This is a genomic window from Sphingopyxis sp. Root1497 (assembly GCF_001427085.1).
Lineage (GTDB): Bacteria > Pseudomonadota > Alphaproteobacteria > Sphingomonadales > Sphingomonadaceae > Sphingopyxis.
In genome coordinates, this window is sequence record NZ_LMGF01000005.1 from 1205095 (window position 1) to 1261758 (window position 56664).

Genomic DNA, 56664 nt, shown 5'->3' on the forward strand with positions numbered 1-56664 from the left:
AACGGATCATCATTCGGGCCGGAAGCTGAGGCTCGCCAGCCGCCAGGCCTTTTCGCCCATCAACTCGACGCCGGTCGGGATAGTCACCGGGGGCCGGCAATCGACTTCGGCCGCGATGTAGCGGCCGGTCTCGCGCAACCTGACATCGATGTCACCGAAGCGCGCCTTCAGCGCCGCGATCAATCGCTCGGCGTCGTCGGCAAGGTCGTTGGAATCGAGCGCGCGCGGGGTGCCGTCGAGCAGTTCGGCGACCGCTTGCCGCAGCGCGCCCACGGCATCCTTGATGATCGACAACGCGATGAACAGCGCCGCGCCGGCATCGGCCCACCACCAGCCGAACCCGATGCCGGTGATGCCGGCGATCGCGGCGAGCCCGGTCTGCCAGTCGGCCTTCTGCATCAGCGCGTCGGTGTGGAGCACCTTGTCGTTGATCCGCTTTGCCACCGGCTGTTTGATCCGACCGAAGATGAGCGGCGGGATCACTGAATAGACGAGGGCCGCGATCATCAGCCAGCCCAGCCAGATGGTGTGGCCGAAGAGGGTGGCGCCCCCGACGGTCGGATGCTCCTGACGCACCAGCGTCGTGACGCTTTCAAAAACGAGGAAGCTGCCCACCGCCAGCAGTGCCGTCGCCGCAACGAGGAAAGCGAGGCTGTTGGCGCGGCGATAGCCGAAAGGGAAGCGATTGTTGGCGCGCTTGCGCTCCCAATGCACCGACAGCAGGAACACGATCGCAGGGATGAGGCTCAGCACATCCTCGATCACCGCCGATTTCATCGCCTGGCTTGCGCCCATCACCAGCGCCATCACCACGACGACGCTGCCGATCCATAGCAAGGTCCACCATTCGAGCCGTTCGCCATGCCGCACGTCGGCGGCGATGGCGTCGGGGATGCCGCTGTGCAGGATCATCGCGGACCCTCGGCGACCAGCCGGTCGGTGGCGAGGATCAGGGCATTTTCGCCGTTGCGCCGCGCGATGCGCAGCACGGGATGTTCCTTGTCGTCGGGTTCGCCGCGCGCGACGGGCTTCGACAGCGCGATATCGGCCTGCCAAGGCGAGGCCTTAGCGAAATGACCGATGAGCGCATCGACCTCGCCGTCTTCGAGCGCCTTATGCGCATGCTCGCCGTGGATGGGCATGAGGCGGAGGTGCGCGCCATGGTCGCGGGCATAGGCGCCGACGAGCGCGAGAGCGGGCTGCGCGTCGGGGGTTCCGGGGAGGACGGTGACGCGCATCGCGTGCGTGCGTTCGATCCGCTCGGTCGTGCCGGCCGCATCGCGCGGCAGGCTGTCGCAGGCAGCGAGCAGCAGCGCGGCGAAGGAAAGGGCGAACCGGTATCGCATCCCCGCTCATACGCCGCGCTGCGGCCTTGGTTGCCGCGCGCGCCCTGTGTTGACGCGGCCAAGCAGGGGGCAGTATAGGGGCCGCCCGACCCAAGGGCGGCCCATCTGGGGTCGCCTTTTTGCTTTGGTCGTATCTTTTGTCTTTTGGAAAGGTGCCTGACATGTCGATCACGCCGCTGATGCCCGTTTACCCCCGGTGCGGTGTGCGTCCGGTGCGAGGCGAGGGTGCCTATCTGATCGGCGAGCGCGGCGAGCGTTATCTGGACTTCGCGAGCGGCATCGCGGTCAATTTGCTCGGCCATGGCCACCCGCACCTGACCAAGGCGATCCAGGATCAGGCTGCGACGCTGATGCATGTCTCGAACCTGTACGGCAGCCCGCAGGGCGAAGCCTATGCGGCGCGGCTGGTTGAAAACACCTTTGCCGACACCGTCTTCTTCACCAACTCGGGCGCCGAGGCGGTCGAATGTTCGATCAAGACCGCGCGCGCCTATCATTCGAGCGCGGGCAACGCGCACAAGCACACGCTGATCACCTTCAACAACGCCTTCCACGGCCGCACGCTCGGTACGATCTCGGCGACCAACCAGGAGAAGCTGCGCAAGGGTTTCGACCCGCTGCTGCCCGGTTTCGCCTATGCACCGTTCGACGATGTCAATGCGGCGCTGGATCTCGTGGACGACAATACCGCGGGCTTCTTGCTCGAACCGGTACAGGGCGAGGGCGGTATCCGTCCGGCGTCGCAGCCGTTCCTGCAGGCGCTACGCGATATCTGCGACCAGCGCGACCTGATGCTGGTGTTCGACGAGGTCCAGTGCGGCGTCGCGCGCACCGGCTCGCTCTATGCTTATGAACAGTTCGGTGTGACCCCCGACATCCTCGCCAGCGCCAAGGGCATCGGCGGCGGTTTCCCGATGGGCGCGTGCCTCGCGACCGAAAAGGCGGCGCGCGGCATGGTGATCGGCACGCACGGCTCGACCTATGGCGGCAACCCGCTCGCGATGGCGGCGGGGCAGGCGGTGCTCGACGTCGTGCTCGAGGAGGGCTTCCTCGAAGGCGTCAAGGCAACCGGTGAGCGCCTCCGCGGCGCGCTCGAGCAGTTGATCCCCAACCACGACAACCTCTTCGAGAGCGTGCGCGGCATGGGGCTGATGCTCGGCGTCAAGATGAAGAGCGACAGCCGCGCCTTCGTCGCGCATCTGCGCGACAATCACGGACTGCTGACGGTGGCCGCGGGCGACAATGTCATCCGCATCCTGCCCCCGCTCAACATTGAAGAGTCGCACATCAACGAGTGCATCGAGAAATTGTCGGCGGGCGCGGCGAGCTATACGCCGCCCGAAAGCTGATGCCGAATTTTCTAAACCTGTCCGATGCGGGCGGGGATGCGATCGCGGCGATGCTGTCGGACGCGATCGACCGCAAGGCGGCGCGCGCCGGCTGGCCGAAGGCGAAACCCGACGCCGACAAGCCGCTCGCCGACCATGTGCTGGCGATGGTGTTCGAGAAGAATTCGACGCGCACGCGCTGCTCGTTCGACATCGCGATCCGCCAATTGGGCGGGGTGCCGATGATCCTCGACGCGGGCACGAGCCAGCTCGGCCGCGGCGAGACGATCGCCGACACCGCGCGCGTGCTGTCGCGCTATGCCGATGCGATCATGATCCGCACCGATCAGCACGACAAGATCGAGGAACTGGCGCATTTCGCCAGCGTCCCGGTTATCAACGGGCTGACCGACCTGTCGCACCCGTGCCAGATCGTCGCCGACCTGCTGACGATCGTCGAGAGCGGCAAGGCACTGCCCGGGCTGGAACTCGCTTGGCTCGGCGACGGCAATAATGTGCTGGCGTCGCTGATCGAGGCGGCGGGGCTGTTCGGCTTCAACGTCCGTGCGGGCGTGCCGCAGGGCTATGAACCTGATGCGGGCTTCATCGAGGCCGCGCGTGCCAAGGGCGCGCGCGTCGACATCGTCCGCGACGCGCGCGAGGCAGTGACGGGCGCCGACTTGGTTGTCACCGACACCTGGGTGTCGATGGGGCAGGATCATGCGCATAACAAGCTCGCGGCGATGGCGCCCTATCAGGTCGACGAACGGCTGATGGGCGCGGCGAAGGGTGACGCGCTGTTCCTTCACTGCCTGCCCGCACATCGCGGCGAGGAAGTCACCGACGCGGTGATCGACGGAAAGCAGTCGCGTGTGTGGGACGAGGCCGAGAACCGCGTCCATGCCCAGAAATCCGTCCTGTTGTGGGCGCTAGGGAAGTTATGAGCGACACCGTCGAAACCTGGTTCGACCAGCCTTTGGTCTTTACCATTGCCGAGCGCCATGTGCGCGGGCGCTTCGTCCGGCTCGGGCCGGTGCTCAACACGATATTGAGCGCCCACAGCTATCCGCCGGTGGCGGAGAAATTGCTCGCCGAGGCACTGGTGCTGACCGTGCTGCTCGGTTCGACGCTCAAGACCGATGGCGGGCAATTGACGCTGCAGGCGCAGACCGGCGGCGGGCCGATCGAACTGCTCGTCTGCGACTATCGCGGCGGCGAGCTGCGCGGTTACCTCAAATTCGACGCCGAACGGCTGGCCGAGGTCGGACCGGACCCGACGCTGTTCGCGCTGTTCGGCGAGGGCTTTCTCGCGATCACCTTCGACCAGCCGGCGACCGACGAGCGTTATCAGGGGATCGTGCCGCTCGAAGGCGTGTCGATCGGCGATGCGGCCGAACATTATTTCGAACAGTCCGAGCAGATCCCGAGCCTGATCAGGCTCGCCGCGCGCCATGACCATGAAGCCGGCTGCGTCGCGGGCGGGTTGCTGCTCCAGCACCTGCCCGAGGGCGAGGTCGGTCGCGACCGGTTGCACACGCGCCACGATCATCCCGAATGGGAGCATGCGCGCACGATCGCGATGACGCTGAAACCCGAGGAACTGACCGACCCCGCGCATTCGCTCGAGACGCTGGCATGGCGGCTGTTCCACGAGGATGAGGTGCGCGTCGAATCGGGCATCACCGTGTCGCGCGGCTGCCGGTGCAGCCTCGATTATTTCGCCGGGGTGCTGCGGCAGTTTCCCGAGACCGAGCGCGTCGACATGGCCGACGAGGCTGGCAATATCGTCGTCGATTGCGCCTTTTGTTCGCGGATTTTCCCGATCCCGCTCGGCGAAATCGCCACCCCCAACTGAGCCGGCTGACGACGAACGGACGTTTTTCAGCGCCAAGCGGTTGAAATCGCGGCGCCGAAACGCTATTTTGCCTTCACAGGGTCGCATGTTTGCCCGCGACGGGGGCAATCGTTGGATAGGTGTACATGGCGATCTTCTCTCCCCCGATGAAATGGGTCCTTGCGGCCACGATGCTGGCCGGCGCGACGGCGGTGCCCGCGCAGGCGCCGTCGCTGGCGATGCTCGATGGCCTCGAAAAGGGCAGCTGGCAGCTGCGCGAGCGCGGCAACAACGCCGTCGCCCAGACGATGTGTTTCGGCGACGCGCGGCGGATGATCCAGATTTACCACCCGCGCGCGAACTGCTCGCGCTATGTCATCGAGGACACGCCTAAGTCGGTAACGGTGCACTACACCTGTCCGGGCGCGGGCCACGGCCGCACCACGATCCGGTCCGAGACGAACCGCCTGGTCCAGATCGACACGCAAGGAATCGCCGACGGGAAGCCTTTCTCGCAGGCTTATGAGGCACGGCGCAGCGGCGCCTGCACGAACTGAGCCGCACCCTGCCGTAACAATCCGTTAACCAAAAGCCGCTAAGCCGGGTGTCACGACGCACCGATGTGTGTCCTTCTCCCTAACGGCTTTCATGCCGAACTGGGCCGTGTGACCTGTCATGCGGCCCGTTTCTTTGGTGCGGCGCAGCACTTGCACGCCCGGCGACGCGGGCCTATCTGGCGCCGATGCAAGACGTAGCCGGAAAAACGCTGATCGTCCTCCTGTCGGGCGGGCTCGACTCGATGGTTTGCGCGGGCCTCGCGAAAGAGGCCGGCGCACGCATCGTCGCGCTGACGATCGATTATAATCAGCGTCACCGCGTCGAACTGGAATCGGCCGCGCGCATCGCGGGCTATGTCGGGGCGGCCGAGCATATCGTGCTGCCGCTCGACCTGCGCCGTTTTGGCGGTTCGGCGCTCACCGACGATATCGCGGTGCCCAAGGACGGCGTCGGGGACGAGGTACCGGTGACCTATGTGCCTGCACGGAACCTGATTTTCCTGTCGCTGACACTCGGCCTTGCCGAGGCGCGGCGCGCACAGGACATCGTCATCGGGGTCAATGCGCTCGACTATTCGGGCTATCCCGACTGTCGCCCCGAATTCATTTCGGGTTTCGAAAAACTGGCGCGGCTCGCGACGCGCGACGGCGACAAGGGTGTCGATTTCCGCATCCACGCACCGCTCCAGCATATGACCAAGGCCGATATCGCCGCCGAGGCGGCGCGGCTCGGTATGGAGGCGGGCATGAGCTGGTCGTGCTACGACCCGACGCCAGAGGGGCTGCACTGCGGCGCGTGCGACAGCTGCCGGTTGCGCAGCAAGGGTTTTGCCGATGCCGGGCTCGCCGACCCGACGCGCTACGCCTGACCATGAGCTACGCGGTCAAAGAGATTTTCCTGACGCTGCAGGGCGAGGGCGCACAGGCGGGCCGCCGCGCGGTCTTCTGCCGCTTCGCCGGCTGCAATCTGTGGACGGGTCGCGAGAAGGACCGGTCCAAGGCGATATGCCAATTCTGCGACACTGACTTCGTCGGCACTGACGGCACATTGGGGGGCAAGTACAAGGACGCGACGGCGCTCGCCGCGACGATCGCCGCGAGCTGGGGCGAGGGTGAGGCCGACCGCTATGTCGTGCTGACCGGCGGCGAGCCGATGCTGCAGGTCAACGATGCGCTGATCGACGCGCTGCACGCGCAAGGGTTCATCATCTCGATCGAGAGCAACGGGACTTTTGCCGTGCCGCGCAGCATCGACTGGATCTGCATCAGCCCGAAGGCGGGCAGCGAACTGGTGCAGACGAGTGGCGACGAACTGAAATTAGTATGGCCGCAGCCGGGCAGCGATGTTGCACGGTTCGCGACGCTTGATTTCGGGCATCTGCTGGTGCAGCCGCTCGACGATCCGAATGCCGCTGCCAATGTCCAGGCGTGCATCGAGTTGGTGATGGAAGACCCGCGCTGGCGTCTGTCGCTCCAGGCGCACAAGAGTTTGGGGCTGCGCTAACCCAGCGTTATTCGCCGGCCTTTTTGGCAGGCGCCGGGGTGTCGGCCTTCTTGCCGACGGGGACAGTGATCGCTTCGCCCTCGCCACTCGTCTCTTCGGCGTCGGCCTGGTCGGCCGCTTGCTCGTCCTTCTGTGCGGGCTTCGCCGTCCCATCGTCGGGAACGCTGTTGTCGACCGCGGTGCCGTCGCCGCTCGCATTGTCGAGGATGATCATCGAATCGCTGATCGTGCCCGGCTCGACCTCGACCGCTTCGAGCTTGGTCGTCGTCTTGCCCGACGGTTCGCTGCCGCAGGCGGCGAGGGCGAGGATCAGGAGCGAGGGGAGGATAATGCGGGTCATGATCTTGTCCTAGTCGCTGGCCGAAATTTTGTCGAGAAAGGCGGGAAGCGCGCGTTCGAGCGCGGCATCGACTTGAGGGAAATCCGCCGCCTTGCCGAGCGCGGCGAGGCTGGTCACCGGAAATTCGGCGATCCCGCACGGCACGATGCCGCCGAAATGCGAGAGGTCGGGCGCGACGTTGAGCGAGACGCCGTGCATCGTCACCCAGCGCTTCACGCGCACCCCGATCGCACCGATCTTGGCCTCGCGGCCATTTTCGTCGTCGGTCCAGATGCCGATGCGGCCTTCGGCGCGGCGTGCCGCGACGCCGAATTCGGCAAGCGCATCGATCACCCAGCCTTCGAGCGCCGACACATAGGCGCGCACGTCGCGGCCCCGTTTGGAAAGGTCAAGCTGGACATAACCGACGCGCTGGCCGGGGCCGTGATAGGTGTAGCGCCCGCCGCGCCCGGCGTCATAGACCGGGAAACGCGGGTCGAGCAGCTCGGCAGGATCCGAACTGGTCCCGGCGGTGTAGAGCGGCGGATGTTCGAGCAGCCAGATGCGTTCGCTTGCTTCGCCCGCGAAAATCGCCGCCGCGCGCGCCTCCATGTCGGCGAGCGCGGCGGGATAATCGCTCAGACCCGGCGAAACGGTCCATAGGGGCGGTGGCAGATGCCTCATCGTGCCGCCTCCTGCTCCCACGCGCGAGCGAGTGCAAGGGGCGCGCGCTAAATCGTTAACATGGCTGGACATCGGGGAGCAAGACCGCCAGTCTCCCGCGTCAACGGGTCAACCAGAGACGGGATTTAGATGCCAAAATTCGACATGGGCGCGGCGTGGGAAGACAGCTTGGTCCTGCTGCGGTCGCACAGCGTATTGACGGGCACCATCGCCGCCGTCTTCCTCTTTCTGCCGACGCTCGCGGTCGCCTGGTTCGGGCCGGTCCCGATCGAGCCCGCCGCTGGCGCGACATTCGACCAGATGATGATGACGTTTCGCGAAAGCGCGCGGCAGGCCGTGCCGTATCAGTTGCTCGTCAGCGTGATTTCGGCGATCGGCGGGGTCGGTATCCTGCGCCTCTGGTTGTCGCGGACCAGCACCAGCGTCGGCGACGCGCTCGTCTTCGCGCTCAAGATGATCCCGACGATGATCGCGATCCAACTGATCCTCGGCGTCGGGCTGGGCCTGATTGCGGTTCTGGCGATCATGCCGGGAATCACGGCGGGGGGCGGCGCCGTCGGCGCGCTGCTGTTGTTCGTCGGCGCGCTGTTGATCCTCGGCATCTGCGCTTATTTGTGGGGGCGGCTCGCGGTGACCTCGCCGGTCGTTGCCGATCGCACCCAGTATAATCCGGTCGTCGCGATCCAGGAAAGCTGGCGTTTGACCAAGGGCAATGGTTGGCGGATTGCGCTCTTTCTGTTTCTCGTCACACTCGTGATCATCATCGTCGCACTGCTCCTCGGCGGGGTGATTGGCGCGGTCGTGGGGACCGGTGACGGTATCGGACGGATGCTGACCGGATTCGTCGAAGGCGGCGTCGCGGCGGTCGGCGGCATCGTCTCGGCCGCGATCAGCGCCGCGACCTACCGTCAGTTGGCGCTCACCGGCGGCAACGCCATATTATCCTGAGGGAAACGCAAGAGGCCTTTGTCCGTGACGTCATGAAGTGATCGCAAACCGGACGACGGCCCGCTAATGAGGGACATTGGGCGCACAAAAAGGAACAAGGGCAAGTTCAACAAAGGGGGAAAATCATGGTCAAGATGAGTATCGGTGCCGCTTTTTCGGAGACCTTCGGGTTTCTGAAGACCAATTGGATGCAGATGCTGTTGTGGCTTGGTGGCGCGGTGGTGATCGCCTGCCTGCTCGGCTGGTTGCTGTTGCGCAATGCGATGATGACCATGATGATGGCGCAGGGGGATCCGTCGGCCGCATTCGGAGCCTTCGGGTCGATCATTCTGTTCGGTTTCATCGCCGGGACGATCGTCTATGCGGCGAGCCTTTTGATCTGGCGGACCGGACTGGTCGGCGGCGAGCCTGCCAGCGATATCGGCTGGGGCTTGGGCGCGGGCGCCGCGCTGATGCTCGCCAACTTCGTCGTGCAGATCGCGTTGATGATCGTTTTCTACATCGTGTTGTTCATCGTCGGCCTGCTGGCGCTCGGCATTTTCGGTGCCAGCGGGATGTCGCTGGAGAGTTTCGCGACCGGCGGTGCATCGGCCGGACTCATCCTGTTCGGCGTGATCTTCTATGTCGCGTTGATCGTCTTCTTCCTGTGGTTCTTTGGCCGTCTGACGGTCGCCGGCCCGGTGATGGCGGTGAACCGTTCGTCGAATCCCTTTTCGGCCTTCGCCGAATCGTGGAGGCTGACGAGCGCATCGCAATGGACGATCGTCGGCTTCAATTTCCTGATGATCCTCCTCTTTCTCGTCTTCTTTTTCATCGTCTCGATGGTCTTCGGCGGGGTTGCGAGCGCGATGATGACGCCCGACGCGGGCATGGGCGCGATGATCGGCGCGCTCATCATGGCGCTGGTCATCTATGTGCCGGTGGTTCTGGTGTCGGTGTCGATGCCGGCGGGCATCTATCGCTGCATCGGGGTGCAGGGTTCGCCGGACGTTTTCGCCTGAGGTGAGCCGATCAAAGCAAAAGAAGGGGCGCTCCGGAAACGGGGCGCCCTTTTCGCATCAGCTCCACTTGGCGAGTGGCGGCAGGCTCATCAGGATCGCGTCGATATTGCCCCCGGTCTTGAGCCCGAACAGGGTGCCGCGATCGTAGACGAGATTGAATTCGGCATAGCGGCCGCGCCAGATGAGCTGCGCCTCGCGGTCGGCGTCGGTGAAGGGCAGGCCCATGCGTCGCCGCACGATCTGCGGAAAGATATCCAGGAAGGCCTCGCCGACCGCGCGGGTCAGCTGGAAATTGCGGTCGAACTCGGCATCGTCGCCGGTTTCGAGATGGTCATAGAATATGCCGCCGACGCCGCGATGGACGCCGCGGTGCGGAATATAGAAATAATCCTCGGCCCATTTGGCATAGCGTTCATAGACCTCGGGACCGAAAGGCGCGCAGGCGGCGCGCAGCCGGGCATGAAAGGCGTCGGTGTCCTCGGCATAGGGAATCGGCGGATTGAGGTCGGCGCCGCCGCCGAACCAGCGCCGCGTCGTGACGAGGAAGCGCGTGTTCATATGCACAGCGGGAACATGCGGGTTCGCCATATGCGCGACGAGGCTGATCCCGGTCGCGAAAAAACTGGGGTCCTCGGCCGCGCCGTGGATCGACGCGGCGAAATCGGGGGCGAACTGGCCGCCGACGGTCGAGACATTGACCCCGACCTTTTCGAATACCTGGCCGGTCATCACCCCGCGCACTCCGCCGCCGCCTGCACCGGAGTCGAGTCCTTCGGCCTCGCGGTCCCACGGCGTATAGGCGAAGCGCGCGTCGCTGCCGGCTTCGGTCTCGATCGCCTCGAATTCGGCGCAGATCCGGTCGCGCAGCGATTCGAACCAGTCGCGCGCGGCCTGTTGCTGGGGATCGAGCGAAATCATGCGGGAAAACCTTTCGTCTGCCGAAGCGCTTCGGCGAGCGCGATGCCAGCCGCGACCGCGACATTCAAGGAGCGAAAGCCCTGGCTCATCGGAATCGCGACCCGCGCGGTCACCGCCGCATGGACATGATGCGGGACGCCCGCGCTTTCCGATCCGAACAGCAGGATGTCGCTTGCGGTGAAATCGAACCGGGGCAGGGGCGTCGCCCCCGTCGTCGTCAGGAGCACGAGCCGCTGGCCGCCGATTTGCGACCATATCCGGAACGCGTCCCAGTCTGGGTGGCGCCGCACATTGGCGCGCACCGCATAATCCATGCCTGCACGCTTCAGCGCGCCGTCGGAGAAGGGAAAGCCGCACGGCTCGATAATATGCGCGGGCACGCCGAAACAGGCGGCGGTGCGCAGCGTGGTACCGACATTGCCCGCGATGTCGGGCTGAAACAGGGCGATTTCCATGCGCTTTCCTTAGGGCGCGCGGCGTCGCAAATCGAGCGTTTCGGCGCCGCGACATGATCCGGTCAAAGAAGCGGAAATTGCCTGTTGGCAAGCCCCGACTGTGCGGCTATCAGGCCCGCAATTCCCGGAGGGGCCGCCGGGGCGCGCCATTTCGTGCGCGCGCAATCAGGGTGGCCCTCAGCCCGGGGAAATTGTCAGTTCAGCCATACAAGGGCAATCGAATGGCCAGTGAAACCGAACACACCGCCGGAATCGAAGACGGGGTGCGCCGCCGTGATTTCATCAACATTGCAGCGGTCAGCTTTGCGGGAGTCGGTGCGGCCGCGGTCGTGCTGCCGCTGGTCAACCAGATGAACCCGTCGGCCGACGTGCTCGCGCTGTCGACGACCCAGATCGATATTTCGGCAATCCAGCCGGGGCAGGCGATCAAGACGAGCTGGCGCAAGCAGCCGGTGTTCGTTCGCAACCTGGTCGCCAAGGAAATCGCCGAGGCGAAAGCGGTGCCGCTGGGTGACCTGCGCGACCCCGAAACGATCGACCAGCGGACCAAGCCCGGCAAGGAAAACTGGCTGATCACGCTCGGCGTCTGCACCCATTTGGGCTGCGTGCCGCTCGGCGCTGCTGAGGGCGAGAATCGTGGTGATTTCGGCGGCTATTTCTGCCCGTGCCACGGGTCGCACTACGACACCGCGGCGCGCATTCGTAAAGGTCCGGCACCCAAGAATCTGGTTGTGCCGCCTTATAATTTTGACAGCGACACCGTCGTGACGATCGGCTGAGGAGCGAGATAAGATGAGCTTTCCCTGGGCCAAGCAATATCAGCCGCAGCATCCGTTGATGCAGTGGCTGGACGAGAAGCTGCCAATGCCGCGCCTCGTCTACAACGCGATCGGTGCCGGCTATCCGGTGCCGCGCAACCTCAACTATTTCTGGAATTTCGGCGTCCTCGCCGGCGCCGCGCTGGCGATTCAGATCATCACCGGCATCGTGCTGGCGATGCATTATGCCGCCAATGCGGGCGTCGCCTTCAATTCGGTCGAGCATATCATGCGCGACGTGAACGCCGGCTGGTTCATCCGCTATGCGCATATGAACGGCGCGAGCATGTTCTTCATCGTCGTCTATCTCCACATCTTCCGCGGCCTTTTCTACGGATCGTACAAGGCGCCGCGCGAAATGGTGTGGTTGCTGGGCGTCGTGATCTTCCTGCTGATGATGGCGACCGCCTTCATGGGCTATGTGCTGCCGTGGGGCCAGATGAGCTTCTGGGGTGCGCAGGTGATCACCGGCTTCTTCTCGGCGATACCGCTCGTCGGCGAACCGGTCCGCGAATGGCTGCTCGGCGGCTTCGTCCCCGACAATGCCACGCTCAACCGTTTCTTCTCGCTGCACTATCTGCTGCCGTTCGTGATCGCGGGTGTCATCATCCTGCACATCTGGGCGCTGCACATCCCGGGTTCGTCGAACCCGACCGGCATCGAAGTGAAGGACGAACAGGACACCGTCCCGTTCCACCCCTATTACACCGCGAAGGACGGTTTCGGACTCGGTATCTTCCTGCTCATCTTCGCCGCGCTGACCTTCTTCAGCCCGAACATGCTGGGCCATGCCGACAACTATATCCCGGCGAACTCGCTTTCGACCCCGGCGCACATCGTTCCCGAATGGTATTTCCTGCCCTTCTACGCGATCCTGAAGGCCTTCACCTTCAACTTCCTGTGGATCGACGCGAAGCTGTGGGGCGTGATCGCGATGTTCGCTTCGATCGCGGTGCTGTTCTTCCTGCCCTGGCTTGACAGCTCGCCGGTCAAGTCGTCGACCTATCGCCCGATCTATCGCTGGTTCTTCTGGGTCCTGGTGATCGACGTGTTCATCCTGGGTTTCTGCGGCATGCAGCCGGCCGAACAGCCCTATGTGATCATGAGCCAGATCGGTGCGATCTATTATTTCGCCCACTTCCTGGTGATCCTGCCGATCGTGTCGCGCATCGAACGTCCGTTGCCGATGCCGAATTCGATCACCGAGGCGGTTCTCGCCAAGCATGCCGACACGCCGTCGGCGGCCACGGCCTGAGCGCCGGACTTTAATAGGAGCTGATACAGCCATGGTTCGTCCGCTCGGATTCCTCGTCGGCCTCGGTTTCATTGCCGCGCTGGTGCTCGCGATTCTCACGACGCCGCTCAGCAATGAAGAGAATGTCGCCCACAAGTTTCACGAACATCCCAAGCATCTGAAGCTCGCCAGCGACGGCCTGCTGCCCCATTGGGACAAGCAGCAGCTGCAGCGCGGCATGCAGGTGTACAAGGAGGTCTGCTCGGCCTGCCACAGCCTACACCTCGTCGCCTTCCGCGACATCGAGGCGCTGGGTTACAGCGAAGGCCAGGTGAAGACCTTCGCCAAGGGTTTCCAGGTTCCGTCGATCAACCCCGACACCGGCGAACCGGCAACCCGCGATGGGCTGTCGTCGGATTATTTCCCGTCGCCCTATGCCAATGAAACCGCGGCGCGTGCGGCGAACAACAATGCGTTGCCGCCCGACCTGTCGCTGATCACCAAGGCGCGCGAAGGCGGCAAGGACTATGTCTATTCGCTGCTGACCGGGTTCAAGAACCCGCCGGCTAACCTGCCCGCCGAACTCAAGCCGGGCACCGGGCTGCACTACAACCCCTATTTTGCGAACCTCAATCTCGCGATGGCGCCGCCGCTGGCTCCGAACCAGGTCACCTATGCCGACGGCACCAAGGCGACGGTCGACCAGATGGCCAAGGACGTCACCGCGTTCCTCGTCTGGACCGCCGAGCCGAAGCTGGTGAAGCGCGTGCAGGTCGGTTGGGCCGTCGTGATCTTCCTGGCGATGTTCAGCGTGCTCGCCTATCTGTCGTACCGGAACATCTGGGCCGACAAGAAGCATTGAGCGGACTAGGGAGGGCGCGTCCCATGATCGCCCTCCCGCCGCAGCCGGACCTCGACCTCGCGTCGCTGGTCCGCACCATTCCCGACTTTCCCAAGCCGGGCATCCAGTTTCGCGACATCACGACACTGATCGGGGACGCCGCCGGCTTTTCCGAAGCCGTGCGGCGTCTTTCCGTTCGCGCGGCAAGCCATGCGCCTGACCTGATCGTTGCGGTCGAGGCGCGCGGCTTCCTGTTCGGGGCCGCGATGGCGACCGCGATGGGGCTGGGCCTCGTCCCGGTGCGCAAGGCGGGCAAGCTGCCCGGCGTCACCATCGGGGTCGATTATGAACTCGAATATGGCGTCGACCGGCTCGAACTGCACGAAGGCGCGGTGCTGCCCGGTCACCGCGTGGTGCTGGTCGATGATCTGCTCGCTACCGGCGGCACGATCCTCGCCACTGCCGAACTGATGCGCAATGCCGGGGCGGAGGTGGCGGCGGCGCTGTTCGTTATCGACCTGCCCGATCTCGGCGGGTCACAGCGGCTGACGGCGGCCGGACTGGCGTGCGAGACGTTGATCGCCTTCGACGGCGATTAGCGCGGTGGCTTTGGGGTGCGAAGCGGTCATTCGCTCCCATCATAAAAGGGCAGTTTTAGGCCATGCTCTTGCATGGTCTGAGCATAGAAATTGACACGCTCCTGTAGCACATCGGCTAGTTCTTTCAGGTCGTACCAATGGTCGGAATCTGGCTCGGCGCCCGCAAGAGCAGCCGCTGCCATGCTGCTCCAACTGTGAAGGGTGTCCCCTTGGATCAGCATCCCAGGGAATTTGCGGCCTGGATGCCGCATGACGGCAGCATTGGTCGCATCGGAGTAAATCTCGATCGGTTCTATTCGCATACTCACCTCACTAAGTAGAGCTATGCCGATAGCCGTTGTTGTCCGCAATCGGTCGAACCGGTCATTCGGTCTTCCCTCACGCAAAACGCCCGCACCTTGCGGCACGGGCGTTCGAAGCGTCCAAGGGGGAAGGGCGCTTTTAGAAGGGGACCCAGTTCTGCTTCTTGCGGAACTTCATATAGCCGACATTGGCGCCAAGCCGCGCGCCGACACCGACGCGGATCGGGATCAGCACGACGTCGCCGCGGCGCAGGTACGACGCGTTGAAACCGCCGATCAGATAGGCGGCGCCTTCGCCCGCCGGATAGCGTTTGTAGAGATCCTGGGTGTCGAACAGATTGTAGACGAGGACGAAGGTGTTGCCGGCGTTGGCGCCCGCGTCGAAGCCGATCGACGGGCCGGTCCAGTAAGCGGGCATCTCGCCCTCGATCTTGTGAAACAGGGTGCCCGAGCCGTAACGCACGCCGAGCACCAGCGCACCGCCGGCTTCGCGGCCGACGATATAGGCATTGGGCTCGCCCTGCTTCTTCAGAATATCCTCGATCAGCCCGGCAAGGCCCTGGGCGCCCTTGCCGAACACGCCCTCGGCGGCGCCGATCAGATCGTCCTTCTTGTAGGTCGAGCCCGGGGGTGCGTTCGTCGCCGCAGCTTCGGGACCGGTGGTCGGGGTCGCCGCCGTGTCGGGTGAGGTCACCTGATCGCCGGTCGCGAGATCACTGTCATAGGACGTATCGCCGCTCGTCGTGCTGGTGGCTGGCGGCGGCGGGGCCGGGTTGTCGAGATCGGCATCGATCGCGCTGTTGGGATCGATCTGCGTCATCTGCGCCGCCGCGGGCAGCGGCGACACGGAGAGGCCGATCGAAGCGATGGCCATCAAGGCGAGACTGGAAAGCGACTGACGCATGATATTCCCCCAAATTCCGGGCCGGCGACGCGCGATCGCGCCGCAGGGCAATATTTACCATGACTCCAATTGGCCGGCGGGCAATGAACCGGCGATGACCTGAGTCGATTTTGCGCCAGGCCGAATCGATTTCGGCGCCGGTCCGATGCCCGGGTGAAAAAAATGGTAATGTTTGCCGTTGCGGGGGGCGGGACGGCTGGCTATAGCGACCCGCCTAAGCCAGCCTGTCGTTAGCGCGACAGACCATGCGGAGACGTGGGTGAGTGGCTGAAACCAACGGTTTGCTAAACCGTCGTACTGGTAAATCCGGTACCGAGGGTTCGAATCCCTCCGTCTCCGCCACTTACCCCTCCGCAGGGGTTCGTATCAGTCCACCGAGATTGAGTTTTTCCCAGAAAACCTGAACTTTTCGGATTCGCTCGTCCGCAGCGGTCCGCGCCCGTTCGCTTCGAATGTGGTTCAGACCCGTGGTCTCGACGTCCCCAAAACGTGGTCTCGGAGATGGGTAATGTTGAACGAAGCAAAAATCCGCGCAGCCAAGGCGCGAAGCAAACCCTGGAAACTTACGGACAGCCATCGGCTCTTCTTGCTGGTGACGCCGAACGGGTCGAAGCTCTGGAAATATAGCTACCAGTTCGATGGCAAGCAAAAGACGATGGCCTTTGGAGATTATCCGCGGGTCACCCTGCGAGAGGCGCGCGCGAAGCGCGACGCGGCGCGCATGGACCTCGACGACGGGCATGATCCCTCGGCGCTCCGCAAGGTGCAGGTCGATGCCAATATCGAGGCGGCGCGGATCACCTTCGAGCTGATGGCCCGGGAGTGGCATGCGCGGGGCGCGCCAACATGGGCGGTCGTCCATGCCGAGGACATCATGCGCAGCCTCGTGCGCGACGTTTTTCCGCGCATCGGCTCGCAGCCCGTCTCGCTGCTGACCCCGAAACTCGTCTTCGATGTTCTGAAAGCGATCGAGGATCGCGGTGCGATCGAAACCGCCAAGCGTGTGCGCCAGCGAATCTCTGCCGTATGCGTCTATGCCATCGCCAAGGGCTTCATGGAGAGCGATCCCGCCGAGAAGCTCGGGGTAGCGCTCAAGCCGATGCGCCGGGGGCGCCAGCCGGCGATCACCGACATCGACGGCCTGCGCACGATGATCGTGAAGGCCGAGGAAGATTATGCGCGGCCGATCACGCGTCTCGCGCTCCGTATGCTCGCCCTGACCGTTGTGCGGCCCGGTGAGCTGCGCGGGGCGCGGTGGGACGAGTTCGAGGGGCTGAACGGCCGTGCGCCGCTCTGGCGCATCCCTGCAGCGCGTATGAAGGGCGACCGCGACCGGAAAGAGGAGCTCGACGGCGATCATCTCGTTCCCCTGACCCCGCAGGTGGTCGCGGTGATGCGCGCGCTCTGGCCGCTCACCGGCGGCTGTCCGCTGCTCTTCCCGAACAACCGGCTCTCCGACAAGCCGATGAGCGAGAATGCGCTCGGCTATTTCCTCAACCGGGCAGGCTATCATGGCCATCATGTGCCGCACGGCTTTCGGGCGGCCTTCTCGACGATCATGAACGAATGGGCCGAGCGGCAGGGCAAGAAGAACGACCGGCAGGTCATCGATCTGATGCTTGCGCATATCCCGAAGGAGAAGGTCGAGGGGGCGTATAACCGTGCGGCCTATATGCCGCGTCGCCGCGAGCTCGCGACGGCGTGGGCCGATATGCTGCTCGATAGGGTCGGGCCGCCGCATGCGCTCGTCGCGCGCCCCGCGAAGCCGATGGGCGATCATTCGCGCCGGCGGCTCCCCGAGCCGGTCGAACGTGATTTTCTCTTCCCGATCGGCGGCTGACCGGGGCGGGGCTAGCGCTGGCGGACGACCAGCTCCTTGCCGGCGTAGCGGGCCGGGCTGACACGCTCGACCCGCTGCGTCCGGCGGCCCGCCTTGTCCATGAAGCTGACCTCGACGGTCACCGGCGCCATCGTCGCGAGGCCGAAGTGGAGTGGCTGCGTGCCTTGCGAATTATAGCCTTCGCCGGTCGAGACTTGGCGCGTCGCGAAGATCTTACCCTTGGCGTCGAACAGGCGGACCTCGGCGCCCATACGGGTGAAGCGCCCGGCCTTGTCGAGCACGCGCACCGAGAGGCTGTGGCGCGCGGCCTCCTTGCCAAGGTCGTTGTGGAAGAGGAAATGGCCGCCGGTGTCGGTGTATCCGCGCGTCACCGAGAGATCGAGCGCACCGTCGCGGTCATAGTCGATCCACTGGACGCCATGATCGGCGACGTCGAGCGCCGAGCCGGCGGGCAGGATGTTCTCGAAGCCCTTGCCGCCGAGGTTGCGATAGAGGCGGTTTGCGGGCTGCTGCGCGCCCGACTTGCCGGTGTAGGCGGCGACGAAGAGGTCGAGCCAGCCGTCATTGTCGAAATCGCCCCAAGCGGCGCCCACGGCATGATTGTCCTCGGCGAGGCCGAGCGTCGGCGCGACATTCTCGAAGCTGCCGTCGCCCTTGTTGCGGTAGAGGATGTTGACGCCATAGCTCGTGACGAACAGGTCGAGGTGGCCGTCATTGTCGAAGTCGCCGACTGCGCAGCCGACGCTGCCTTCGGTGCGCGGGCGCCCCGGGCGGTCCATGCCGAGCGCGGGAGCGACATCGGTGAAGCGCTCGCCGTCGTTGCGCCACAGCGCATCGGTGGCGCCCGACTGGTTGGCGAGGAAGAGATCGAGGTCGCCGTCGCGGTCATAGTCGAACCAGCAGGCACCGACGGTCGGCCGCGTATCGTCGCCCGCGTGGTCAGCGGGGACGCGCACGAAGCCACCAGCCTCCTGGCGATAGAGGGCGTTGGGACCCGAACGGTTCGCGGCGAAGAGATCGAGGTCGCCGTCATTGTCGTAATCGACCCAGCTCGACTGGCGCGCCGAGCGCCCGGCCGCAACGGGCTCGGCGGTCACTGGGACGAAGCGGCGCCCGCGATCGTTGCGGAATAAGAGGTTCGCGGCGTTTTCTTCGGTCGCGCCGGCGTAAAGATCGGGCCAGCCGTCGCCGTCATAATCGCCCCAGGCGAGGCCGCGCATCTCGGCGCCGGTGACGGGAAGTCCCATGGCAGCGCCGACGCTGGTGAAATGGCCGCGGTCGTTGCGATAGAGGCGAATCTCCCCGCTTTCGAGCGAGACGGCGAGGTCGAGGTCACCGTCGCGGTCGAAGTCGGCCCAACTGTTCGACAGCGAGCCGGGCAGGCTGAAGTCGGCGGTCTGGACCGGCGTGAAGGACGGACCGGTCGTCCCGGCCGCCCCGCCGCCGGCAATGCCGGTCGACAGGACGGCCCAGGACAGGATCCGCATCAGTTCATCGCGCAAGATACGGACTCCAGTGATGGTCTTGATCAGAAATCGAGCGAAATCCGACCATAATAATAGCCGCCATATTGGCCGAACGGTCCGGCGCCATAGGGTGCGAGCCCGATGGTGTTGGCGACGGTCGTGCGGTCCGGATAGACGTCAAAGATGTTATAGGCGCCCGCGGCGACCCGCAACTTCTCGGTCACGCCGTAGGACACCTCGAGATCGGTGATCCACTTAGCGCCGAAGCTTTGGTCGTTGACGGGAAGGCCGCCGACGAGATTATCGAGCGACTTGAACTTGTCGTAGCGGGTTTCCTTGAGGTTGATCGCGAACGGGCCCGATTCGAAGTTGGCGCCGAGGATCAGCTTCGTCTTGGGAGTCGAGGTGAACCAGCCCTGGGTGCGCCGATCGAACAGGGTCAGGCCGAGGCCCGCGAGTTCGCTCGGGTTGGGAGCGATCTTCCGGATGTCGGTATCATTATAGTTGAAGCCGACGCTTGTGCGCAGGCGTCCGGCGCTGCCGACGTCGAACGCATAGGTGCCGACGACATCGACGCCGCGCGTGCGCGTGTCGACGGCATTGGTGAAGAAGCGCACCGACTGGTCACCCGAGAAGCCGTTGGCGATCAGGATGTTCCGGATACCCGTTCCCGACAGCAGGCCGGTGAGGGTGATGCGGTCGTCGAGATCGATCTGATAGGCATCGACCGAGAGCGAGAGGCCCGCCGCCGGCGTCAAGGTGAAGCCGAGGCTGAAGTTCTTCGACTTTTCGGGCTTGAGCGGCTGCGCGCCGAGCGCCTGCGCAACCGCCGAGTTCGTTTTCACGATCTTGGTGAGCACCGGGATATAGACGCCGCCGACGAGATTGATCGACGTCGATGTCTGCGCGAAGTCTTGCTGTGCGAGCGAGGGCGCGCGGAAGCCGTTGCTGAACGCGCCGCGGAACGCAAGCCAGTCCGTGACCTCGTAGCGTGCGCTGACCTTGCCGCTGAAGACGCTGCCCGAGCTGTCATCGAAATGCTCGAAGCGGCCCGCCGCGGTGACGAGGAAGCGCGGACTGACGTCGAGCGCGAGATCGACATAACCCGCCCAGATGTTACGATTGATGTTCGCGGCATCCTCGGGGGTGACGACGATCGCGCCCTGCGCACCGACCTGTGCCGGGCGTCCGGCGAGCGGGCCGGTCGGGTAGAAGTAACCCCCGGCGCGGTAGCTGTCGACGTCGAGCGGCTTGGTGACGTAATTCTCGTAGCGATATTCGGCGCCGAGCGAGACCTGGAGTGCGGTGTCGCCGCCAAACTCGATACGGCGGGTCAGGTCGAGATTGTTCGTCCACTGGTCGAACGCCGAGCTGAAGGTCTTGAACTCGGTGGGGCTCGACGGGCCGAGCGACGCGTTGAGCGTGTTTTCGGCGCCATTCTTGGCATAGTTACGGCCATAGGTGCTGCTGAGATCGATGTTCCAGCCGGCCGTCTCGCCGCGCAGGCCGCCGGTGAACTGGAAGTCGGTCTCCTGCAGCGTGTAATAGGGCGTGAAGCCGTCCGGATAGATCTCGATAATATTCTGGTTGCTGTTCGGGCGGCGGCCGGCCTGGCCGACGCGCGCGTCGCGATAGCCGAAGGTTCCATCCGAATAGAAGGTTACATTACCGAGCGGCAGGACGAGCGTCTGCGCGACCTTGACGTCCTTCACGTCGGGGAGACCGCCCTGATAGGTGCGACGGTCAGCGGTGAGTTCGCGCGGATCGGGCACACCGCCGGCGAGCGGGAAGTATAGGGCCCCGGTCACGTCGGTGTTCCGCACCGCGGCCTTGGCCTTCTTTCCTTCGACCGACAGGGTGAACGAACCCCCGTCGCCGATCGCGAAACCGTGCGAGACGCTGCCCGAGAATGTTTCGCCGTCGCTGCCGCTGCCGTCGCGGCCATAGCGCTGGCCAGCTTCGAGGGTCGCCTTGCCGCCCGAGTCATTGGTCTTCAGGATGACGTTGATCACGCCCGCGATCGCATCGGAGCCATATTGCGCCGAGGCACCGTCGCGCAGCACTTCGATGCGCTCGATCGCGCTCGACGGAATGAGATCGAGATCGACCGGATTGCCGCCTTGCGAGGTCGCGCCCGAGTTGAAGTCGATGATCGAGCTGTTGTGGCGGCGCTTGCCGTTGACGAGCACGAGCACATGGACGCCCGACAAGCCGCGAAGGCCGGCAGGACGCGTGAGGCTGTTGAACGACGAGCTTCCCACGGTCGTCGACTGGAAGGACGGCACGAGCTGCGTCAGCGCGTCGCGAAGCTGCATGCCGCCGCCGAGCTTTTCGAGGTCCTCGCCGCCGATCACGTCGATCGGGGTGGGGCTCGAAATCACGGTGCGCGCTTGGCCGCGGGTGCCGGTCACGATGATTTCGGACGGGGATGCCGATTCGCCGGTGTCGTCGGCCGGGGCCTCCTGCGCGAAGGCGGGCATGGACATGGCGGCGGCGACGCAGGACGCCCCCATCAGCAGTCTCGTGTATGTTTTCATGGTCTTGCTCCTAAACACGGTAAAATGTTCCCCCTTGTTGAACCTGCTACATTCTCGTTTTTCGTTGGTTTTGGCGCTTATCCTGCAGCCCTCAGCTTGCGTTGCGGGGCGGCGGTTTCCTGCGAAAGGGTGTCGAGCCCTTGCCGCAAATCCGCGATGAGGTCATCCACCCTTTCGAGCCCGATGTGCAATCTTAGCAAGGGCCCCGGATAGCTTAACTTGTGAGTCCGAGCCTTGAGCTGTGGGTCGACGGGAATGGCGAGGCTTTCGTAACCGCCCCAGCTGAAACCGAGACCGAAAAGCTTAAGCTGCTCGACCATCGCGGCGACCGCCGTCTCGGACGCGGGCTTGAGAACTGCGCCGATCAGGCCGCAAATGCCGGTGAAGTCGCGCTTCCAGATTGCATGGCCTGGATCGCTCGGCAGCGCGGGGCACATGACCGATTGGACTTCGGGCTGCACCTCGAGCCATTCGGCGATCTTTAGGGCGGCGGCGCCATGATGCGCGAGGCGAGAATGGAGTGTGCGAAGCCCCCGAATCGCCATATAGGCATCGTCGGGCGACACCGCCCAGCCGGTCTCGTAGCTCGACGCAGCGAGCAGGACGGCGGCATGGCCTTTCGCCGCGGCGAGACCCATGAACACGTCCGAATGGCCACACACATATTTGGTGAGGGACTGGATGCTCACGTCGACGCCGTGATCGAGCGGCTTGAACAGCACGCCCGCCGACCAGGTGTTGTCGATGACCGTCATGATCCCGGCTTGCTTCGCCATTGCGGCGATCGCCGGGATGTCCTGCATCTCGAAGCTCAACGAACCGGGGGATTCGAGGAAGATCACGCGTGTCTTCGGCGTGATCATCGCGCGGATCGACTCGGCGTCGTCGGCGGGGTCGAAATAGCGGGCAGTCACGCCGTAGCGCGCAAGCGTGCCGGCGAGGAAGCGCCGTGTCGGGTTGTAGACTGTGTCGCAGGCGAGCACTTCGTCGCCCGCCGAAAGCAGCGCCAGCAAAGTGCCGGTGATCGCGGTGAGGCCTGAGGGGTAGATGAACGCCTCATCGGCATGTTCGAGGTCGCGAAGCGCATCGCGCAGCGTGCGCTGGGTCGAAAGGCCGACGCGGCCATAGGTCACCTTGCCGCCGTCGTAGAGCGCCTCGCAGCTGGGAAGCAGCACGGTCGATCCGCGCTGGATAACAGGGCCGGGGGTTCGCTGGAGCGCGTCGCACCGGCTGTCGCCATGGATGAGCCGCGTCTGCTCGTGAACCATACTGCTAAGCGTCATTTATCTTTTCTTTCTCAGATGGAATTGGAGAGGAGTTTCTGCCGCTGCGGCGACACGCCGCTGCGGTGTGCCGCGACGAGATCGCTGCGGCGGACGACCGAGAGCGCCTTTGCGGCCTTGGTCACATGCTTTTCGATTGCGCTCGTCGAGATGTTGTAGCGGCTCGCGAGGCTCTTCAGGCTCGACCCCTCGACGCGGATAGCAACTAGGATTTCCTGCGTGCGTTCGGGGAGCTGGCTGAGCGTGGCCTCGACCGCGCGAACCTCGTCTTTCGCGAGCAGGATGCGAAGCGGCGACATCTCGTCGACCGGATGGTCGGGCTCGTCGAGCTGGCAGTGGCAGTCGCAGCGGCGCGTTGTCTGGCGGCGATGGCGATCGATCAGCGCGGCCTGGGCGGCCTGGAACAGATAGCATTTAGGATGGGCGACCGCGGCGGCATCGGCGCGGCGAATGATGCTGAGGAGCACGTCTTGCAGAATGTCGTCGAGGTCGGCGGCCGGGACGCGTCGGCGCAGATACTTCCTGAGCAGCGGGAGATGCGGCCAAAAGGCTTCGACAAGATCGGGCGCGGCTTCGTCGGCTGGAGCGACAGGCGCGATCTGCGCCTTTTCAGCGGGCGGAGCAACATATTCGAACGCCTGCCAGACATCGCCGGCCGTGACGTTTTCAGTCTCATACTCTGCCCCATAGGCGCTGAATGTCATCGTGCGTCCCCTTATGGCGACATTTTATGACATGGGTGCCGGGGTGAATTCTTCACCGACTTTGACGATGAATTGACAAATGTTGGGATGAATGAACCGAGATGTAGGTATTTTGTCGATCAAATGATCGAAATTCTGCATGAGCGACGTTGGTTCGGTCGAATCAGATGTCCCAGAGTCGCCATGATACTGCAACAATCGGCGCATGGCCGCGAAACTTCCTCGCGGAATCGCGCTTTGGACGATGGGGTATTCGGTCCGTAGCGCGTCAAAGCCAAGGGGCCTCCGGCAACGAGGAGGCAGGAGGAGTGGTCGCATGGCGAGAACCTGGCTCATATTATCTTCGCTGGTCGCGGGGCTTGCGCTAGGCGTGGGATGGACGCGGCTGGGTCTTGCCGGTCTCACCGACGCGGTCTCGATCGCCGACAGCATCGGCGGCGTCTGGCTCGACGGTCTCCGGATGACGATCATCCCGCTCGTCGTCTCGCTGCTGATCACAGGGATGGCAAAGACGGTCGATAGCGCGCGCGGCGACCGGGTGGCCATGCGCTCGGTCGTCACCTTCATTGCGCTGCTCTGGACATCGACCGCGATGGCGGCGGTTCTCGTGCCTGCCCTCCTCGGGATTTTCCCGATGCCCGCTGAGGCGGCGCGCTCGCTCGCGGCAAGCCTGACGACCTCGGCGCATGTCGAGGCGCCGACGGTGGGGATCGCGGCCTTCCTCCGCTCGATCGTGCCCACCAATCCCATCGCCGCGGCCGCAAACGACGCGCTTCTCCCGCTTATCCTCTTCACCGCCGTCTTCGCGGTCGCGCTCGCGCGCCTACCGGCCGCGCAGCGCGAGCCGGTCACCGCCTTCTTCGACACGATCGCAAGCGCAGTGTTGCTCATCGTGGGCTGGGTTCTCGCGCTCGCGCCGATCGGTGTGCTTGCGCTAGCCTTCGGCGTCGGCGCGCGCGCTGGCACGTCGGCGATCGGCGCGCTCGCCCATTATGTCGTGATCGTGTCGAGCGCGGGCCTTGCCGCCTGGGCGCTCGCCTATCCCGTCGCGGTGTTCGGTGGCCGCGTTCGGCTTCTCGCCTTTGCGAAAGCGGTGGCGCCCGCGCAGGCGGTCGCGCTCAGCACCCAGTCGTCGCTCGCCTCCTTGCCGCCGATGTTGAAGGCGTCGGCCGACCTCGGGGTCGACCGTTCGGTCTCGCGCGTCTCGCTGCCGGTCGCCGTCGCGATCTTCCGGGTGACGAGCCCGGCGATGAATCTCGCGGTCGCCATCTATGTCGCGCACTGGCTCGGCCTGCCGCTCGCCCCCTCGGCGATCGCGGCGGGTGCCGCGGTTGCGGCCATCACGACGATCGGTTCGGTGAGCCTTCCCGGACAGGTGAGCTTCCTCACCTCGATCGCACCGATCTGTGTCGCGATGGGCATTCCGATTGAACCGCTCGCGCTGCTCATCGCCGTCGAGATGATCCCCGATCTCGTGCGCACCGTCGGCAATGTGACGATGGACGTCGCCGCGACGACGGCAATTGCGCGCATCGGGCCGGCGCACGGTGCCGCCGACGCGGAAGCCAAAGAGTTGGAAGGCGGGGAGGGCATTGCCGTCTCTCCGACCGCGCTTGCTACCGCGGGTGCGCAGGAATTTGAAGGAGCAAAGCCATGACCCGCGTTTCACTCGACGATGCCGATGTCCGGATCCTGGGGTTCCTCCAGGAGGATGCGACGCTCTCGGTCGCGGCCGTCGCCGCCAAGGCCAATATGTCGCAAAATGCCTGCTGGCGGCGGATCAAGCGGCTCGAGGAGAGCGGCGTGATTTCACGCCGCGTCACGATCCTCAACGCCAGCGCGCTGGGTCTCGATCTCACCGTCTTCGTGAGCTTGCGAGCTTCGGAACATAGCGAGGCCTGGCTCGAGATGCTCAACTCGGCGATCCGCGACATTCCCGAGGTGGTCGAATTCTACCGGATGACCGGCGACGTCGACTATCTGCTCAAGCTGCGTGTCGAGAATATGGCCGCTTATGACACGGTCTATCGCCGCATCATCCGCTCCATCCGGCTCACCGACGTGAGCTCGGCCTTCTCGATGGAAGAAATCAAGTTCACCACCGCGCTGCCGCTAACGGCGCGCCCGTCCTGATCGTCTCGGGCGGGCGCGGCGCGGCGCGTCAGCGCGTGTAGCGCTTGCCGAGTTCGGTCGCGCGCGAGGTCAGCGGCTGTTCCTTGCCGGCGATGAAGATCGCGGTCGGCTGGGTCAGCGGCTCGAGCGGATCGCCATCCCAGATCACAATGTCGGCGGCCTTGCCGGGTGCGATAGAACCCATCTGGTCGGCGACGCCGAAGATGCGCGCCGGTGCGAGCGTAAGCGCCTCGATCCCTGCGGCGTAGGGAAGGCCGCGCGATACTGCGAGCCCGGCATTATAGCGCATCTCGCGCACGCGGTGCCCGGCGTCGTTGCCGCCGATCGCGATCTCGACCCCCGCCGCCTTCAGGATCGATGCGTTCTGGAGCGAGGCCCCGAGCATGTCGAAGTTCGCGGGGATGTTCGAGGTCGGATTGATGAGCACGGGGACCTTCGCCGCCGCAATCTCGTCGGCGACGCGCCAGGCTTCCTCGGCGCCGGAGAGGATGATCTTGAGCTTGTAGTCGCGCGCGAGCTTCAGCACCTGCTGGATGTCGGCGGCGCGGTGGACGACGACGATAAGCGGCATCGTGCCAGCGAGAACGGGCTTCAGCGCGGCGACGTCGGCCTGCGACAGTTCGAACGGATATTCGTCGCGCGGCGCCTGGCGCGCGAGGTCGAAGATCTGGCGTAGCTGGACGAATTCGGCAGCGCGCGAACCGCCGATGCGCGCGGCGCCGTCTTCGCCAAGTTCGAGCATCATGCCGACGCCGGGGCGGTGGAGGATGGCCGCGCCCTCGCCGAGCGAGATCAGTGCCGCCTTGCCTGCGAAGGGCAGCTCGCGTTCCTTCTCGCTGTCGTCATAGTCGGGCATCACGACCGCGTGGGTGACGCCGCCGAGCCGCGCGATGGGTATGAGCGTCGAGGCCGGGTTGAGGCCGTACTGGACATCGAACGAGGCGCTGATCCCCGAATTATGCGTCTTGTTGTCGACCGAGCCATCGACCGAGCTCACCTCTAGGAGGCCGAGCGCGGTGTTCACCGCGATGAGCCCGGGGGTGACGATCGCGCCCTTGGCGTCGATCGTGCGCACGCCCGCGGGCACCGCCACATTCGAACCGGCGGCGGAAATCCGCCCGTCGCGTACGAGGACCGTGCCATTCTCGACCTCGCCGACCGGGCCGGGGGTCAGGAGATGCGCGTTGGTGATGGCGAAGGTCTGCGCTGCGAGCGGCGTTGCGGTCGCGGCGAGGGCCAGAGCGAGGCTTGTGAAAGCCGAGAGCCGGTGTTGCATCTCATTCCTCCCCGACCGGTTGGCCGATTTCAAAATCGCTTCGGTAGCGCGTGGCGGGATCGCTCGTGTCGAGGACGAGCGCGCCATCGATGAAGACCTTCTCGGCGATGGCGTAGACGCTGAACGGATTCTTGCTCCACAGCACAACGTCGGCCATCTTGCCGGGTTCGAGCGAGCCGGTGCGGTCGGCGATACCCATGATCTTCGCCGGATTGATGGTGATCCACTTGATCGCCTCTTCCTGCGGAATGTCGATGCCCGCACGGCGACCGGCGGCCATCGCGACCGCGCTCTCGACATTGAGGCGCTGGATCAGGCGCTGTTCGTCCGAGTGAATCGCGACGCAGACGCCAGCCTTGCTGAGGATCGCGGCATTTTCCTCGATCGCGTCATAGGCTTCCATCTTGAAGCCCCAGCGCGTCGCCCAGGTGGCAACGCAGACGTCGTCGGCGACGAGCAGGTCGGCTATTTTATAGGCCTCGACCGCGTGATGGAAGGCGCGCGTCTTGTAACCGAACTCGTGGCCGACATCGAGCATCACGGCCATTTCGTCGGCGCGGTAGCAATGGTTCTGGACGAGGATGTCGCCCTTGAGCACGCCTGCGAGCGTCTCGAGGCCGAGGTCGCGCTTGGGCGCCTCGCCGCCTTCGCCGCGCGCGCGCTTCTTTTCATAGGCGTCGACCTTGCGGCCATATTCGGCGGCGTCGATCCATGCGCGGCGGAAACCCGCGACCTCGCCCATGCGCGTGGCGGGTGCGCGCCCGCGGCTGCCGTAGCGGCCCTTCGGATTCTCGCCGCACGCCATCTTGAGCGTGTAGGGCGCGCCCGGGAACTTCATCTGCTGGACGGTGACCGCGGGCACATTTTTCACGCTGACGCCGCGCCCGCCGAAGAGATTGGCGGAGCCCGGGAGAATGAGCAGGCTGGTCACGCCGCCGGCGCGCGCCTTGGTGAAGACCGGGTCCTGCGGCCAGATCGAATGTTCGGCCCAGACATGCGCGGTGTAGGGATCGATATTCTCGTTGCCGTCGGCATGCCCCTGGACGCCGGGCGCCGGGAAGACGCCGAGGTGCGAGTGGGCGTCGATGATGCCGGGGGTTACCCATTTGCCGCGTCCGTCGATGACGCGCGCCCCCGAGGGAACGGCAACATCGGCGCCGACCGCGACGATCTTGCCGGCGGACATCAGCACGGTGCCATTGTCGATCCGGGTGCCGGTGCCGGTGCCGGTCAGGATCGAGGCGCCGACGATCGCGGTGTCGGCGGCGGGACGCGGCTGATAGGTGCTCGCAAACGGTGCGGGCGCCGGCGCTGCAGCCGGTTCCGCGAGCGGCGGTGGGGTGCTGGCGGGACGCGCCGAGGAGGCATCGGCGGCGCAGCCCGCGAGAAGTGCGAGCGCGGTGCCGAGAAGCGCGGCGCGCGCGGCGCGGGGGCCGCGGGCCGGGGAGACGGTGTCGGAGAAATGTCGTGTCACGCCGGAATCACCTTGTGCGAAACGATGGGAAGGGCGGCATTCCGGCCGCCGCGCGGGGGTGCGCGGCGGCCGGACGGGTGGTGCGTCAGAAATTCTTTTTCACGCTCGCGTACCAGTAGCGCGGGTTCGGCGAATAGAGCGAACCCATATAGCCGAAGGCGCTCGAATCGAGCGGCGGGCGCGCGTTGGTGATGTTGCGCACGCCGACACGCAGCTGGGTGCCGTCGGTGAACCCGCCCTTGAGGTCATACTGGAGATAGAGATTGCCGGTCGTATAGGATTTGAGCAACAGATTTTCGCCATTCACCGAGATGTCGTTGTCGAGCACGCTTCCCGTGTAGCTCACGAAGCCGCCCGCGGTGAACTGGCCGAGCTTCCAGGTCAGCGAGGCCGAGCCGCGCCATTTGGGAAGCCCGTCCTGGCGGATCAGGCTGCCGCCCTCGGGAATGATCGTGTCGATGTTGATCGTTCCCGCCGCGCGCGCATCGAGCAGCGTCTGGATGTCGGGCGAGGCGTCGCGGAAATATTTGAGCAGATAGGCTGCGTTGGCGCTGAAGTCGAAGTTGCCGATGCCGGTGTCGCGTACCGAGAGGTTGAAGCCGAAGTCGATGCCGCGAACCGTCTGCGGTTCGAGGTTGCGGTAGATGTCGTCGACATATTGGACCTGGCCGACGGGCGCGATGCCCGTGCCGGCGAAGAGCGCGATATCGTCGGCAGTCGGCGCGGCGCGCACGACATTGGGATCGGTCGAGCCCTGCAAACGCTGGAGGTAGTCGTTGATCAGCGCATTGCCCTCGCCATAGACCCCGACGATACCCTTCTGCTTTACCTGCCAATAGTCGACGGTGAAGGTCGTGCGGACGCCGCCGCTGTTGAAGATCGGCGGCTGGAGCACGGTGCCGACGGTGAAGGTCGACGAGGTCTCGGGCTTGAGGTCGGGGTTGCCCGCACGGCGACCCGTGGTCACGAAGCTCTGGGCGCAATTGCCGAACGTCGCGATGCGGCCCGCGCGCAGGTCGGCTTCGCAGCGAATATAGTCGGTGCGGCTGTTGCCGCGGGTGACGATGGTCGCGTTGGTCTGCTCGAGATTGGGAGCGCGGAAGCCCTGTGCCCACGAACCGCGGATGCGCCAGCCTTCGAACAGGTCCCACGCCGCCGCGACTTTCGGCTTCGCGATGCCGCCGAAATCCGAATAATGTTCATAGCGCCCCGCCAGCTGCAACTCGAGGCTGCGGATGAGCGGGATTTCCATCTCGGGCGCGATCAGCGGCACCGCGAGCTCGGCATAGGCTGCGAAGACGGTGCGCGAACCCTTGGTGTCGGGGGTCGGGCTGACGCCGAACAGATCGCTCGGCTGGACGATTCCGGTGACGGTATCGGTCCATGTGATCGTGCCATCGACGCGCTCGTCGCGATCGTCGAGCTGGGAATCGCGGCGGACTTCGCCGCCGATCGCCATGCCGACATTGCCCGCGGGCAGCGCGAAGAGATCGGCTTTCGATGCCTTGAAATCCCACAAGGCCAGCGTCGCCTTGCCGCGCCGCGTGCTCTTGATGCGGATCGCGTCGAGCGCGGCCTGGTTGCTCGGGCTGGTGTCGATGCCGGTCGGATCGGAGGGGTTGCCACCGTTGAAAGGATTATAGGCATCAGGGGTCGAAAGCGCGAGATTCTTCTGGAGAAGGGTTGCGCTGATCCCGTCCTGCACGTCGCGCACGCTCGACTCGGAATAGACCGCAGCGGTTTCCCAGTTGAAGCCGAGCGCTTCGCCGCGCAGGCCGAGGACCGCGCGATACTGGCGGTTGGTCACGTCGACAATCGTCGGCCCGAGATCGGTGAAACGATAATTGGTCATCGTCACCGGGAGGCCCGCGGCGGGAGCGTCGATGCCCGAAAGGCGGTTCGGGTTGACGCTGCCGTTGGCGAAGGTGACGGGGCCGAAGGGGTTCCAATAGTTCGACGCCGGGATCGACATGCGGATCGATCCGATTGTGAAAACGCTGTCCTGAACACTGCGCGTCTTGCCGTAATAATAGCCGGCCTCGCCGAACAGCGTGACGCTGTCGGAGAGATCATAATGGCCGCTCGCGAACAGGTTGATACGGTCGAGCTTCGGCGAGATCGAGATCGGATAATTGGCCTGCGCGTTCCAGCGGGTGTTGCGGTCGGCGCCGGTCGTGGCCCGTGTGCCGTCGTCGATGCAGATGTCGCCGGCGAGCGTCGCCGAGCAGCCGCCGTTCGCGGTCGGCTGGAGCGAGAAGACGCCGGCATTGGTGGTGATGTTCGTGGTGCCGCGGCGGACACGCACCCCGGTCGTGAAGTCGCCCCAGGGCGACAGGGTGTTACGATCGTCGAGCGCATTGTTACCCGCAAAGACGGTGCCCGCGAAATCGGGAAAGTCGCGGTGGTCGGCGGTCGCGGTGAAATCCTGGTCCTGCGAGGTCAGCGCGGTGCGGCGCGTATAGTTGAACAGGAGCGAGATATTGCCGCGGTTCTCGGCGAGGTCCTTGCCGAGATAGCCCGAGGCGTTGAATTCGCGAAGGCCTGTGCCTTCGCCGCCGCCATATTGAAGCGACAGGCTGCCGCCGTTGATATTGTCGCGCAGCACGGTGTTGACGACACCCGCGACCGCGTCGGTGCCGTAGAGCGCCGCGGCGCCGTCGCGCAGCACTTCGACGCGCTGGATGCCGTATACGGGGATCGCATTGGTATTGTAGGTGATTACGGGAGCGAGCGAGGCGCTCGCCTGGCTGCCCGGATGCTGGACGACGCGGCGGCCGTTGAGCAGCACCAGCGTGTTGCCGACGCCGAGGCCGCGCAGATCGACCGACCCGATGTCGCCGCGCGCGAAGTTGCTGCTCGTCTGGCCGCTGCTGCTGTTGAAAGAGACATCGCCCATCTGCGGGATTGAGCGGAAAAGATCGTCGCCGGATACGGCTGCGGTGGCGGCGATTTCGCTTTCGCCGACGACGGTGACGGGCAATGCCTCGGTGATTTTGGAGCCGGCGATGCGGCTGCCGGTTACGACGATTTCGGACCCGGCGGGGTCGGCGGCACTCGTCTCTTCGGACGCGGCGTCCTGCGCGAAGGCGGTTCCGGTGCCGACGAGGCAAAGCGATGAGGATGCGAGCAGCAAGGCCCGGCGAAGCGGTGTGTTAAGCTTAAGCATGCGATGTCCCCTGATTGTCGACCCTGTGTCGTCCTCCATGCGAGCGGATGGATCGTTGACGCCCATCTCAATTCGCTCTGACGCAACGCCGATTGAAATCCCCACCGCGATACGGCAGAAAATTTCAACCGGCTCTGCCGGAAGGCAACTTTATGTGGGGGGAGCCCATAGCAGCCGTTCCGGAATTGTCTATTGATTTAATCGACAATCTCGAAAGAGGCGTCGACTTCGACCGCGAAATTGAACGGCAGGCGGTAGACGCCGATCGCCGAACGGGCATGTTTTCCGGCTTCGCCGAAGACATCGACGATGAGGTCCGAGCAACCGTTCATCACCGCGGAGATTTCGAAGAACTCGGCGCCGGCCTGCACATAGCCGCCGAGCCGGAGGACGCGCCCGACGCGGTCGAGATCGCCGTCCGCCGCAGCCTTGAACTGCGCGATGAGGTTGATTGCGCAGAGCCGCGCGGCGGTGATGCCGTCGGCAAGGCTGCAGTCGTCGCCGACAATGCCCTTGATCCCGCCACCCGCATGGGTCGAGAGCTGGCCCGAGATCTGCACGATGTTGCCCGAGCGCGTCGACGACACATAGTTGGCGACCGGCGGACAGATCTCAGGCAGTTCGATCCCGAGGCTGGCGAGACGGCTTTCGATACGAGGCATATTCACTCCTTGGTTGCGAGAGAGGGTAGTTGTTCGGCGGGTGCAGGCTCGCCGGCGGCGGCTTCGTGCGCCATGCGCCGGCCTTCCCAGCGGTCGATGACCGCGGCGGCGACCGAATTGCCGACGACGTTGGTCGCCGAGCGGCCCATGTCGAGCAGATGATCGACCGCGAGGATCAGGAGCAGCCCGGCCTCGGGCAGCTTGAAATATGCTAGCGTCGCCGAGATGACGACGAGCGAGGCGCGCGGGACGCCCGCCATGCCTTTCGAGGTCACCATAAGCAGGAGCAGCATGGTGATCTGCTGGCCGATGGTCATGTCGATGCCATAGGCCTGCGCGATGAAGAGCACGGCGAAGGTGCAATACATCATCGAGCCGTCGAGATTGAAGCTGTAGCCGAGCGGCAGGACGAAGGAGACGATGCGGCGGTTGACGCCCTGCTTTTCGAGCTCCTCCATCGTCCTGGGGTAAGCGGCTTCCGAGCTCGCGGTCGAGAAGGCGAGAAGGACCGGGGTGCGGATGCCGCGGAAGAGACCGAAGGCGCGCGCGCCGATGATCGCGAGGGCGGCGAGGAACAGGACGAGCCAGAGCACGCCGAGCGAGAGATAGAAGCCCGAGACGAAGCCCGCATAAGTGACGAGGACACCGGGCCCTTGCGTCGCGACGGTCGAGGCGAGCGCGGCGAAGATCGCGACCGGGGCGGTCTTCATCACGAAACCCGTCACCTTGAGCATGATCGCGGCGATCTGCTCGACGAGCGCGAGAACGGCGGGCGCCTTGTCGTCGATCGCGGCGACGGCCGAGCCGACGAGGACCGAGAAGACGACGATCTGGAGGATTTCATTCTCGGCCATCGCCTGGACGATCGATTGCGGAATGAGGTGGGTGACGAACTGCTTGAGCGAGAAGTCGGCCGTCGCGACGACGCCTTCGGCGCCCGTCGTTGGCAGCTCGAGCGCGAGGCTCGCGCCGGGCTGGAGCAGGTGGACCATGAAGAGCCCGATCGAGAGCGACACGATCGACGCGCCGATGAACCAGCCCATCGTTTTCGCACCGACGCGGCCGATCGCGGCGGCATCTTCCATATGCGCGATCCCCGTGACGAGCGTCGCGAAGACGAGCGGGGCGATGATCATCTTGATGAGGCGGAGGAAGAGGTCGGTCAGGATCGAGAGATTGTCGGCGATCTCGGCTGCCTTGGCGGCGGGGAAATGCGAATTGACGAACCAGCCGGCCGAGATGCCGGCGACCATGGCGAAGATGAGGATGAAGGCGAAAGCTCTGTTCATGACTGTCCCGTTCCGGCTTCGCCCCGGCGGGGGCGTACAGAAGGCAGAGACGCAGGCGCGGCGAGGTTCCGCAGCAGCAATGCGGTCGACAAGCGCATTTTGTTGCGACATGGCGAGCGCGGACCGAACGGCGAGGTGGGGATATCCTTCGGCGCTGCGTCAAAGCAGGGCAGGATGACAATCAGATAATCGAGGAGACGCGCGTGGCCAGTTTTCGGAAGATGCTCGTAGCGGGAACGGCAATTGCCGCCGGGCTTGGCTGGGCAGGCCAATCGGTGCTTGCCAAGCCGGGCGGCGAAGTGGTCGCGATCACCGGCGCTACGATCTTCGATGCGACGGGCAAGGATCCCTATCGCGGCACCGTCGTCGTGCGTGACGGCCGGATTGAGGCGGTCGGCGCCGACGTCAAGGTTCCGAAGGGGGCGAAGGTCGTGCGCGCCGATGGCAAGGCGCTCCTGCCGGGCTTCATCGACGTTCACACCCATTGGTCGCTGTCGGGCATGCCCGGCACGCTGCCGCAGATCGCGAGCGCCTATCTTGCGAGCGGCGTTACGACGGTAAACGACTTCCATCAGCAGCCCGAGGCCTTTGCGCCCCGCCGCGCCTGGCTTGCCGGCATCTATGCGCCGCACGTCAATTTCGTCGCGCGCATGAGCACGCCGGGTGGCCACGGCGCCGACTGGGGCGATACCAACACCACCAAATGGGTCGCGACTGCCGAGAGCGCGCGGCGCGAGGTCCAGGCGCTCCAGCCCTACCGTCCCGATTATATCAAGGCGTTCGCCGACGGCTGGCGCTACGGGCAGCTCCCTGAAGAAACCTCGATGAACCTCGAGACGCTCGCGGCGCTCGCCGACGAGGCGCACAAGCATGGCCAGCGTGTGCTCACCCACACGGTCACGGTCGAGCGCGGCAAGCTCGCCGCCGACGCCGGCATCGACGTGATCGCGCACAGCATCCAGGACGGCGTGCTCGACGCCGACGCGATCGCCCGGATCAAGAAAGCGGGCACCTTCTACGCCCCGACGCTCGCCATCTACCAGCTCAAGCCCGACGAAATGGGCCCCGGGCGCAAGGACGATGCCGCGACGCGCCTGCGTATCCGCAAATATGGCTATGCCGAAGAGAATGTCCGCAATCTCCATGCGGCCGGCGTCATGATCGCGGTCGGGACCGACGCGGGCATTGGCGGCGCAAAGCACGGCATCTCGACGCTCCAGGAAATGGAGCTGCTCGTCGCTGCCGGGCTCACGCCGAAATCCGCCTTGCTCGCTGGCACGTCGAACAGCGCGCTCGCGCTCGGTCTCGCGGTCGACCGCGGCACGATCGAGAAGGGCAAGCGCGCCGATCTCATTCTCATCGACGGCAAGCCCTGGGAGACGATCGGCGACGTCGAGAAGATCGACAGCGTCTTCGTCGACGGCAAGCTTGTGCATGGCGGCGGTGTGAAGCTCCCCGCCGGCAACCTCGCAACGACGCTCCCTGCGGCGCCCGCCGCGCCGCTGATCGACGATTTCGAACGCGCCGATGGCCGCAGCTCGCTCGACACGCTCCGCCTCACCGATATGGACGGCGGCGTCGAGCGTTCGTCGGTGGTCTCCAACCGCGTGACGCACGCGGGCGGCGACGGGTCGGCGCTCGCGTTCGCGGTGCAGATGTCGCTCAAGGACAAGCCCGAAGGCGGCGTTCTCGTGCCCTTGAGCCGTGGGTCCGTCCGTCCGGTCGATGCGCGCAAGTTCGCGGGCGTGCGGGTCGAAATGCGCGGAGCCGGCCGCTATCTCCTCGTCGTGAACACGCTCGCGGGCGAATTCACGGCACCGATCGAGGCAAAGGAAGGCTGGTCCGAGCTGCGCGTGCCGTTCGCCTCGCTCGTGGCGACGCGTCCGGGCCGCGGCGACGCGCCGTCCTGGCGCGGCGACGATCTGGTGCAGGTCGGGGTCGTCGTCCAGCGCGAGGCTGGCGCGAGCGCCTGGGGCGAAATCGACAATCTTGGCTTCTATTGAAGCACGGCTGCCGGCGCGGAGATCGCCGCGTCGGCTCCAGCGGGCTCTCCCGAACGCGGCGTGCGCCTTAGCGGGCGCGTGCCGCGGCCACCCCCGCACCGGCATCGCGGTTCGCCGCGGCGCCGGTGCGGGTCTTTTCGCTCAGAGCGTCTGAAGGAGCCGTTCGACGAGCCGGCGCCGGGGTTCGATCGACGAGATCAGGCAATATTCGTCGAGCGTGTGCGCGCCGTCGCCGTCGACCCCGAGCCCGTCGAGCGTCGGGATGCCGAGCGCTGCGGTAAAGTTGCCGTCGGAGCCGCCGCCGACCATCGGGACTTCGGCAAGCTCGAAGCCGAGCGCCGCGGCTTCCGCCCGCGCCGCCTCGAACAGGCGGGCGACGCCTTCGCTGCGTTCATAGGCGGGGCGGTTGATGCCGCCGCCGACCTTCACCGCGATATCGGGACCGACGGGCTCGAGGCCGAGAATGGCGCGCTCCATCCGCTCGCCCTCGGCGGTATTGGTGATGCGCACGTCGACCGCGAAGCGGCACTGGTGCGGCACGACGTTGATCGCGGTGCCGCCGCCGACCTTGCTGACCGTCGCGGTCGTGCCGCGGCCATAGTCGGTCATGTCCTCGATTTTGAGTATCTGGCGCGCGGCCTCGCGGATCGCGCTGCGTCCGTCCTGATGGCGCGATCCCGCGTGCGCAGGGCGGCCTTCGACCTCGACGTCGAACCAGCCGACCCCCTTGCGCGCGGTGACCGCCGCGCCGCCGGGCCGGGCGGGCTCCATAACGAGCACATGGCTCGACCGGTGCCCGAGGTCCTCGACGAGCGCGCGTGTCGTCGGGCTGCCGATCTCCTCGTCGGGCGAAAGGAGGAAGCGGATCGGCCGCCCGATCGCGGCGCCGAGGCGTGCCGCATTGCGGTACGCCACCAGCGCCAGATAGATGCCGCCCTTCATGTCATAAACGCCGGGCCCGTAAAGCCGGTCGCCGTCGCGGCGCACCGGGAGCGGGCCGGCGAGCGTGCCGACCGGGTGGACGGTGTCGACATGGGTGACGATGAGGATGCCGGGCTGGTCATTGTCGGCGCCGGCGTGAAGCACCGCGCAATCGCCAAGCCCGTCGCGGCCCGGGATCCGTTCGATCCGGATCGGCTCGCCGGCGACCTCCTCGAGAATCATGTCCTGCATCGCGTTGATCGCGGCGGCGTCGTGGGTGGGGCTTTCGAGCGCGAGCCACTGGCTGAGCGTCGCGACCGCTTGTTCGTCTGATGTCATGATGGGCCTTCTTGCTGCTGAGTCGATGCCCGGCCGAAGGGCTTGACGACTCATAGGCGTTGCTGTCATCTCGTTCAACATGACAAATCAGGTTCACATATATGAACGATAGTGTTCGCTCCGCGTCGCGCGTCCTCGATCTTCTCGAACTGCTCGCGGGCGCCGAGGACGGGCTTTCGCTCGCCGAGGCGTGCGAGCGGCTCGGCGCGCCCAAAAGCAGCACCCTGATGCTGCTGCGCACCCTCGCGGGGCGCGGTTATGCGGTGCGCGGCGAAGGCGATCGCTACCGGCTGCACGCGGACTTCCGGAGCGGGGGTTTCGGCTGGGGCGGCCAGGCGGCGCGGCTCGTGGCGGTTTCCGAGCCGGTGCTGCGCGAGCTTGCCGACACGATCGGAGAAACCGCGATCCTCGCGACCCTTACCGACAAGGGCATGGTCCGCCTTCTCGCCAAGGCGGTGACGCACGAGAATATCCGTTACGATATCGACCTGGGACAAGAGCTGCCCGCTTATTGCACCGCGATCGGCCGCGTTCTCCTCGCTCAGATGCCGCGCGAGGCGCGCGCGCCCTATCTGGATTCCATCGAGCCTGTCGCGGTCACACCGCACAGTCTGACCGACCGGGTCGCGATCGAAGCGCGGATCGACGAGGCGGCGCGGGAGGGCATATCGGTCGTTGCCGAGGAATATGCGCTTGGCGGAACCGGAGCGGCGGTGCCGATCCGGCTCGCCGATGGCCGCGTCGTCGGTGCGATCAATGCGGGCTGCATCTCGCCGCGCTTCGTCGGCAAGGAAAAGGCGATAGCAGACGCGCTGCGCGCTGCGGCTTCGGCGATTGCGGCTCGCCTCGACAATCGCGGCGCCGCGTGAGCGGGCGCGTCCTCGTCTGCGGGGCGGGCGCCGTCGGCGGCGCGGTCGGTGCGGCGCTCGTCGATGCTGGCCATGACGTCGAGTTCGTCGACATGGACCGCGATCATGTCGCGGCGCTTCGCGACCCCGGGCGGGGTCTCGTGATCGAAGGTCCTGTTCGCTCGCGGGCGGGCCCGGTCCGCGCCTGGCGTCCCGATGAGCTTACGGGGCAGTGGGACAAGATCATGATTTGCGTCAAGGCGCACCACACTTCCGCCGCGGCCGCGATGATCGCACCGCATCTTGCCGACGGCGGCTGCGTGCTCACCTTGCAGAACGGGCTCGCCGCGCGCCTTGCCGCCGATGTGCTCGGGCGCGACCGCGTCGTTGTCGGCTTCGTCAATTTCGGGGCCGACCGGACCGGCGACGGCAGGATCATGCTCGGGAATCGCGGCGCGGTGGCGCTTGGCGAATGGGAGGGGACGACGACCGTGCGCCTCGGCGAGCTCTTCCGGCTGCTCGGCGACTTCGAACCCGACGTGGTTGCAACCCCCGACATATGGGCCTTCATCTGGGGCAAGCTCGCTTATGCCGCGCTGCTCTTCGCCGAGGCGACCGCAAATGCGGGCATCGCCGCGACGCTCGACCGGCCCGAACTGCTGCCGCTCTGGCGCAAACTTGCCGGAGAGGCGATCCGGACGGCGCGCGCCGAAGGTGTCGAGCCCGCCGGATTCAACGGTTTCGAGCCTGCGGCGTTCGGACCGCTAGCGCGCGCCGCCGAAAGCGCCGCGAGCATTCGCGCGATCGCCGATTTCTATCGCGGCGGCGCCAAGCCCCATTCGGGCGTGTGGCGCGACCTCGCTGTTCACCGTCGCAAAACCGAGGTCGATGCGCAGCTCGGCATGGTCGCGGACCTCGCCGCCGCGCGCGGTATCGCAACGCCCGCATTATCGGGGCTGATCGCGCTCATTCATCGGATCGAGAGCGGCGCCGCGGTCCAGGACGACGCCCATCTCGCGCAGCTCGCCGATGCCTTCGCTGCCTGATCTTGTCGGCCGCTCGGTCGCTGTCAGCGGCGTCGGCTCGGCCTTCGGCGTCGCGATCGCCGACGCTTTTCGTGCGCAGGGCGCCCATGTCTATGGATGCGATCTCGATCCTTCGGGCTTCGAGGCGCCGGTCGCCGCGGGGATTCGCTGCTCGGCGGTCGATCTTCGCGACCGCGCGGCGGCGGCAGGCTGGATCGAGGCGGTCGCCTGCGAGGCGGGCGGCATCGATGTCCTCGTCAACAATGCGGGCGGCGTCGCCGGCCAGCAGCACCAGCCCTTTGAGACGCTGTCCGACGCCGACTGGGATGTCGTGCTCGACATCAATCTCAACGCGGCGATGGCGCTGTCGCGCGCCGCCACGCGGCATATGGCGGCCGCCGGATCGGGCGCAATCGTCAACATCTGTTCGGGCGCCTCGCTACGCGCCTCGCTCACCGGCATCCAGGCCTATTGCGCGGCCAAACACGGACTTCTCGGGCTGACCCGGCAGCTTGCGCACGAACTCGGACCGCAGGGCATTCGGGTCAATGCCATCGCTCCCGGGCTCGTGCTCACTGGCGAGGCGACGCTCCGTCAGTGGGACGCCTATGGCCCCGAGCGGCAAGCGGCGATCCTCGGCGGTGTCGCCATGCGCCGGCTCGGCAGCGCGGAGGACATTGCGCGGGCGACGCTGTTCCTCGCCTCGGACTGGGCGGGGTTCGTGACCGGCCAGATATTGAGCGTCGATGGCGGCATCCGGTGAGGGAGCAAGGACTATGACCGACATGGCGGCACGCGAGCCCTGGCAATGGGACGAGGCCGAATGGCGCGGACGCGTGAACCGCGTGCGCGCGGGGCGCCGGCTCGCCCCGGCATCCTGGCCGGACGGCAAGGGCTTTGCGGTCGCCATCTCGTTCGACAGCGATCATGAGACCAACGAACTGCGCGATGGCGGCAATTCGATCTCGCGGCTGAGCTGGGGCGAATATGGCGCGCGCGTCGGCGTGCCCCGAATATTGGACCTGCTCAAGCGCCATAGCGTGCCGGCGAGCTTCTATGTGCCTGCGGTTGCCGCGCTATTGCATCCCGACGAACAGCGCCGCGTTGTTGCCGAGGGTCATGAAATCGGTCTTCACGGCTGGATTCACGAACGCAATTCGGTTCTGCCCGAAGCGGCCGAACGCGACCTCATGCTGCGCTCGGCCGACACGATCGAGACGGTCTGCGGCGAACGCGCGATCGGCATCCGCACCCCGTCGTGGGATTTCGGACCGGGTACGCTCCGCACGATCCGCGACATGGGGCTCGCCTATGACAGCTCGCTCATGGCGGACGAGGATTGCTATGAACTGCTGCTCGACGGGGAGGAATGCGGCGTCGCCGAGCTCCCGGTCGAGTGGATCCGCGACGACGCACCCTACTTTCTGATGGACCGTTTCGGATCGGCACGGCCGCACCTTGCGCCCGCCGACGTGTTCGACATCTACCGGCGCGAGCTCGACGCCGCGTGCGACGCGGGCGGGCTGTTCCAGCTCACCCTCCATCCGCACATCATCGCCGCGCGCTCGCGCATCTGGATTCTCGACGAGCTGCTCGGCCATGCCGCCGCGCGCGGAGCCTGGTTCGCCACCCACCGCGACGTCGTCGCGCATGCGCGCGCTGCCGCATCCGGCCCGGGATCGAGCAGAGAAAAAGCATGAACCTGAAAAAGTCTGGTGGGGTCAACCCGCGAGGCTGCGTCTTAACCAACGAGGGCGGGCCTTTCAGGCCGAATCAAGTGCTCGCCCTCACTTCAAAGGAGCCGCTGTCCGCCATGAAAGCGAAACTGTCCTTCCAGTCGTCCCTTGCAAGGACCTGTCTCGGGGCCACGGCCGCAGCGGCTCTTCTTGCCCTTTCGGCTGCCTCCGCTGCACAGGCGCCTGCCGCCGAACCCGTTCCCAAGCTCAACGACCGCCGCCCGTTCCTCGGGCCCGACGCGCGAACGAGCGACGATCCCGTGCGCATTCCGATGAAGCCCGTCGCCGAAACCGGCCCCGAGCTAGTCATTCGCGGCGGGCGCCTGTTTGACGCGGTGAGCGGCGGCGTCCGCCCCGCGACCGTCGTCATCCAGGGCAATCGTATCAAGGCGGTTCTGCCGCCCGATGCGACCGGCTGGGGTCCCGACGCGAAGATCATCGATGCCGCGGGCAAGACGGTGATGCCGGGGCTCATCGACATGCATACGCACGTCACCTATCCCGACCGCGCCTCGCCGTTCGACGAGCAGGGCAGCGAAGGGGCAGGGACGCTCCGCGGTCAGCGCAACCTTCGCTATTTCCTCGAGTATGGCTTCACCTCGGTGCGCGACCTCAACGGCGTCAGCAACGCGCCGTTCCTGCTCAGCCAGTGGAGCGCCGCGGACATGATCCCCGCGCCGCGCGTCTTCGCGGCGGGCTGGATCATCACCGGCACCGGCGGCCACGCGACCGAGCGTCCCTCGATCCCCAGCCATGGTCCCGATTACGCCAAGGAGGTCGACGGCCCCGACGCCTGGCGCGGCATGGTGCGCAAGGCGTTCAAGGAAGGCGCGAGCGTCATCAAGATCGCGAGCCACTTCGCGCCCGACGAAGTGCGCGCAGCGATCGAAGAGGCGCACCTGCTCGGCCTCAAGGTCACCTGCGACTGCGAGACCATCTACACCGAGATGGCGGTCGACGCAGGCATCGACATGATAGAGCATCCGCTGCCGCGGTCGGACGCCGCGATTGCCAAGATGGCGAAGAAGAAGATCGCTGCGGTGCCGACCTTGCAGGTCTACCAGAATCTCCTCGACCGCGCCGGCGGCTTTTATGGTTCGACGTCGCGCCGGTTCACCATGACGAGCCAGGGCAATTTCGACGAGTTCAAGAAGATGAAGGCCGCGGGCATCATCATGGGCGTCGGCACCGACACGATCGGCGACGCGAGCCTGATGGTTCCCAACAGCTATATCGCCGAGCTCAAATGGTTCGTTCGCGGCGGCTATTCGGTGACCGACGCCCTGAAAGCGGGAACGATCGTCAACGCGCGTCTCCTCGACATGGGCGATGAGCTCGGCAGCATCGAAGCCGGCAAGCTTGCCGACATCATCATCGTCGATGGCCGTCCCGACGAGAATCTCGACGATCTCGCGAAGGTCCAGCAGGTCATCAAGGACGGCCAATGGCTGATCAAGGATGGCGAGCTCGTTACTCCGCGCCATGTTTCGACGCCGCTCGTCAAACCCTCGCCCCCGGCGGACGTGAAGTGATGCCCCGCGCGTCGCTTGCCAAAGCTTAGGGGAGGGCGCGCGATGGACGCGACCGAGGCTGTCGCCGGACGCATCGAACCGACGCGCCGCGAAACCGCGCGCGCGCTCGGCTCGGCGATGATCGGCAACTGGTTCGAGCTCTTCGATTTCATCATCTACGGCTATTTCGCGGCGCAGATCGGCCACGCGATGTTCCCTGCGGCCGACCCGGTGACGATCATCCTGTCGAGCTTCGCAACCTATGGTGTCGGCTTCGTCATGCGGCCGGTCGGCGGTGTGGTGCTCGGCCATTTCGGCGATCTCTACGGCCGCAAGAGCGCGCTTGTCTTCACTATGTTGCTTATGGCGGGCGCCACCGGCGCCACCGGTCTCATTCCATCCTATGCGACGATCGGGATCGCGGCGCCGATCCTGCTCGTCATTTGCCGGCTTCTCCAGGGCTTTGCCGCCGGCGGCGAATGGGGCGGGGCGACCACCTTCCTCGTCGAATATGCGCCGCCGCACCGCCGCGGCTTCTACGGCGCGCTCCAGCAGCTCAGTACGAGCGTCGCGATCCTTTCGGCGCTCGGCACCTCGCTCCTCCTCAACGCGCTGCTTACCGAACAGCAGATGATCGACTGGGGCTGGCGGATTCCGTTCCTGCTCGGCTTCCTCGTCGCGCCGGTCGGTTTCTACCTGCGCCGCAGCGTCCGCGAGACCCCGCGCTACCGCGCCGCGAGCGAAGACCGGTCGGCGAGCCCAATCCGCGAAGTGATCGCGCATCACCGCGGCGCCGTCGCCAATGTCTTCGGCGTCGCGATCATCTGGTGCGTCGCGGGCTACACCTTTGGCGCCTTCCTCATCAGCTATGCGACCGAGCTTCTCCATATCGAGCGCGGCACGGTGCTCGTCGCGATCACCGCCGGTACGCTGGTCAATCTCGCAGTGATCCCGCTCGCGGGGCATCTCTCGGACCGCTTCGGGCGCAAGCCCTTTCTCGTCGCGAGCGCGACCTGCTTCCTGTTGCTCGTCTTTCCGCTCTTCCACGCGATGGCGAGTTTCCAGGCGCCGTGGACGATCTACGCGACGGCGGTCACCGCGGGCATTTTGAGCGGTCTCTACAGCGGCTGCGCGCCGACATTTCTTTGCGAACTCCTGCCGACGCGCGTGCGCTATTCGGCGCTTTCGGTCGGCTATAATGGCGCGGTGATGCTCTTCGGCGGCTTCGCGCCCTTCATCGCGACCTTGCTCATCCAGCAGACCGGCGCGCTCGCGGCGCCCGCCTTCTACGTCATGTCGGCCGCCGCGCTGACGCTCGTCTTCCTGCTTCGACTGAAAGCGCCCGATCAGGCCACCGCGCTCGATCGCTAGCCGCCAACAACCAACCAAGAGGGTCCCGACTTATGAAACGACTGGCCGCCGCCGCCGCCTTCGCGTGGCTGATGACGACGAGCGCCGCGATCGCGGGCCCCGTCCCGACGCCGAAGGACGTGCTCGGCCACGATATGGGCGAGGACCGCTATGTCGCGAGCTACAGCGAGACGGCGATCTACTGGAAGCGGCTCGCCGAGGTGAGCGACCGGATAAAGCTCGTCGACATCGGACCGACCGTCGAAAAGCGGCGCCAGCTCATGGCGATCGTCTCCTCGCCCGAGAATCTCGCGATGCTGGGCAAATATAAGGACATCTCCGAACGGCTCGGCCGCGCCGAAGGGCTGACCGACGAGCAGGCGCGCGCGCTCGCCCCCGAAGGCAAGGCGGTGATCTGGGTGGATGGCGGCATTCATGCGAGCGAGACGCTGACCCATTCGGCGATCATCCAGCAGGTCTATGACCTTGTGAACAGCGACGACGCCGAGGCGAAGCGCATCCGCGACAATGTCATCATCCTCTTCGTTGCCAACAATCCCGACGGGCAGGAGCTCGTCGCCAACTGGTATATGCGCATCAAGGATCCGGCGAAGCGCGAGGCGGGCTTCGAAAGCCTGCCCAAGCTCTACCACGCCTATGTCGGCCACGATAACAACCGCGACTTCTACATGGCCGAGATGCCTGAGACGCAGAATATCACTCGCGTCCTTTTTCGCGACTGGCGACCGCAAGTCGTGCTCAACCAGCATCAGACCGGCCCGGCAGGCACCGTCGTTTTCATTCCGCCCTTCCGCGATCCCTTCAACTTCAACTTCGATCCGCTCGTGATGACGAGCCTCGAGGAAGTCGGCGCGGCGATGCAGTCGCGCCTGCTCGCCGAGGGCAAGCGTGGCGGCACGTCGCGCGACGGCGCGCATTACGACACCTGGTACAACGGCAACCTCCGCTCGATCTCCTATTTCCACAATGCGATCGGCATCCTCACCGAGACGATCGGTAAGCCCGTTCCGATCGATATCGAGCTCGTCCCCGAGCGCCAGCTTCCGGGCAACAATCAGCCCGCACCGATCGCGCCCCAGAAATGGCATATCGGCCAGTCGCTCGAATATAGCATGACGATCAACCGCGCGGTGCTGAGCTATGCCGCGGCGAACCGCGAAAAGCTGCTCTTCAACATCTACCGCATGGGCGCGAACAGCATCGCGCGAGGCAGCGAGGATAGCTGGACGATGACCCCGACGCGGATCGCCGAGATGCACGCCGCATCGGCGGCGACCGGCGCCAAGCCCGTCGCGACGCGCACGCGCGGCAGCAGCTCGATCGATCCCCGCTTCTACGATGCGGTCATGAAGAATCCGGCGAACCGCGACGCGCGCGCCTACGTGATCGACCCCGGCCAGCGCGACTATCCGACCGCGATCCGCTTTTTGAACGCGCTGATCAAGCTCGGCGTCGACGTCGATCGCGCCAGCGCGCCGTTCAGCGCCAACGGCAAGTCCTGGCCGGCGGGGACCTATTTCGTGCGCACCGCGCAGGCGTACCGGCCGCATATCCTCGATATGTTCGAGCCGCAGGATTATCCGGAGAATTTCGAATATCCCGGCGGCCCGCCGATCCCGCCCGCCGACGCCACCGGTTACACGCCCGCTTTCCAGATGGGCGTCGGTTTCGAGCGCGTGCTCGACGCGCTCGATGTCCCGTCCGAGCGCATTTCGACCCGGGTTTCGGCCAGTCCGGGGCGGATCGTCGGCGAGGGCAAGGCGGGCTATCTCGTCGGCCACGGCGCGAACAACAGCTTCATCCTGTCGAACCGCCTGCTGAAGGCGGATCAGCCGGTGTCCTGGCTGTCGCAGCCTGTCGCGGTTGCCGGCGGCGCGGCCGAACCCGGTGCCCTCTGGGTTCCCGCAAGCCCGGCAGCGACGCGCATCGTCGAAGCGGCGGCGAGCGAACTCGGGCTCGACGTCGAACGCGCAGCGGCGGCGCCGGCCGGCGACCGCATGGCGATGAAGCGTCCGCGGATCGCGCTCGTCGATATCTACGGTGGCCTTATGCCCACGGGGTGGATGCGCTGGATCTTCGACCAGCATGAGTTTCCGTTCGCCATCGTCTATCCCAAGCAGCTCGATGCCGGAAAGCTCCGCAAGGATTTCGACGTGATCATCATGCCGCACGCGGCCTTCCAGCTTCAGGCCGGGCGCGCGAGCGGCGACGGCATGTTCCGCGGATGCGGCGACGACAAGCAGCCCAAGCCCGACGAAATCCCGGCCGAATATCGCGCCTGGCTTGGGTCGGTGACGGCCGACAAGACGATTCCTGCGCTGAAGGCCTTCGTCGAGGACGGCGGCTCGCTGATCGCGATGGGCGGCTCGGCGCAGGCGCTTGCGCAGGCGATGGACTTGCCGGTCGAGGATGCCGTCGCGGAGACGGTCGACGGCAAGACCGCGCGCCCGCCGCGCAGCCAATTTTATGTGCCGGGAGCCCTCGTCGAAGCGTCGGTCGAACATGCGTCGCCCTACGCTTACGGCATGCCCGACAAGGTCGATCTCTTCTTCGACGACAGCCCGGTGTGGAAGCTCAAGCCGGGTACGACCGGGGTGCAGGTTCCGGTTCGCTTTTCCGGCGTGCCGAAACTCAAGAGCGGCTGGGCGCACGGTCTCGAGCGGCTCGACGGCGCCGCGGCGGTCGTCGAGGTCGATCGCGGCAAGGGCCGGATCGTGCTCATCGGCCCCGAAGTGGCGCTCCGCGCGCAGACGCATGGCGCGTTCAAGCTTCTGTTCAACGCCATCTATCTGGGCGCGGGTCATGGCAAGCGCTGAGGCGAAGACCAAGGCGCGCGCGGCAGGACGCAGCGAGACCGTCGGGGCGTCGGCGCGGGGCGCGGGCGCGCCCGCGAAGCGCGCGCACGCGCTTCAGGATCTGAGTTGGCCCGAGTTTCGGGACCGGCTCGCGGGCAATCCGCCGATCCTGTTGCCGCTAGGCAGCCAGGAGCAGCAGGGGCCGCACGCGCCGATGGGCGATTATGTCCTTGCCGAACGGCTCGCGCTCGCGGCGGCCGAGCGCGCCGGCGCGATCTGCGCGCCGGTGCTGCCGTTCGGACATGCCGATTTCTTCCGCGGCGCCGCGGGCGGCATCCAGCTTCGGGCTGCCACCTTTTCGATGATCCTCGAGGACATGGTCACCGCCTTCCTTGACCATGGCCTCAGCCATATCGTCATCTGCAACGGCCATTCGACGAACGCGCCGCTGATCGCGCAGGTCGCGCAGAAGCTCAGGGCCGAGCGCGGCGTGATGATCGCCTCGCTCAATCTCTGGCGCATGATCCCCGACAGCCTCTGGGAGGAGGTTCATGGCGCCGGCAGCGCCCGCGCGCGCGGCCATGGCGCCGATCCCGTCACCTCGGTCGGTCTCCATCTCACGCCCGAACTGATGCGTATGGGCGCGGCGCGCCCCGCGATGCGTTCAAACGCCTTCGGCCTGCCGACGACGAGCCTGTTTGCGGGCGTGACCTTCGGCGGGTTCGAGGTCGGGCTGCCGCTCGACGTCACCGAAGTCGCGTCGAACGGTGTGGGGGCGGGCGATCCGACCCTTGCTTCGGCCGAGGCCGGCGCGCGCTTCTCCGAATGGATCATCGCCGCGATCGCCGACTTCGTTGCCCATTTCCGGCGCTGCGATCCCGCGCGGCCGCACCTCGGACCCGACCCGGCATGAGCGAAGCATTGACAGACAAGGCGCTGGCCGCCGCCCATGCGCAGCTCGCGGGCACCGCCAAGGGCAGCGCGTCGGTACGCGCCTTCTTCGATCCCGCGACCTCGACCATCTCTTATGTCGTCCACGATCCCGCGACGATGCGCGGGGCGGTCATCGACAGTGTCCTCGATTTCGAAGCCGCGTCGGGCAGGACGTCGACCGCTTCGGCGGAAGCGATCGTCGCCTATGTGCAAGGGGCGGGCATCGCGATCGACTGGCTGCTCGAGACGCACGCCCATGCCGACCATCTCTCGGCCGCGCCCTGGCTCGCGAAGATCGTTGGCGGTACCATCGCGATCGGCGAGCATATCCGCGACGTCCAGAGGGTGTTCGGCGATATCTTCAACGCCGGCGCCGAGTTTCGCCGCGACGGCTCGGACTTCGGACGGCTGTTCGCCGATGGCGAGCGTTTCGCGATCGGCGATCTCCCGGTCACGGTGCTCCATGTCCCGGGGCACACCCCGGCGTGCGTCGCCTATGTCGTGGGCGACGTCGTCTTCGTCGGCGATACGATGTTCATGCCCGACTATGGCTCGGCGCGCGCTGACTTTCCGGGAGGCGACGCGGCGCAGCTCTTCCGCTCGCTGCGGCGCATCCTCGATCTGCCCGCCGAAACGCCGCTCTTCATGTGCCACGATTATCTGACCGCGGAGCGCGAGGAGCATCGCTGGGAGGCGACGGTCGGCGAGCAGCGCGCGGGCAATGTCCATGCGCGTGACGGGATCTCGGAAGACGAATTCGTCGCCCGGCGGCGCGCGCGCGACGCCGGCCTCGCGATGCCGACGCTGCTGCTGCCCGCGGTGCAGGTCAACATGCGCGCCGGGCGGCTGCCCCCCGCCGAGGCCAATGGCGTCGCCTACCTCAAGATACCGGTCGACCGACTGTAAGCGCCGGCGGCCCCCAAGGCCCCCCCGACGAACGGAGAGTTTATGAGCATCAGGACCCTGACCCCCACGCTTCGCGTGTCGCCGCAGATCGATCCGGCCGATGTCGCGGGGCTTGCCGCCTCGGGCTTTCGCGCGATCGTCTGCAATCGCCCCGACGGCGAGGAAGCGGGTCAGCCTGCCGCGTCTGCGATCGCAGCGGCGGCCGAGGCCCATGGCCTGCGCTTCATGCATATCCCGGTCGTCTCGGGACGCATCGTGGAGGGCGATGCCGCCGCGATGGCGCGCGCGCTCGCCGAACTGCCCGTGCCCGTCCTTGCCTATTGCCGCTCGGGCGCTCGTTCCGAGCAGCTCGCCGGCATGGCCGCCGCGTGCGGCAGCGAGGGCGGGATCGCTCGCTATGATATCGTGGTGATCGGCGGGGGGAGCGCGGGAATCGCAACCGCCGCGAGCATCTTGCGCCGCCGTCCGGGCGTGTCGCTCGCGATCGTCGAGCCGAATGAGGATCATTATTACCAGCCCGGCTTCACGATGGTCGGCGGCGGCATTTTCGCCGCCGAAGCGACGCGCCGGGGCGAAGAGGGGCTGATCCCCGAAGGCGCCGAATGGATTCGCGGCGCGGCAGCGTCCTTCGATCCCGCCGCCGACCGGGTCACGCTCGCCGACGGACGCGTGCTCGGCTATGGCGCGCTCATCGTCTGTCCCGGGCTGAAGCTCGACTGGGACGCGATCCCGGGGCTGGCCGACGCGCTCGGCGCCGACGGCGTGACCTCCAACTATCGATACGATCTCGCGTCCTATACCGACCGGCTCGTGCGGCGGTTCCGCGGCGGGCGGGCGCTGTTCACCCAGCCGCCGATGCCGATCAAATGCGCAGGCGCGCCGCAGAAGGCGATGTATCTCTCCTGTCATCGCTGGGAGCGCGCCGGTCTGCTCGGGCAGGCCGATGTCCAGTTTCATACCGCGACCCCGTCGCTGTTCGGGGTCGCGGCCTATGTGCCGGCGCTCGAGGCCTATATCGCGCGCTACGGCGTCGACCTGCAGCTCGAATCGCGTCTCGTCTCGGTCGACGGTCCGGCAAAGGTCGCGCTGTTCGAGCAGCGCCGCGGCGACACGGTCCGCCGCGTCGAGGAGCGCTTCGACTTGATCCATGTCGTGCCGCCGCAGGTCGCCCCCGAGTTCATCGCGTCGAGCCCGCTCGCGGCGCCTTCGGGCTTCGTCGCGGTCGACGAGGCGACGCTCCGCCACAGCGTCTATGCCAATATCTTTGCGCTCGGGGACGTTGCCGGCACGACCAATGCGAAGACCGCGGCGGCGGCACGCAAGCAGGCCCCGGTGGTCGCGCTCAACGCGCTCGCGGCGCTCGACGGCGCCGCGCCGGTCGCCGCCTATGATGGCTATGGGAGCTGCCCGCTCACTGTCGAGGCGGGGCGGATCGTCCTCGCCGAATTCGGCTATGGCGGCAAATTGCTGCCGACCTTCCCCAAGTGGCTGATCGAAGGCACGCGGCCGTCGCGGCTCTCCTGGCTCCTCAAGGAGAAGATTCTTCCGACCGTCTACTGGAACGGCATGCTTCGCGGCCGCGAATGGCTCGCGGCGCCCGCGCCGCTTGGTTCGGGCGGGTGACGCTCAACACGCTCCAATATCTGCTCGGCGGCCTGTCGGGCGGGATCGTCGGTTTCACGCTCGGGCTGGTTGGCGGGGGCGGCTCGATCCTCGCCGTGCCGCTCATGGTCTATCTCGTCGGTGTCGCCAGCCCGCATGTCGCGATCGGGACGAGCGCGCTCGCGGTGGCGGCCAACGCCGCCTCGGGGCTTGCGCAGCATGCGCGGGCCGGAACGGTCAAATGGCGCTGCGGCTTTCTTTACGCGGGGAGCGGCGTCGTCGGCGCGCTGGCGGGCTCGACCATCGGCAAGGCGATCGACGGCCAGAAGCTGCTCTTTCTCTTCGCGCTCCTGATGCTCGGCGTCGGGGTGCTGATGCTGCGCGGACGGAATAATCCGGGGATCGAGGGTGCCGCGTGCAATCGTCACAACGCGCCCAAGGTGCTCGGCTATGGTCTCGGGACCGGCGGCTTTTCGGGCTTCTTCGGCATCGGCGGCGGGTTCCTCATCGTCCCCGGGTTGATCGCGTCGACGAAGATGCCGATCCTCAATGCCGTCGGGACGAGCCTCGTTGCGGTCACCGCCTTCGGGCTCACCACCGCGCTGAGCTATGCGATGTCGGGTCTCGTCGACTGGACGCTTGCCGCCATCTTCATCGTCGGCGGGCTCGTCGGCGGCGTTGCCGGGGCCCGCGCCGCACGAAAATTGTCGAGCCGCGGCACGCTGACGATGATCTTCGCCGGACTGATCTTCGCGGTGGCGGCCTATATGCTGTTCCGCAGCGCGACGGTGCTTCTCGCGGGTGCTGCCGGTTGATGTCCTGGCCGATGGCCGCCATGCTCGCGCTCCCGCCCCTTGCCGCACGCGCGCAATCTTGACCTTCCGACTACGGAGACATGCTCAAATGACCGCACCGCCAGCAGGGTCTGTGCCCGAGGCGCAGGGATTGCCCGACACGCCGCCAAGCGGTCTTGCACGCTGGAAGCTCGTCGGGCCCGGCATCGTGGTCGCCGCGACCGGCGTCGGCGCGGGCGATCTCGTCGCCACGCTCGTCGCGGGTGCGCGCTTCGGTTATGCGCTGCTCTGGGCGGCGGTGATCGGCTGCATCGTCAAGATCGCGCTCGCCGAGGCGACGGGCCGCTACCATCTCGCGACCGGCTCGACGATCCTCGAAGGCTGGCGCTCGCTCGGCCGCTGGACGAGCTGGTATTTCGGTATCTACATCATTCTGTGGGGTTTCGTTTATGGCGGCACCGCGATGAGCGCGACGGCGCTGCCGCTATCGGCGCTGTTCCCGGGCGTGCTGCCCTTCTGGGCGTGGGGCGCGCTGTCGGGTCTCCTCGGCGCCGCCTTCGTGCTTCTCAATCGCTACGCGATTTTCGAAGCCGCGATGAAGCTTTTCATCGGCATCATGTTCGTTGTCGTCGTCGGCCTCGCGATCCTCGTCGTCCCCGATGTCGGCGCGGCGATCGGCGGGCTGGTGCCGCGTCTTCCCGACGGCTCGGTGATCTATACGCTTGGCCTGATCGGCGGCGTCGGCGGAACGATCACGCTCGCCGCCTATGGCTATTGGGTCAATGCCAAGGGCTGGAACAGTCCCGCATGGATGGGGATGATGCGCTTCGACAACCGCGTCGCCTATATCGTCACCGGCATCTTCGTCGTCGCGATGCTGATCGTCGGCGCCGAGCTGCTCAACGCCGCGCAAATCAGCCTCGCAAGCGGCGACCGCGGGCTGCTCGATCTCGAAGCCGTGCTCGCCGAGCGCTTCGGGCCGCGCGTTGCGACGATCTTCCTCATCGGTTTCGTCGCCACCACCTTCTCCTCGATTCTTGGCGTCTGGCAGGGGGTGTCGCTGCTCTTCGCCGACTTCGTCCGCAATCTGCGCGGGACGCATGTGGCGGGCGACCGCAGCGATCTCGAGACGAGCCCGGCGTTCCGCTTCTACGTACTGTGGCTGACCATTCCCCCGATGGTCCTGCTCACCCTCGGTCAGCCGTTCGCGCTCATCATCGCATATGGCGCGTTCGGCGCCTTCTTCATGCCGTTCCTCGCGCTGACGCTGGTCTGGTTGCTCAACGGGCGGTCGGTCCCGCGCGAATGGCGATCGGGATGGCTCTCCAACATTCTGCTCGCACTTGCCTCGATTCTGTTCGTCGTCCTCTGCGCGCACCAGATCTGGTCGATGATCTAGCCGCCATCCGCGCGGCGCCGGGATGCGGGCGAGGGGGCGTGGACCTCAGTCGAACCAGGGGCCGGCAAGCGGATCGGCGAGGCGGCGCCGCGCCGCCTTGACGAGCCGCTGGGTGCGCAGGCGATAGGAAGCGCTTTCGATCCGCCAGCGCTTCGCCGCGACCGCCTTGCCGAACAGCGCGCGGGCCATCTCCTGCTGGGTCGCCTCGTCGAGGAGCGCATCGCCGATGCGCAGTTCGAGAATCCATTGGGCGGCCCGGCGTTCGCGCGGGATCATCGAAACCGGCAAATCCCCCTTTTGCGCGAGAAAGACGAACTGGCGGAGCGCCTCGAGTTTCGGCCGGGCCGAGACGAGGCCGGTCACTCGGTGCTCGACGAGGACCGGGCCGCCGAGCAAAGTTCCATCATGCAGGTCGAGCCGGATCGCCCATCGCCCGTCGCTCAGGAGCCAATGCTCGCGATGCGATGCATCGACCGCGACCGAGACGAAGGGCGCGACCGTGCGGATGTCGAACAGGTCTTCGGCGAGACTGTCCGGGGAGAGGGGACGGCCGCTCGGAACGCAGCTTCGACATAGGTGAAGTCTGCGGTGATGGTAATCGGAGGGAGCTTGTCGCACTGCCATTTCAGCAGCGCCTCGTCGTCTTGCGCGGCGTCCGCTATCCATTCTGGGCGGCGCATGGCCGTACGCGCGAGCATGTCGTCGACGAATTCGAACTTCGGAGCGCTCACCCGGCGAGCGGCGCAGTCGATTTGGCGATCGCCTTCCAAATGTCCTCCCACGGGCAGGTTCGAATGATACACGATCTGCGTGGCAGTGAAGGGCAGCGGCGAGCGGAAAAAACTGAGACGGCCTGGCTGCATGCTCAGATATCCCATCGAGAGGTCAGATCCGCCTGCGTTGTCGAACAATCCATAGACCGACCACAGCGTCGCCGGATTGGCGAACGGCGGATAGGACGACCCCTTGTCGCCGCACAGCATCGGCAGCCAGTCCGCCGAATTATATTGTAGCTTCTCCTGAAGGCCGGGCTGGTTGAGCTGCTCCACATAGGGGCTAGGGCCCGAGAATTTGATCGTACCGGCGCTGCAATCAGGCGCCCCGTCGACCGGGATTATCGTTGGCCCATCCGGCGTAGTGTCCAGCGGCCCGCGCGGCGTGAGCAGGACCGCCATGGGGAAGGTGCCCGCGGCCGTTCGACCGGCCAGGTCGGCCGTGAAGATCAGTTCGGCATCTTTGCGAAGAACAACCCATTTCTGCCGATTCGTGCTTGCTGCAGCCGACGATTGTGCCGGAGCCGGCGCGGCGGGNNNGCCGGAGGAGGCGCGCCCTCGGGTACGGCGAACCATATCGTTCCCAATTGTGCGGACGAGGAAAGTGCGCAGAAGCCGTAGAGCCTTTTGCCGCTCGCATCATAGAAATCTACCCACGACCGGGACGAGTTCGCGTTGGTCCCGCATGGCGGCAGGCCGGGCGATGCTGTGAATAGGTCCGCAGGAAAAACATCCTTGTTTCGGACGTCGAAACGATAGCGCGTAAACTTGCCTGCAGCCGTTGAGTAAGACTCAGTGCCAGTAAGAACGATTTCGGGATCCGGATGCGACTGCGCTGCGGCCGGCGATGGCAGGATCGCAGGTAGCATAAACGCGCAGAGCGCTAAGACGAAATGGCGATACATCCTGATCATCTCTCCAGAGTTCCGGATTCTTTCCGCTGGCATTGCGGGCTTGTCGCTGTCCTCAAAACGGGCTCAAAACGGTTGGCGGGGAGAGCATCGGTAGGGTCAGATACGCCTGCGATGCGCAACTTCGGTAGGTCTGGCCATCCACGAGGAGCGCCAGGGTCAGCAGGTAGGTCTTGCCATTCGCCTTGCAGTTGGCTGCTTGGACCGTCGCGCTCGCTGTCACCGTCTCGTCGTCGTTTGCGAGCGCATAGGTTGCGACGTTGCCCGCGACCGTCGGCCATGATGCATTCGCGATTTGAAGAGCGACCGGCTTGTTCAGGTTCAACACGCGCCCCCTGACGGTAAAGGTCGTGCCGCTCTCCTGAATGTCCAGAGAATAGCCTGGCGGACCACCCTTGCTAACGATCCGACCATCGACCGCGAGATCGCCAAGCAACGGACGGGAAACTCGTGCTCCCATATCCTCGAGTACGCGGGCACATCCCTCGCGCCGCATCGATCCTACCGAAAGGACTGCCTGCAGCGGCAGCTCCCCGGAAGAGCCCGCGCAGGGAATTCCGGCTACGCGAAGCTCGACCGGTTCGCCCGCTGCGGTCTTCGTCCTGAAAACGCGGCCGCTTTCCGCCTGCGATACCAGCGGCGCCGGAAGTTCGCGAAAGACGGGCTCGCCACCATCGTCAAGCGCCATCCTCATTCCGCGCGCGTCCACGACAATGGTCCACATGGGGTCATCACCGAATGCTTGCAGGGCACTCGCATCACCCCGCGGAGAGGCCTCGGTGGGCGGGGAACCTGGAGAGGAAGCGCTGGCATAAGGCGCGGCCACCATCATCAAAGCGAGGCAAGCCATTGTGCGCAACAGGGTCATGATTGCTCCATTCCACGACCCACTGCCAAATTGAATGGATGGACGAATGAAATCAACCCCAAGCTTGCGTCAACGCGGCCAAACATTTTAGCCGTAGGTCCGGTGCTGATGTTTTGTGGGTGCAAAGCTGACAGTCCGCAAACGGCCACACTCTCGTCGACAATCATTCGCTCCGGCGGCGTGGAACGCCAATCGGCCTTGTGCATTTTCCTTCAGGAAAGTGAGGAAGGCCATGGCCGCACGCGCCTATTGGAAGGGACAGATACGCCTCGCGCTGGTGGCAATCCCGGTCGAAGTCTATCCGGCGACCAAGTCGGGTGCCGCAATCAGCTTTCGCCAGATCCACGAGCCGAGCGGCAAGCCTGTCAAATATGAAAAAATCGTGCCGGGCATCGGCGCGATCGACACCGACGATATCGTCAAGGGCTATGAAACGTCGAAGGGCAATTATGTCCTGCTCGACGAGGAGGAGATCGAAGCGGTGAAGCTGGAGAGCAAGCGCACGCTCGAACTCGTCCAGTTCGTCGACGCGGGCGAGATCGACATCCTCTATTATGCCAAGCCCTATTATGTCGTGCCCGCCGACGAACTGGCCGAAGAGGCCTATATCGTGCTGCGCGAGGCGCTGAAGAAATCGAAGAAGGTCGGACTCGGTCAGCTGTCGGTGCGCGGGCAGGAGCAGCTTGTCGGCCTGCGCCCCTGCGGCCGCGGGCTGGTGCTCGAAGTGCTGCGTTACGCCGACGAGGTGAACAAGGCGGCGAACTATTTCCGCGACGTCGGCAATACCAAGCCCGACGCCGACCTGCTCGACCTCGCGGCGACGCTAATCGACAAGAAGAGCGGCAAGTTCGACGCGTCGGATTATCACAACCACTATGTCGATGCGCTCAAGCGCGTGATCGCCAAGAAGGCGAAAGCCAAGGGCAAGCGCGTGCTCGAAGATGTCGAGGAGCCCGCCGCGGTGTCGCGCGGCTCGAATGTCATCGACCTGATGGCGGCGCTGAAAGCCTCGGTCGATGGCCAGAAGAAGGCCGCCGCCGAGGAGGAGAAGCCACCCGCTAAAAAGGCCGCCCCGGCGAAGAAGGCCCCGGCGCGCACAAGGGCGTGACATGGCGCGCGCCGATCCCCTCGCCCAATATAACGCCAAGCGCGATTTCAAGCTGACCCCCGAGCCCGCGGGCAAGGTCGCCAAGGGCGCCGGCAACCGCTTCATCGTCCAGAAACACGACGCGACGCGGCTGCACTACGACTTCCGGCTCGAGGTCGATGGCGTGCTCAAGAGCTGGGCGGTGACCAAAGGCCCTAGCGCCGACCCCGCCGACAAGCGTCTCGCGGTGCGCACCGAAGACCATCCGATGAGCTACGCCGATTTCGAGGGCGGCATCCCCAAGGGCGAATATGGCGGCGGCACGGTCATGCTGTGGGACCGCGGCACTTGGAAGCCCATCGAAGGCAAGAGCGCGAAGGACATCGACAAGGGCCATCTCCACTTCACCCTCGACGGCGAGCGGATGAACGGCGAATGGCTGCTCGTCCGCATGAAGACGCGCCCCGGTGAGAAGCGCGAGAACTGGCTGCTGCGGAAAGTGAACGACGCCTATGCGGGTGGCAGCGACGATCTCGTCGGACGCCAGCTCACCAGCATCCTCACCGGCCGCACGATGGCCGAGATCGCGGGCGACGACGGCGGCGAGCAATCGCTGAAGGGCGCGAAGGGCGTCGCCTTTGCGAAGAAGATGGCCGCCGCCGCCGCGCGCAACAAAAAAATCGCCAAACCCGCCGCCAAGGGCAAGCCGCCCAAATTCCGCCCGCTCCAGCTCGCGACGCTCGTCGATGCGGTGCCCACCGGCAACGGCTGGTTCCACGAGATCAAGTACGACGGCTACCGCGCCCAAATCGCCGCGGCGGGCGGCGACGTGCGCGTCTATACCCGCAACGGCCTCGACTGGACCGACAAATTCGCGCCGCTCGTCCGCCACATCGCCGCGCTCGACCTGCTGCCCTGCCTGATCGACGGCGAGATCGTCGCCTATGGCCGCGACGGCAACCCCGACTTCTCCTCGCTTCAAGCCGTGCTCAAGCGCGGCCACGGCGCGCAGGACGAGGGTACCGCCCTCCACTTCTTTGCCTTCGATCTGCTCGAAGCGGACGGCAAATCGCTCGCCAAACTCGGCAATCTCGAACGCAAGGAGCGCCTCGAAGCCCTGCTCGGCGATGCCCAGCCTCCCATTGCGGTCGCCGACCATGTCATCGGCGCCGGCGAGAAGCTCTACGCCGCGATGTGCCGCGCGGCGCAGGAAGGCATCATCTCCAAACGCGCCGACGCGGCTTATGTGGGCCGCCGTTCGCAAAATTGGGTCAAGGTTAAATGCACCCGCCGCCAGGAGTTCGTCCTCGTCGGCTGGAACCCCTCGTCGGCGAAGGCCCGCCCCTTCGCCTCCTTGCTCCTCGCGCAGCGTGAGAACGGCAAGCTCGTCTACAAGGGCAATGTCGGCACCGGCTTCGAC

51 protein-coding genes and 1 tRNA gene (1 of these 52 only partly in view) are annotated in these 56664 nt (G+C 65.7%); 31 read left to right on the forward strand and 21 right to left on the reverse strand.

What is annotated here, in order from left to right; translation table 11 throughout:
* Positions 1-9: 9 nt before the first annotated feature.
* Positions 10-912 carry a cation diffusion facilitator family transporter gene (locus ASD67_RS20200; protein WP_056350939.1) on the reverse strand — a complete coding sequence of 301 codons (903 nt, stop codon included), beginning with the start codon at positions 910-912 and terminating at the stop codon, positions 10-12.
* Positions 909-1346, reverse strand: coding sequence for a hypothetical protein (locus ASD67_RS20205; RefSeq protein ID WP_056350941.1), 438 nt, complete (start codon positions 1344-1346; stop codon positions 909-911). Before ASD67_RS20205 ends, ASD67_RS20200 begins: the two co-directional genes overlap by 4 nt.
* A 161-nt stretch (positions 1347-1507) precedes the next feature.
* Here ASD67_RS20205 and ASD67_RS20210 point away from each other — a divergent pair, with 161 nt between their 5' ends.
* The 6 genes from ASD67_RS20210 to queE all read left to right on the forward strand — a co-directional run bounded on the left by ASD67_RS20210 (position 1508) and on the right by queE (position 6569).
* Entirely contained in the window at positions 1508-2695 is a 1188-nt protein-coding gene (locus ASD67_RS20210) for an aspartate aminotransferase family protein (RefSeq protein WP_056350943.1), read from the forward strand.
* Positions 2692-3618 (forward strand): ornithine carbamoyltransferase, encoded by a 927-nt coding sequence (argF, locus tag ASD67_RS20215; protein ID WP_156377848.1) that lies wholly within the window; start codon positions 2692-2694, stop codon positions 3616-3618. The genes ASD67_RS20210 and argF overlap by 4 nt, the downstream gene beginning before the upstream one ends.
* A complete protein-coding gene (gene hslO, locus ASD67_RS20220; RefSeq protein WP_056350947.1) occupies positions 3615-4529 on the forward strand; it encodes an Hsp33 family molecular chaperone HslO in 915 nt (304 codons plus the stop codon). The genes argF and hslO overlap by 4 nt, the downstream gene beginning before the upstream one ends.
* Positions 4530-4654: 125 nt before the next feature.
* Positions 4655-5065: a hypothetical protein gene (locus tag ASD67_RS20225; protein WP_056350949.1), complete on the forward strand. Its 411-nt coding sequence runs from the start codon at positions 4655-4657 to the stop codon at positions 5063-5065.
* 185 nt (positions 5066-5250) lie between these two features.
* Positions 5251-5934 carry a 7-cyano-7-deazaguanine synthase QueC gene (gene queC / locus ASD67_RS20230; RefSeq protein ID WP_056350950.1) on the forward strand — a complete coding sequence of 228 codons (684 nt, stop codon included), beginning with the start codon at positions 5251-5253 and terminating at the stop codon, positions 5932-5934.
* Positions 5935-5936: 2 nt separating this feature from the next.
* A complete protein-coding gene (gene queE / locus ASD67_RS20235) occupies positions 5937-6569 on the forward strand; it encodes a 7-carboxy-7-deazaguanine synthase (protein WP_056350951.1) in 633 nt (210 codons plus the stop codon).
* Positions 6570-6576: 7 nt separating this feature from the next.
* Here queE and ASD67_RS20240 read toward each other — a convergent pair whose 3' ends face one another.
* Together ASD67_RS20240 and lipB are read right to left on the reverse strand one after the other, a co-directional pair.
* The gene (locus ASD67_RS20240; protein ID WP_056350952.1) at positions 6577-6909 is read right to left on the reverse strand and encodes a hypothetical protein; all 333 of its coding nucleotides are present in this window, start codon (positions 6907-6909) and stop codon (positions 6577-6579) included.
* A 9-nt stretch (positions 6910-6918) separates the two neighbouring features.
* A complete protein-coding gene (gene lipB, locus ASD67_RS20245) occupies positions 6919-7572 on the reverse strand; it encodes a lipoyl(octanoyl) transferase LipB (protein ID WP_056350954.1) in 654 nt (217 codons plus the stop codon).
* 129 nt (positions 7573-7701) lie between these two features.
* Between lipB and ASD67_RS20250 the strand changes: the two genes are divergently transcribed.
* Both ASD67_RS20250 and ASD67_RS20255 read left to right on the forward strand, forming a co-directional pair.
* Complete coding sequence (locus tag ASD67_RS20250; RefSeq protein WP_056350959.1) at positions 7702-8520, forward strand: glycerophosphoryl diester phosphodiesterase membrane domain-containing protein; 819 nt, start codon at positions 7702-7704, stop codon at positions 8518-8520.
* 125 nt (positions 8521-8645) lie between these two features.
* Complete coding sequence (locus tag ASD67_RS20255) at positions 8646-9521, forward strand: hypothetical protein (protein WP_056350961.1); 876 nt, start codon at positions 8646-8648, stop codon at positions 9519-9521.
* A gap of 57 nt (positions 9522-9578) precedes the next feature.
* Here ASD67_RS20255 and hemF read toward each other — a convergent pair whose 3' ends face one another.
* Positions 9579-10439 carry an oxygen-dependent coproporphyrinogen oxidase gene (gene hemF / locus ASD67_RS20260; RefSeq protein WP_056350962.1) on the reverse strand — a complete coding sequence of 287 codons (861 nt, stop codon included), beginning with the start codon at positions 10437-10439 and terminating at the stop codon, positions 9579-9581.
* The gene (locus ASD67_RS20265; RefSeq protein ID WP_056350965.1) at positions 10436-10894 is read right to left on the reverse strand and encodes a tRNA (cytidine(34)-2'-O)-methyltransferase; all 459 of its coding nucleotides are present in this window, start codon (positions 10892-10894) and stop codon (positions 10436-10438) included. The genes hemF and ASD67_RS20265 overlap by 4 nt, the downstream gene beginning before the upstream one ends.
* Positions 10895-11115: 221 nt before the next feature.
* On the opposite strand from ASD67_RS20265, the gene petA reads away from it, so the two are divergent.
* Genes petA through ASD67_RS20285 form a run of 4 tightly spaced genes read left to right on the forward strand, consistent with a single transcriptional unit; the run spans position 11116 to position 14386 of the window.
* Positions 11116-11673: a ubiquinol-cytochrome c reductase iron-sulfur subunit gene (gene petA, locus ASD67_RS20270; RefSeq protein ID WP_056350967.1), complete on the forward strand. Its 558-nt coding sequence runs from the start codon at positions 11116-11118 to the stop codon at positions 11671-11673.
* A gap of 13 nt (positions 11674-11686) precedes the next feature.
* Positions 11687-12967, forward strand: a complete 1281-nt coding sequence (locus ASD67_RS20275) for a cytochrome b (protein WP_056350969.1) — start codon at positions 11687-11689, stop codon at positions 12965-12967.
* Between the two features lie 31 nt (positions 12968-12998).
* The gene (locus ASD67_RS20280) at positions 12999-13808 is read left to right on the forward strand and encodes a cytochrome c1 (protein ID WP_056350971.1); all 810 of its coding nucleotides are present in this window, start codon (positions 12999-13001) and stop codon (positions 13806-13808) included.
* A gap of 23 nt (positions 13809-13831) precedes the next feature.
* A complete protein-coding gene (locus ASD67_RS20285) occupies positions 13832-14386 on the forward strand; it encodes an adenine phosphoribosyltransferase (protein ID WP_056350973.1) in 555 nt (184 codons plus the stop codon).
* A 26-nt stretch (positions 14387-14412) separates the two neighbouring features.
* On the opposite strand, the gene ASD67_RS20290 is transcribed toward ASD67_RS20285, so the two are convergent.
* Both ASD67_RS20290 and ASD67_RS20295 read right to left on the reverse strand, forming a co-directional pair.
* Positions 14413-14688 (reverse strand): DUF6959 family protein, encoded by a 276-nt coding sequence (locus ASD67_RS20290; protein ID WP_056350975.1) that lies wholly within the window; start codon positions 14686-14688, stop codon positions 14413-14415.
* Positions 14689-14827: 139 nt separating this feature from the next.
* Positions 14828-15562, reverse strand: a complete 735-nt coding sequence (locus tag ASD67_RS20295) for a DUF1134 domain-containing protein (protein WP_443028058.1) — start codon at positions 15560-15562, stop codon at positions 14828-14830.
* Between the two features lie 279 nt (positions 15563-15841).
* On the opposite strand from ASD67_RS20295, the gene ASD67_RS20300 reads away from it, so the two are divergent.
* Both ASD67_RS20300 and ASD67_RS20305 read left to right on the forward strand, forming a co-directional pair.
* Positions 15842-15934: transfer RNA gene (locus ASD67_RS20300), tRNA-Ser, on the forward strand.
* A 166-nt stretch (positions 15935-16100) separates the two neighbouring features.
* Positions 16101-17432, forward strand: coding sequence for a tyrosine-type recombinase/integrase (locus ASD67_RS20305; RefSeq protein WP_056350979.1), 1332 nt, complete (start codon positions 16101-16103; stop codon positions 17430-17432).
* Between the two features lie 11 nt (positions 17433-17443).
* Here the strand turns inward: ASD67_RS20305 and ASD67_RS20310 are convergent, their stop codons facing one another.
* From ASD67_RS20310 to ASD67_RS20325, 4 genes are all read right to left on the reverse strand, one after another.
* Positions 17444-18934: an FG-GAP repeat domain-containing protein gene (locus ASD67_RS20310; protein ID WP_056350981.1), complete on the reverse strand. Its 1491-nt coding sequence runs from the start codon at positions 18932-18934 to the stop codon at positions 17444-17446.
* Positions 18935-18960: 26 nt separating this feature from the next.
* Complete coding sequence (locus ASD67_RS20315) at positions 18961-21435, reverse strand: TonB-dependent receptor plug domain-containing protein (protein ID WP_056350983.1); 2475 nt, start codon at positions 21433-21435, stop codon at positions 18961-18963.
* A gap of 77 nt (positions 21436-21512) precedes the next feature.
* The gene (metC, locus tag ASD67_RS20320) at positions 21513-22718 is read right to left on the reverse strand and encodes a cystathionine beta-lyase (protein ID WP_082545207.1); all 1206 of its coding nucleotides are present in this window, start codon (positions 22716-22718) and stop codon (positions 21513-21515) included.
* A 14-nt stretch (positions 22719-22732) separates the two neighbouring features.
* Entirely contained in the window at positions 22733-23422 is a 690-nt protein-coding gene (locus ASD67_RS20325; protein WP_056350988.1) for an RNA polymerase sigma factor, read from the reverse strand.
* A gap of 316 nt (positions 23423-23738) precedes the next feature.
* Here ASD67_RS20325 and ASD67_RS20330 point away from each other — a divergent pair, with 316 nt between their 5' ends.
* Positions 23739-25079, forward strand: coding sequence for a dicarboxylate/amino acid:cation symporter (locus ASD67_RS20330; RefSeq protein ID WP_082545208.1), 1341 nt, complete (start codon positions 23739-23741; stop codon positions 25077-25079).
* Positions 25076-25555: an Lrp/AsnC family transcriptional regulator gene (locus tag ASD67_RS20335; RefSeq protein ID WP_056350990.1), complete on the forward strand. Its 480-nt coding sequence runs from the start codon at positions 25076-25078 to the stop codon at positions 25553-25555. Before ASD67_RS20330 ends, ASD67_RS20335 begins: the two co-directional genes overlap by 4 nt.
* Before the next feature lie 28 nt (positions 25556-25583).
* Here the strand turns inward: ASD67_RS20335 and ASD67_RS20340 are convergent, their stop codons facing one another.
* The 5 genes from ASD67_RS20340 to ASD67_RS20360 form a co-directional block, all read right to left on the reverse strand.
* Complete coding sequence (locus ASD67_RS20340) at positions 25584-26831, reverse strand: amidohydrolase family protein (protein WP_056350992.1); 1248 nt, start codon at positions 26829-26831, stop codon at positions 25584-25586.
* A gap of 1 nt (position 26832) precedes the next feature.
* Positions 26833-28305 carry an amidohydrolase gene (locus ASD67_RS20345; RefSeq protein WP_056350994.1) on the reverse strand — a complete coding sequence of 491 codons (1473 nt, stop codon included), beginning with the start codon at positions 28303-28305 and terminating at the stop codon, positions 26833-26835.
* An 85-nt stretch (positions 28306-28390) separates the two neighbouring features.
* On the reverse strand, positions 28391-31471 hold the full coding sequence (locus ASD67_RS20350; protein ID WP_056350996.1) for a TonB-dependent receptor domain-containing protein: 3081 nt from the start codon (positions 31469-31471) through the stop codon (positions 28391-28393).
* A gap of 197 nt (positions 31472-31668) precedes the next feature.
* Complete coding sequence (locus tag ASD67_RS20355) at positions 31669-32133, reverse strand: RidA family protein (protein ID WP_056350997.1); 465 nt, start codon at positions 32131-32133, stop codon at positions 31669-31671.
* A gap of 2 nt (positions 32134-32135) precedes the next feature.
* Complete coding sequence (locus ASD67_RS20360; RefSeq protein ID WP_056351000.1) at positions 32136-33422, reverse strand: dicarboxylate/amino acid:cation symporter; 1287 nt, start codon at positions 33420-33422, stop codon at positions 32136-32138.
* A gap of 203 nt (positions 33423-33625) precedes the next feature.
* On the opposite strand from ASD67_RS20360, the gene ASD67_RS20365 reads away from it, so the two are divergent.
* On the forward strand, positions 33626-35425 hold the full coding sequence (locus ASD67_RS20365; RefSeq protein ID WP_200938076.1) for an amidohydrolase family protein: 1800 nt from the start codon (positions 33626-33628) through the stop codon (positions 35423-35425).
* Positions 35426-35566: 141 nt separating this feature from the next.
* Here ASD67_RS20365 and ASD67_RS20370 read toward each other — a convergent pair whose 3' ends face one another.
* Positions 35567-36685: a M20 family metallopeptidase gene (locus tag ASD67_RS20370; RefSeq protein ID WP_082545209.1), complete on the reverse strand. Its 1119-nt coding sequence runs from the start codon at positions 36683-36685 to the stop codon at positions 35567-35569.
* 101 nt (positions 36686-36786) lie between these two features.
* Here ASD67_RS20370 and ASD67_RS20375 point away from each other — a divergent pair, with 101 nt between their 5' ends.
* The 12 genes from ASD67_RS20375 to ASD67_RS20430 all read left to right on the forward strand — a co-directional run bounded on the left by ASD67_RS20375 (position 36787) and on the right by ASD67_RS20430 (position 51605).
* Positions 36787-37554, forward strand: coding sequence for an IclR family transcriptional regulator (locus ASD67_RS20375; RefSeq protein ID WP_056351004.1), 768 nt, complete (start codon positions 36787-36789; stop codon positions 37552-37554).
* The gene (locus ASD67_RS20380) at positions 37551-38579 is read left to right on the forward strand and encodes a ketopantoate reductase family protein (protein ID WP_056351006.1); all 1029 of its coding nucleotides are present in this window, start codon (positions 37551-37553) and stop codon (positions 38577-38579) included. Before ASD67_RS20375 ends, ASD67_RS20380 begins: the two co-directional genes overlap by 4 nt.
* Positions 38563-39321 carry an SDR family NAD(P)-dependent oxidoreductase gene (locus tag ASD67_RS20385; RefSeq protein WP_056351008.1) on the forward strand — a complete coding sequence of 253 codons (759 nt, stop codon included), beginning with the start codon at positions 38563-38565 and terminating at the stop codon, positions 39319-39321. The genes ASD67_RS20380 and ASD67_RS20385 overlap by 17 nt, the downstream gene beginning before the upstream one ends.
* Positions 39322-39334: 13 nt before the next feature.
* Positions 39335-40258, forward strand: a complete 924-nt coding sequence (locus tag ASD67_RS20390; protein ID WP_056351010.1) for a polysaccharide deacetylase family protein — start codon at positions 39335-39337, stop codon at positions 40256-40258.
* A 113-nt stretch (positions 40259-40371) separates the two neighbouring features.
* Positions 40372-41826 carry an amidohydrolase family protein gene (locus tag ASD67_RS20395; protein ID WP_082545210.1) on the forward strand — a complete coding sequence of 485 codons (1455 nt, stop codon included), beginning with the start codon at positions 40372-40374 and terminating at the stop codon, positions 41824-41826.
* 42 nt (positions 41827-41868) lie between these two features.
* Positions 41869-43176, forward strand: a complete 1308-nt coding sequence (locus ASD67_RS20400) for an MFS transporter (protein WP_056351012.1) — start codon at positions 41869-41871, stop codon at positions 43174-43176.
* Positions 43177-43208: 32 nt separating this feature from the next.
* Complete coding sequence (locus tag ASD67_RS20405) at positions 43209-45992, forward strand: M14 family metallopeptidase (protein WP_056351014.1); 2784 nt, start codon at positions 43209-43211, stop codon at positions 45990-45992.
* Positions 45979-46884, forward strand: a complete 906-nt coding sequence (locus ASD67_RS20410; protein WP_082545211.1) for a creatininase family protein — start codon at positions 45979-45981, stop codon at positions 46882-46884. Before ASD67_RS20405 ends, ASD67_RS20410 begins: the two co-directional genes overlap by 14 nt.
* A complete protein-coding gene (locus tag ASD67_RS20415; RefSeq protein WP_200938077.1) occupies positions 46881-47810 on the forward strand; it encodes an MBL fold metallo-hydrolase in 930 nt (309 codons plus the stop codon). Before ASD67_RS20410 ends, ASD67_RS20415 begins: the two co-directional genes overlap by 4 nt.
* 42 nt (positions 47811-47852) lie before the next feature.
* Positions 47853-49433 carry a bifunctional protein tyrosine phosphatase family protein/NAD(P)/FAD-dependent oxidoreductase gene (locus tag ASD67_RS20420; RefSeq protein ID WP_056351016.1) on the forward strand — a complete coding sequence of 527 codons (1581 nt, stop codon included), beginning with the start codon at positions 47853-47855 and terminating at the stop codon, positions 49431-49433.
* The gene (locus ASD67_RS20425) at positions 49394-50227 is read left to right on the forward strand and encodes a sulfite exporter TauE/SafE family protein (RefSeq protein WP_056351018.1); all 834 of its coding nucleotides are present in this window, start codon (positions 49394-49396) and stop codon (positions 50225-50227) included. The genes ASD67_RS20420 and ASD67_RS20425 overlap by 40 nt, the downstream gene beginning before the upstream one ends.
* Before the next feature lie 88 nt (positions 50228-50315).
* A complete protein-coding gene (locus ASD67_RS20430; RefSeq protein ID WP_056351020.1) occupies positions 50316-51605 on the forward strand; it encodes an Nramp family divalent metal transporter in 1290 nt (429 codons plus the stop codon).
* A 45-nt stretch (positions 51606-51650) separates the two neighbouring features.
* Here the strand turns inward: ASD67_RS20430 and ASD67_RS23370 are convergent, their stop codons facing one another.
* The 3 genes from ASD67_RS23370 to ASD67_RS20445 form a co-directional block, all read right to left on the reverse strand.
* Complete coding sequence (locus ASD67_RS23370; RefSeq protein ID WP_162248621.1) at positions 51651-51968, reverse strand: DNA -binding domain-containing protein; 318 nt, start codon at positions 51966-51968, stop codon at positions 51651-51653.
* Positions 51969-52045: 77 nt separating this feature from the next.
* A partial coding sequence (locus ASD67_RS23375) for a hypothetical protein (RefSeq protein WP_235535758.1) occupies positions 52046-52915 on the reverse strand: 870 nt, incomplete at its 5' end.
* A gap of 429 nt (positions 52916-53344) precedes the next feature.
* Positions 53345-54157, reverse strand: coding sequence for a hypothetical protein (locus ASD67_RS20445; protein WP_056351025.1), 813 nt, complete (start codon positions 54155-54157; stop codon positions 53345-53347).
* A 232-nt stretch (positions 54158-54389) separates the two neighbouring features.
* Between ASD67_RS20445 and ku the strand changes: the two genes are divergently transcribed.
* Complete coding sequence (gene ku, locus ASD67_RS20450; protein ID WP_056351026.1) at positions 54390-55265, forward strand: non-homologous end joining protein Ku; 876 nt, start codon at positions 54390-54392, stop codon at positions 55263-55265.
* A 1-nt stretch (position 55266) separates the two neighbouring features.
* On the forward strand, positions 55267-56664 hold the 5' portion of the coding sequence (gene ligD / locus ASD67_RS20455; RefSeq protein ID WP_056351028.1) for a DNA ligase D. The gene runs 1107 nt beyond the window's last position; the window shows 1398 of its 2505 coding nt (coding positions 1-1398); its start codon is at positions 55267-55269; the stop codon falls past the right edge of the window.

Excerpts from the sequence above, each read along its gene's own strand:
- ASD67_RS20330 (WP_082545208.1), top strand. The coding sequence starts at position 23,739 with ATGGCGAGAACCTGGCTCATATTATCTTCGCTGGTCGCGGGGCTTGCG.
- ASD67_RS20305 (WP_056350979.1), top strand. The coding sequence starts at position 16,101 with ATGTTGAACGAAGCAAAAATCCGCGCAGCCAAGGCGCGAAGCAAACCC.
- ASD67_RS20430 (WP_056351020.1), top strand. The coding sequence starts at position 50,316 with ATGACCGCACCGCCAGCAGGGTCTGTGCCCGAGGCGCAGGGATTGCCC.
- ASD67_RS20275 (WP_056350969.1), top strand. The coding sequence starts at position 11,687 with ATGAGCTTTCCCTGGGCCAAGCAATATCAGCCGCAGCATCCGTTGATG.
- ASD67_RS20425 (WP_056351018.1), top strand. The coding sequence starts at position 49,394 with ATGGCTCGCGGCGCCCGCGCCGCTTGGTTCGGGCGGGTGACGCTCAAC.
- ASD67_RS20325 (WP_056350988.1), bottom strand. The coding sequence starts at position 23,422 with ATGACATTCAGCGCCTATGGGGCAGAGTATGAGACTGAAAACGTCACG.
- ASD67_RS20290 (WP_056350975.1), bottom strand. The coding sequence starts at position 14,688 with ATGCGAATAGAACCGATCGAGATTTACTCCGATGCGACCAATGCTGCC.
- ASD67_RS20375 (WP_056351004.1), top strand. The coding sequence starts at position 36,787 with ATGAACGATAGTGTTCGCTCCGCGTCGCGCGTCCTCGATCTTCTCGAA.
- ASD67_RS20315 (WP_056350983.1), bottom strand. The coding sequence starts at position 21,435 with ATGAAAACATACACGAGACTGCTGATGGGGGCGTCCTGCGTCGCCGCC.
- ASD67_RS20350 (WP_056350996.1), bottom strand. The coding sequence starts at position 31,471 with ATGCTTAAGCTTAACACACCGCTTCGCCGGGCCTTGCTGCTCGCATCC.
- queE (WP_056350951.1), top strand. The coding sequence starts at position 5,937 with ATGAGCTACGCGGTCAAAGAGATTTTCCTGACGCTGCAGGGCGAGGGC.
- ASD67_RS20400 (WP_056351012.1), top strand. The coding sequence starts at position 41,869 with ATGGACGCGACCGAGGCTGTCGCCGGACGCATCGAACCGACGCGCCGC.
- hslO (WP_056350947.1), top strand. The coding sequence starts at position 3,615 with ATGAGCGACACCGTCGAAACCTGGTTCGACCAGCCTTTGGTCTTTACC.
- ASD67_RS20205 (WP_056350941.1), bottom strand. The coding sequence starts at position 1,346 with ATGCGATACCGGTTCGCCCTTTCCTTCGCCGCGCTGCTGCTCGCTGCC.
- ASD67_RS20210 (WP_056350943.1), top strand. The coding sequence starts at position 1,508 with ATGTCGATCACGCCGCTGATGCCCGTTTACCCCCGGTGCGGTGTGCGT.
- ASD67_RS20265 (WP_056350965.1), bottom strand. The coding sequence starts at position 10,894 with ATGGAAATCGCCCTGTTTCAGCCCGACATCGCGGGCAATGTCGGTACC.
- ASD67_RS20280 (WP_056350971.1), top strand. The coding sequence starts at position 12,999 with ATGGTTCGTCCGCTCGGATTCCTCGTCGGCCTCGGTTTCATTGCCGCG.
- queC (WP_056350950.1), top strand. The coding sequence starts at position 5,251 with ATGCAAGACGTAGCCGGAAAAACGCTGATCGTCCTCCTGTCGGGCGGG.
- ASD67_RS20410 (WP_082545211.1), top strand. The coding sequence starts at position 45,979 with ATGGCAAGCGCTGAGGCGAAGACCAAGGCGCGCGCGGCAGGACGCAGC.
- ASD67_RS20295 (WP_443028058.1), bottom strand. The coding sequence starts at position 15,562 with ATGGCCATCGCTTCGATCGGCCTCTCCGTGTCGCCGCTGCCCGCGGCG.
- ASD67_RS20385 (WP_056351008.1), top strand. The coding sequence starts at position 38,563 with ATGCCTTCGCTGCCTGATCTTGTCGGCCGCTCGGTCGCTGTCAGCGGC.
- lipB (WP_056350954.1), bottom strand. The coding sequence starts at position 7,572 with ATGAGGCATCTGCCACCGCCCCTATGGACCGTTTCGCCGGGTCTGAGC.
- ASD67_RS20415 (WP_200938077.1), top strand. The coding sequence starts at position 46,881 with ATGAGCGAAGCATTGACAGACAAGGCGCTGGCCGCCGCCCATGCGCAG.
- ASD67_RS20420 (WP_056351016.1), top strand. The coding sequence starts at position 47,853 with ATGAGCATCAGGACCCTGACCCCCACGCTTCGCGTGTCGCCGCAGATC.
- ASD67_RS20285 (WP_056350973.1), top strand. The coding sequence starts at position 13,832 with ATGATCGCCCTCCCGCCGCAGCCGGACCTCGACCTCGCGTCGCTGGTC.
- metC (WP_082545207.1), bottom strand. The coding sequence starts at position 22,718 with ATGACGCTTAGCAGTATGGTTCACGAGCAGACGCGGCTCATCCATGGC.
- hemF (WP_056350962.1), bottom strand. The coding sequence starts at position 10,439 with ATGATTTCGCTCGATCCCCAGCAACAGGCCGCGCGCGACTGGTTCGAA.
- ASD67_RS20335 (WP_056350990.1), top strand. The coding sequence starts at position 25,076 with ATGACCCGCGTTTCACTCGACGATGCCGATGTCCGGATCCTGGGGTTC.
- ASD67_RS20225 (WP_056350949.1), top strand. The coding sequence starts at position 4,655 with ATGGCGATCTTCTCTCCCCCGATGAAATGGGTCCTTGCGGCCACGATG.
- ASD67_RS20370 (WP_082545209.1), bottom strand. The coding sequence starts at position 36,685 with ATGACATCAGACGAACAAGCGGTCGCGACGCTCAGCCAGTGGCTCGCG.
- ASD67_RS20405 (WP_056351014.1), top strand. The coding sequence starts at position 43,209 with ATGAAACGACTGGCCGCCGCCGCCGCCTTCGCGTGGCTGATGACGACG.
- ASD67_RS20445 (WP_056351025.1), bottom strand. The coding sequence starts at position 54,157 with ATGACCCTGTTGCGCACAATGGCTTGCCTCGCTTTGATGATGGTGGCC.
- ASD67_RS20240 (WP_056350952.1), bottom strand. The coding sequence starts at position 6,909 with ATGACCCGCATTATCCTCCCCTCGCTCCTGATCCTCGCCCTCGCCGCC.
- ku (WP_056351026.1), top strand. The coding sequence starts at position 54,390 with ATGGCCGCACGCGCCTATTGGAAGGGACAGATACGCCTCGCGCTGGTG.
- ASD67_RS20355 (WP_056350997.1), bottom strand. The coding sequence starts at position 32,133 with ATGCCTCGTATCGAAAGCCGTCTCGCCAGCCTCGGGATCGAACTGCCT.
- ASD67_RS20200 (WP_056350939.1), bottom strand. The coding sequence starts at position 912 with ATGATCCTGCACAGCGGCATCCCCGACGCCATCGCCGCCGACGTGCGG.
- ASD67_RS20360 (WP_056351000.1), bottom strand. The coding sequence starts at position 33,422 with ATGAACAGAGCTTTCGCCTTCATCCTCATCTTCGCCATGGTCGCCGGC.
- ASD67_RS20340 (WP_056350992.1), bottom strand. The coding sequence starts at position 26,831 with ATGCAACACCGGCTCTCGGCTTTCACAAGCCTCGCTCTGGCCCTCGCC.
- ASD67_RS20395 (WP_082545210.1), top strand. The coding sequence starts at position 40,372 with ATGAAAGCGAAACTGTCCTTCCAGTCGTCCCTTGCAAGGACCTGTCTC.
- ASD67_RS20250 (WP_056350959.1), top strand. The coding sequence starts at position 7,702 with ATGCCAAAATTCGACATGGGCGCGGCGTGGGAAGACAGCTTGGTCCTG.
- ASD67_RS20255 (WP_056350961.1), top strand. The coding sequence starts at position 8,646 with ATGGTCAAGATGAGTATCGGTGCCGCTTTTTCGGAGACCTTCGGGTTT.
- petA (WP_056350967.1), top strand. The coding sequence starts at position 11,116 with ATGGCCAGTGAAACCGAACACACCGCCGGAATCGAAGACGGGGTGCGC.
- ASD67_RS20390 (WP_056351010.1), top strand. The coding sequence starts at position 39,335 with ATGACCGACATGGCGGCACGCGAGCCCTGGCAATGGGACGAGGCCGAA.